Source organism: Alcanivorax sp. S6407 (assembly GCF_023016115.1).
Classification (GTDB): Bacteria; Pseudomonadota; Gammaproteobacteria; order Pseudomonadales; family Alcanivoracaceae; genus Alcanivorax.
Genome location: NZ_JALKBH010000007.1, coordinates 171961 through 229631, shown reverse-complemented (window position 1 = coordinate 229631; position 57671 = coordinate 171961). Strand labels below are relative to the sequence as shown.

Genomic DNA, 57671 nt, shown 5'->3' with positions numbered 1-57671 from the left:
TGACCCGATCACCCACCTTCACATTGATGGCAGTGACCTTTCCCGCTTTCGGGGCCGGCACTTCCACCGTGGCCTTGTCGGATTCCAGTACCACAATGGTATCTTCTGCAGCGATGGTATCGCCGACTTTTACGCTGATCTCGATGACGTCAACAGGATCACTGCTGCCCACATCGGGAACCTGAATCATGCTTTTAGCCATATCACGAACCCTTACTGGTTATATCTCCACGCTCGCATGCGCCAGTGGAGTCAGAGGAGACTGTCGGCAGCGCCTGAATTGCCTGCCTGACCGCCTCCAGTACCGACTGGGTCTCAGTCAGCACCTGATGATTCCAGAAACGTACAACCTCATATCCCTGGGATCTTAGCCATGCATCCCTGTTGCGGTCGTACTCCTGCTGCTCCGCATGCTGACCACCATCAATTTCGATAATCAAGCCGTGCGAAGATGACACGAAATCCACGATGTAATTGCCTATGGGTTTTTGTCTCTTGAACTTCACGCCCATGAAGCGACCAGCCCTCAGGTAATACCAGAGCGTTTGCTCTGCCTCTGTTTGCCGACCTCGCAGATCCCGTGCACGCTCTGTCATATGTCGGGGAATCCTGTATCTCCCCATGCGCTTTCCCGCCATCATCCCTGATCAATGAAAAGCCCCCTCTCCCCCAGCCCCTCTCCCGCAAGCGGGAGAGGGGAGTTGATCGGCCCGGCGGCAAGCCTCTTCCATGAAGCGTTGCCACAAGCGCTTTTCCCGAAACGGGGAAAGAGCTCATCCTCAGCCTTGCCGGCCCACCACCTTTATGGAAGCAAGCCATTGCCCGCTGAAAGGTCCCCTCTCCCGCTTGCGGGAGAGGGACAGGGAGAGGGCTGTTTTTAATGCATCACCGGATAGGGTTTATCCGTATTGATGCCGTATTTTTCGATGGCCTGCTTCACGGTCGCCGCATCCACCTTGCCTTCCTTGCGCAGCGCATTGAGCGCCGCCAGCACCACGAAGTGACGATCTACTTCGAAGAATTGGCGCAACTTCTGGCGGGAATCACTGCGACCGAAACCATCCGTCCCCAGAACTGAATAGGAGGACTTGATCCACGGGCGGATCTGGTCGGCAAAGCTGCGCATGTAATCGGTGGACGCGATCACCGGCCCTTCGCGACCATCCAGGCATTTCTCGACCCAGTTCTGCTCGCGCTCGCTGTCCGGGTGGAGCAGCTCGTCACGGTCTTTCTGGATACCCTCACGGCGCAATTCATTGAAGCTGGTGACGCTCCAGATGTCCGCAGCAATACCGAAGTCATCGCGCAGCAACTCAGCCGCTGCCTCGACTTCACGCAGGATGGTACCGCTACCCAGCAGCTGCACCCGTGGCGACTTTTTGGTCTTGCCCTTGCCTTCGCGCAGCAGATACATGCCGCGACGGATACCTTCTTCCGCCCCTTCCGGCATGGCGCCATGCACGTAGTTCTCGTTCATCAGCGTCAGGTAGTAGAAGACTTTCTCGTTGTCTTCGTACATGCGCTTGAGGCCATCGTGCAGAATCACCGCCAGCTCATAGCTGTAGGTGGGGTCATAGCTGACACAGTTGGGAATGGTGCCCGCCAGGATATGGCTGTGGCCGTCCTGGTGCTGCAGGCCCTCGCCGTTGAGCGTGGTACGCCCGGCGGTAGCGCCCAGCAGGAAACCCCGTGCCTGGCTGTCACCCGCTGCCCAGGCCAGATCACCAATACGCTGGAACCCGAACATGGAGTAGTAGATGTAGAACGGGATCAGGGCGAAGTTGTGCACGCTGTAGCTGGTGGCCGCGGCCAGCCAGCCGGACATGGCGCCCGCTTCGTTGATGCCCTCTTCCAGGATGCGACCTTTCTTGTCTTCCCGGTAGTACATCACCTGACCGGCATCTTCCGGCTCGTACTTCTGGCCACCAGAGGAATAGATCCCCAGCTGACGGAACAGGCCTTCCATACCAAAGGTACGGGCCTCATCCGGCACGATGGGCACCACGCGCTCGCCGATTTGTTTGTCCTTGATCAAGGCACTCATCATGCGCACGAACGCCATGGTGGTGGAAATTTCCCTGTCACCACTGCCTTCCAGGAAGCTGGCAAACACATCCAGGCCGGGAATGGTCAGCGGCTGGCTGGCCTGCTGACGGCGCACCGGCATATAGCCGCCCAGCTTGTTGCGCTGTTCGTTCATGTAACGCAGTTCCGGGGAGTCGGTCTCTGGACGGTAGTAGGGCACGTCCTTGAGCTGCTCATCGGTGAACGGCATATCGAAGCGGTCGCGGAATTCCTTGAGGCTTTCCAGGTCCAGCTTCTTCATCTGGTGGGTCTTGTTCACCGCTTCACCGGCACCGGTGGCATAGCCTTTCACGGTCTTGGCGAGAATCACGGTGGGACGGCCTGTGTGCTTGGTGGCCTCATGGTAGGCCGCATACACCTTGAACGGATCATGCCCGCCACGGTTGAGGCGGTAGATGTCCTCGTCGGACATGTGCGCCACCAGTTCCTTCAGCTCAGGGTATTCGCCGAAGAAATGTTCGCGGGTATAGGCGCCGCCGTTCTTCTTGTAGGCCTGGTATTCACCATCCACACACTCTTCCATGCGGCGGCGCAGTAAACCCTGATTGTCCTTTTCCAGCAGCGGATCCCAGAGACGGCCCCAGACCACCTTGATCACATTCCAGCCGGCACCGCGGAACACCCCTTCCAGTTCCTGAATGATCTTGCCGTTGCCACGGACCGGGCCATCCAGACGCTGCAGGTTACAGTTGACCACGAATACCAGGTTATCCAGCTTTTCGCGGCCAGCCAGCGCCAGCGCGCCAAGGGATTCTGGCTCGTCCATCTCACCATCACCCATGAACGCCCAGACCTTGCGGTCGTCCTGCTGGATCAACTCACGGTTCTGCAGGTACTTCATGATGTGGGCCTGGTAGATGGCCTGAATCGGCCCCAGCCCCATGGACACCGTGGGGAACTGCCAGAAATCCGGCATCAGCCAGGGATGCGGGTAAGACGACAGGCCCTCGCCGTCTACTTCGCGACGGAAATTGTCCAGTTGCTCTTCACTGATACGGCCTTCCAGGTAGGCCCGCGCATAGACGCCCGGCGCCGAATGGCCCTGGAAGAACACGAGGTCCCCTTCATTTTCATCACTGGGGGCCCGGAAGAAATGGTTAAAGCCAACATCGTAAAGCGTTGCTGACGAGGCGAAGGAGGCGATGTGGCCACCGAGCTCGTCGTCATTGTTCATGTTCGCTCTCATCACCATGGCAAGGGCATTCCAGCGAACCAGGGAACGGATACGACGTTCCATGAACACATCACCGGGAATGGAAGCTTCATCTTGCGGGGAAATGGTGTTGAGGTAGGGGGTGTTGAGATGGGTACGATGAATGCCCTGTTCCTGGGCTTCGTTGGCGATGACGTCGAGGAGCCAGGCAGCCCGTTCCGGGCCTTCCCGCTCGACCACTGATTCCAGTGCATCGAGCCATTCCCGTGTTTCGGCGGGATCCATATCATCGAAGAAACTGCGTTTTTGCATGGGCGTGCGTCCTTTTTCGCGTAGCCGGGCGGCACGTCAGGATCACTGTCGCACCGCAAAGTTACCCGGGGGTGTCCGGGCGAGGCGAACCTCATTGCTCTCCGGCCTACAGCCGGATACCTGACCTAATACTATCGGTGATGACCGGCGGGTCAAATGACAAAAACCCTCAGAAACAATTATTTGGACACTTTTTCTTTACCAGTCGTTACCTGCTTGAAGACTGCCGGGCAAAAGAGCTGTAGGAGCTTGCCTGCAAGCGATCCGAGCAACAATCAGGGATGAGGTGCGAGTTGCGAAAGCCCCCACTAACCCCGTGCCTGGCAGCGGTTTAGGGTTTTCGAAACTTGCCTCTGGAATCCTTACCTCGCTTGGGCTCGGATCGCTTGCAGGCAGGTTATTCGCTTCGCTCTCCCCTTCGGGGCCGCAATCCGTGCGTTACTCCGCTGCGCTAGGCTCCTAAAGCCGCTTCGTAGCTCGTGCTTGTGGCTGTCAGCTGAACATCACCCAGACCGCGGCCAGGATCAGCCACACCGCCATGCAGCGCAGCAACAAGCCCTGCAAGGACTCAAGCGGCGCGATGATACGGTAGAACGGCGACCCCTCCTGCTGTTCCGGCACATCCATGGCGACCTGGGCAGCCATGGCCAGCTGCTTGTCCTCCCCCTGCAGGGTGAACCAGTGACCACGCATGCAATCCAGTACCGCAGCGAAATCGCCAACCACCGCCATGCTGAAAATCAGCAGGCGCTGAGCGGGCCAGTGCAGCCAGAGATTCAGGGTTGTGGCCCAGCGGGTATTGTCACGTTCGGCCCGCTGCGCCCAGGCACCATTGAGCACCACCAGCAGCGCAGCCGGCAGACCCAGCAGCACCAGCCAGAAGATGGCGACAAACAGCTGTTTTTCCCGGCCCAGCACTTCTTCGGCCAGCGCCTGCTGCACCACCGGATCTCGCGGGTCACCCTGAACACCGAATTCGTCTTCCGCCAGGGCGGCGAAGCCTTCCGGGTCACTCATGCGACCGCGCACCAACAATTCATCCACCTGGCGAAACTCGCTGTGCCCACCCAGCAGCCACAGCAGCACGGCACCGCCAAATATCAGCCACAACCACTGCCCCCAGAAGCCCTGCAGCCAGCATTCCAGGAATGTCAGCACCACGGCTGGCAGTAGCACGCCAATCCCCCACAGCATCAGACTGTTTCCGAACCGGTTTGCCAGCCGCTGCAACCAGGCCTGATGACGGTGGCTGTCTATCATCCAGTGCGGCCAGCCACTTTCCAGCCGGCGCAGGCCGAGAACCAGAATCAACATCAGAAAGGTCATGCCACGGTCTCCTTGAATGCCGCCAGACTCTGAAAATACTTCTCCCACTGGAACGCGGGACCCGGGTCAGTTTTGCGGCCCGGTGCAATATGCTCATGGCCGGTAATACGCTCATTGGTAATCGCCGGATAGTGCTTCTGCAGTAACGCCGTCAGGGCCACCAGCGTGCGGTACTGGGCACACTCATAGGGCAACTGATCCGTACCTTCCAGCTCGATACCGATGGCGAAGTCATTACAGTTTTCCCGCTCCTCAAAACGGGACACGCCGGCATGCCATGCCCGCTTGTCACAATCCACAAACTGCATCAGCTGCCCATCACGACGGATCAGAAAGTGCGAGGACACGGTGAGTTGGTGGATCTCCTGAAAATACGGATCACGCTCCGGATCGAGCCGATTACAAAACAGATCTTCGATATAGGGACCGCCAAACTGGCCTGGGGGCAGGCTGATGTTGTGAATCACCAGCAGGGAAATATCGTCAGGGTCGGGGCGTTCATTATAGTTGGGGGAAGGACACCATTGTGCCTGCTTCACCCGATGCTCTGAGAGGGTCAGCACCCGCGCACTCCTTGCAGAATCAGGGCAGTGACCGGGCTTTCAATCTCAGCCAGGCTTGGTCTGCATACGCCGCAGGTCACCGATCACAGCTTCCAGAGCCCGATCGAACAGGGCCCCTTCTTCAATGAGTTTAACAGTCCCCTGATGAAGGGCAACGGCGAGGCTGTAAGCGGAAAATTCCGCTACCTTGATGCCGCGGCGATTGGTGAACACCAGTTTGACACCACCGCGAATGTTGGCCGCCAGCTTGGCACGGCGAGGTTCGTCGCCATCCAGTAGCTCCACCCACTGGCCCGCAGAAAGTTGCGCCGTCTTGCGCACCAGAAAGTGGTCTTCGGGCAAATCCTGCTCGGCCGTTTCAGCATCGGCCGGCGCCAGCTCAGCCTGCACCGCCACCCTCTCAGTCTCCAGCCCCTTGAGCAACTGCTGGTGCACGTCACGGAGCGCCACCAGCCACTGCCGGGCTTCGCCTTCCTCATGATGGATCTGCTGAAGACCCTTTTGCAGGGACGTCAGCAACTTCGGACTCAGCGCCTTGAGCTTTTCCAGCGCTGCCTGATCACGGTGTGCCAGACCACTCCAGACTACGGCATCGACGATCTTCACCTGTTGTTGCCATGCCGGACTGTCCTCGCCGTCTTTGAGCCAGGTCAGGTACATCACCTGATGCCATCCCTCCCGCAACAGCCGGACCACCACATCCGGCAGGGTGCGCCCGGCAAGGCGCTTGTCGAGAATCGCTACCACCGCCTGCCGCGCCTGCTCGGCACGCACCATGCCTTCTTCCGCTTCCCGCACCCGCTGTTCGACACGATCGGACCGGGAAGTCTGGCTGGCAAAATACTGCTCGAACTCTTCCAGCAGGGTCGCAAACAGGCCGGCGTCCGCCTCGTAGTCATCGATGATGCGATGTACTGCCTGGTTGATACGCTGATAGAGCTCATCCTGGATACCCTGCTGGGGATCCCACTGACAACCAGCCCGGGCCAGCACGTTTAGCAACCGCCGGGCCTCATGATTATCATTGCTGAAAAAGGTCTTGTCGGTGATCGCCACCTTGAGCAGGGGGATCTGCAGTCGGCCAATCAGCGCCTTGATCTCGGATGGCAGCCCTTCGTCATCAAGAATGAAATCGAACAGCATGGAGACCAGATTGATGACATCGTCGTCGGTCTGGTCGAGGGCATGGATGGCTTGGCCGTGTTCGCTGTCCAGTAGTTCAGACAAATCCCCTTTCAGCGACGCCTTTTCGCCTTCCGCATCACTCAGACTGCGCTCCACCCGCTGCAGGCGATTGAGCATGCCGAGCAAATCGTCCGAACTGACCGGGCGCACCTCGGTCTGGTTTTCCACCGGAACGCCATTTATGTAAGGCACGCCATTGTGCATCACTGCCATGGGCGCCTCGCCCTGACCAGCCACCTGCGTAGCGCCACCAGTGTGCCCCTGGATACCACGCATGGTGATCAACAATTCCTGCAACAGACCGAACATCTGGTCATTGCCTTGCGCAGTACTGGCACCCGACGGTTCAGGAGGAGAGGAAGCTTGTGGCTGCAGGGTGCGGCTACCCGGCTTCCTCACTGGCGGAATCGGCGCGGTCTTCATGTCCGGCAGCACCCCGGCCTGAATCAGCACCGCGTTGGCTTCACTGACCAGAAAGCCGGTTTCCGCCATCACCTCCCGCTCGAACAGCTTGAGAATGATCAGCCTGGCCTTGATATCGAGAGATAGCTTGTCGAGCCCTTCGCTAAAAGCAGAAACCAGCTGCCTCGGTTCAAGGGGATTACGGCTTTCTCCCAGCTCCACCTTGCCTTCCAGCAAATACTCCATGCGGTGATTCAGCGCCCGCAGCTGCTCGTCACAGCCGTTGCGGGCGCGGCGCGCCATATTGTCCAGCGCCACCGACGCTTCCAGCTCATCTTCATTGACCAGACTCAGAGAATCCAGATCCACCGGGGTGTGGGCCTGATCCGACGCCTTGCCGTCACTGCCTAGAGAGCGAAACAAATTCCCCAGTGACTGCTGGAACCCGGTCAGCAAACCGGCCCGCTGCACCCGCAATTCACGCATAGCCTCGAAGTAACGGTCGCGGTCTTCATCTGTGGCCTTTTCCACCAGGGCATAGAGGGCGTCATCAGCGCCATCCAGCATGCCACCAAGATAATCGGCACACAGTGCCACATGCCGCTCACGGACCTTTTCCAGTGGGCGCGGCAGCGTGAGGGGCTTTTTATGATTCGGTACAGAGTGCAATTGGGTGACCTTGGACATGACGACACCTGCTGCGTGGTCCACTTCCGGCTCCGGAAGCGGCACAGTCTTCTAATGAAAAAGACTGTAACATGTAAACACTTGTACGATTTTTGACTCAGTTGGCAGTTATACCAAAGAGTGAATCCGTTTCAGTCGGCAACACGGCCTTTTCCTGAAAGGGCATTTCGCCTAGCCTAAGTCTTTTCGGGGTGTTGGACGATGGATATGGAAGCTGCAGTTACGATTCTCAAACAAATCAGCGGGTTTCTGTGGGGCTGGCCGGCATTGATCCTGATCGCCGGTACTGGCATCTACCTGACCCTGGTGCTGCGCTTCCTGCCACTGCGGCAACTGGGTTTCGGCTTCAAGCAGATGTTTGGCCCGCAGACGGGGGTCGGCACCATCGGCGCCGGCGCCGCCCTCGCCACCTCCCTCTCCGCCACCATCGGCACCGGTAACATCGTCGGTGTGGCCACCGCCATTCACTCCGGTGGCCCTGGCGCGCTGGTGTGGATGTGGTTGATCGCACTGGTGGGCATGGCCACCAAGTACGCAGAGGCAGTACTGGCCGTGCATTACCGGGAGAAAGATCACCGCGGCCAGTATGTGGGCGGCCCCATGTACTACATTCGCAATGGCCTGGGTAAAAACTGGGGCTGGATGGCGGTTCTGTTTGCCTTTTTCGGCATGTTTGCCGGCTTCGGCATCGGCAACACCGTGCAAGCCAACTCCGTGGCCCACGGCCTGAATGACAGCTTTGGCCTGCCCACCTGGGTCACCGGCGTCACATTGGCCGTGCTGGTGGGGCTGGTGGTGCTGGGCGGCATGAAGCGCATCGCCCACGTGGCCACCGTCGTCGTTCCCTTTATGGCCCTGGCCTACCTGCTGGCCGGCCTGGTGGTACTGGTCGATCACGCCAGCGCCATCCCCGGCGCCCTGGCTCTGTGTTTCGAAAGCGCCTTTACCGGCACCGCCGCCGCCGGCGGTTTTGCCGGTGCCCTGGTCAAGGAAGCCATTCGCTTCGGGGTGGCCCGCGGCATCTTCTCCAACGAAGCCGGCCTGGGCAGCGCGCCCATTGCCCACGCCTCGGCCAACACTGATCACCCGGCCCGGCAGGGCTCCATCGCCATGCTCGGCACCTTCATCGACACCATCATCGTCTGCTCCATCACCGGTCTGGCCATTGTCTCAACCGGCGTGTGGACCAGCGGTGCGGAGGGCGCCCCGCTGTCCTCCATGGCCTTCTCCGCCACTTTCGGCGACTTTGGTGACATCATCGTGGTGTGCGGCCTGGCTATCTTTGCCTTCACCACCCTGCTCGGCTGGAGCCTGTACAGCGAACGCTGCACCCAGTTCCTGTTCGGCGAAAAAGCGGTGATCCCGTTCCGTATCGTCTGGGTGGTCGCCATTCCCGTTGGGGCCTATGTGAGCCTGGACTTTGTCTGGGCACTGGCCGATATCATGAACATTCTCATGGCGATCCCCAACCTGATCGCCCTGCTACTGCTGTCCCCCATCGTGATCATGCTCAGCCGGGAGTTCTTTGCGAAGAAATGATGTGAGGCGGGCCTGACGTCTGTGGTCGGACGTCTGACGCTAAAACTAGATGCCTGACGCCTGACGATAAAATCACAGCACCAGGTGACATCCAAGCGCCAGCGCTTCCTCTGCCCCCTCTTTCGGAGCGCGTTGATTTGCTTGTCGACGGAGGCGCTCAGGCGCGCCCCGTGGGAGTGGTCGTTCGACCACGATGCGCGATAGCGCCATGGCGCTCTTCGCGGTCGAACCACCGCTCCTACAAAGGAGCCACACTCTGGCGGACAAAGCGGATTAACACCCGGCCCTGCCGCTGGTATCCTCACGGCCCGCCCTTATCTATGGTAAAGGCGGGCCGTTTTGATATTACCGTCGCGAAATCAGAGAGATAAACCCATGAGCCAGCCCCTGCCCGACTACATCCGTGACGACATTGCCCGGAACGTGGCCTTTGCGCTGGAAGAGGATATCCGCGACGGCGACATCACCGCCCAACTGATTGATGCGGACAGCAACAGCACCGCCACCATCATCACCCGCGAAGACGCGGTGATGTGCGGCAGCGCCTGGGCTGACGAGGTCTTCCGCCAGCTGGGCGACGTCAAACTGGAATGGCACGTGGCCGATGGTGATCGCCTCACCCCGGATACCAAACTCTGCACCCTCAGCGGCAACACCCGCCAGATCCTCACCGGCGAGCGCACCGCCCTGAACTTCCTGCAAACGCTCATGGGCACGGCCACCACCGCCCGCCGCTACGCGGACGCCGTGGCCGGCAGCCGCGTCACTATCCTCGACACCCGCAAGACCCTACCCGGCCTGCGTGCAGGACAGAAATACGCGGTGCTTTGCGGCGGCTGCCAGAACCACCGCATCGGTCTCTACGATGCGTTCCTGATCAAGGAAAACCACGTGGCCGCCTGCGGCGGGATCACAGCAGCGATTGAGCGGGCACGGGCCCTGGCACCCGAGAAGAAAATCATCGTTGAAGTGGAAAACCTGGAAGAGCTGCAAGAGGCAGCTGCGCTCAAGCCAGATCAAATCATGCTGGATAATTTCGGTGTGGAGATGCTGAATGCGGCAGCGGAGATGGATGTAGCATCAGCACTGGAGGTATCTGGTAACCTGACAGTGGATAATGCCGGCAGCCTGCCAGGGACCCGAGAGTGGTTTTTGTCGTCCGGAGCGCTGACAAAGCATATTCAGGCTACGGACCTTTCCCTTCGCCTAATGTTTTGAGTAGAGACTGAACGTTAACTTTAATTGAGGCTCACAGGGGCAATTCGTCACTATAAATACCATTATAAGGCTCTCTCTCCCGCTCTATCAGCAATAGTGAACCGCTCGTGAAGCCCGATGTATCTCTGCTTCGGCAGAAAATGTATGCTGGCTCGCAAGCGCATATTAAATAACAAAATTCTCTCTCAATATCGCAATAATTCTTCAGGCAGCCCCTGCTTAAAAATGAGAAAAAGAACGCCAATCCCCAATGCGCCACCCCACTTTCGAACAGACATCGAGGGTTTACGCGCCATTGCGGTCTTGCTTGTCATCGGCGCTCACTACTCCATACCTGGGTTAAGTGCAGGATTTATCGGAGTTGACCTTTTTTTTGTTATATCGGGTTATCTGATTACCGGGCTGTTGGTCAGGGAGCTTCAGAAATCGGACCACATATCGCTTTCTCGATTTTACGCGAACCGGTTTCGTAGATTATTCCCGGCTCTTGCAACAATGCTGGTCGCAAGCAGCATTGCTGCAAATGCTTTTTTACCGGAGCTGCAAAATCTATATCAAAGCAAAGCAGCCTCGATGGCTGCAAGCTGGATTAGCAATATTCATTTTGCCTTTTCTGACGCTGACTACTTTCAGGCAGAGACAACAACTAACGCGTTTCTTCACACCTGGTCCCTTGGTGTAGAAGAGCAGTTTTATCTAATTTGGCCTTTATTGATACTTCTTGCGGCTGGAACCTTTCCGGCTAGAACCGTACATGCCCGACTTTGGCTGCTTTTCATCACTATTTCAGCGCTTTCACTTTGCGCCTGCATCTTTATGGCCAAACAAAACCCTGTTATGGCCTTTTATCTTATGCCCACCCGAGCATGGCAATTCGCAGCAGGAGCAATTACCTGGCTTCTTGTCCAGAAACATCCTCCAGGGCTTGCAGGCTCACTGGCCGGCAGCATCGGCCTTGGCCTGCTATTGCTAGGCCTAACCCTTATTGGCCATGAGACCGTGTACCCTGGTGCGATGGCGTTAATTCCAACCCTGGCGGCCTGCGCATGGCTTTGGGCTGGCAGCGATAAAAAATCGATACTTCATACCGGGCTATCTTTACCTGCACTCCAGTGGCTAGGGAAAATCTCCTATTCCCTATATCTTTGGCATTGGCCTGTATTGATTCTGACTGACCATCTGTTCTCCGTGCATGGAGACATTTCGAACACGCTGTTGGCTATAAGCATCTCAGTTCTACTTGCTGTATTTACATACCACGTTATCGAAACACCACTTCGCTATGGCAAGTGCAAAGAACTTAAAGCCTCATACCAGCTGACGATCACTCTGGCAGCCATGGCCATTCTGACCACGCAACTTCTTCGCTGGAACGCTTTTACAATGGATAGCCTGGACAGAGAAAGCAGATACATCGCAGCGGCCTCAGATGCGCCTCCAATATACCCGGACGGATGTGATGACTGGTATCGGAGCGACAACGTCAACCCCTGCATTTATGGAAACCCAGACGCCCAAAGAACGGTAGCGCTTCTTGGTGACAGTATCGGAGCACAATGGTTTTCAACCCTGGAGAAGATGCATGATCTCAGCGATTGGAGGCTCGTTGTTCTCACCAAATCATCATGCCCCATGATTGATGAGCCATTCTTCTATAAGCGTATCGGCCGTGAATATATCGAATGTGAAACCTGGAGAAACAAAGCCATTGAGTGGCTGAAGGGGGAGACTCCAGAACGTGTCTTCGTGGGCAGCTCTGCTTCCGTTCCCTTTACGGATCAACAAATTATTAATGGAACCCGGCGCCTCTTGGACAAGCTTTCAACAGCAACAATGAATATCTATTTAATTGAGCCCAACCCCGTGCTGCAGAAAAGCGGCCCCTCTTGCCTCATGGAAAACGGCTCCGAAAGCGTCTCATTATGCTCGGGCAACACAAAGAAAAACACCCGTTACAAGCATACCGCCGACCTCCTTGAATCTGTCGCAACCGCATATGACAATACATATTGGATCGAGACAGCTTCCTATGTCTGCCCGGGAGGGATGTGCTCTGCAGAGCGGGACGGGAGCGTTATTTTCAGAGATGAGCAGCACCTTACTGCAACCTTCGCAGCCTCAGCCTCACAGCATTTCCTGAATCAAATACAGCAACCTCTCCAGGGAAAAGCGACAAGCAGGTCACCAGAGTAAACACATGAAGACGCGCATTCTGCTCATCACCCGAAATATGCCCCCCCTTGTAGGAGGGATGGAAAGATTAAACTGGCACCTTGCTGATGAATTAGCCAAAACCGCAGACATCCAAATAATCGCTCCAAAAGGGGCTGCCTCAATCAGGCCTTCTGGAACATCACTGCTTGAAGTTCCACTCAAACCATTACCCCTTTTTATTGTAATAGCCTTTATTAAGGCGCTATGGATCACATTGCGCTGGAAACCAGACATTATTCTGGCAGGTAGCGGTTTAACCGCCCCAATAAGCTGGTTAACAAGCAAACTGGGGAAAAGCCAATCAGCCGCCTATCTTCATGGATTTGACATATCCGTTAATCACTGGCTGTACCGTATGCTGTGGCGCCCCTCCTTCAAAAAAATTGCCCACATCATTGTAAACAGCACCCCAACCAAAACGCTTGCGCTTGAGGCTGGCGTAGCTTCATCAAGAATTCATGTTGTGCATCCCGGTGTCATTCTCCCCTCCGCTCTCCAACCGGAAGAAAACATAATTGATTTCAAATCACGTCATGGATTAACCGGAAAGAAAATACTCCTCTCTGTGGGGAGATTGACCACGAGGAAGGGGCTACGACAGTTTGTAAGCTATTCCATGCCTTCGATTGTTAAAAGACACCCCAGTACCGTTCTGGTCATCATAGGGGAACCGCCAAAACATTCCCTGGGAGCAGACGTGCAAACCAAGGAAAGCATCCTTGCCGCTGCAGATCAGGAGGGTCTCTCAGATCACATCAGGTTCCTCGGCGTCATCACAAACAACGATTTGCTGGCCACCGCTTATGAGTCAGCCGATCTCCATGTGTTTCCAGTGCGCCAACTACCCGATGACCCAGAAGGTTTTGGCATGGTAGCCATTGAAGCAGCCGCCCATGGATTACCTACAGCGGCATTTGCTACGGGAGGCGTCATCGACGCTGTCAAACATGGAACTTCCGGTTCTCTTGTTACCCCGGGCGATTACTCTGAGTTAGCAAACCAGATTACCCATCTTCTTGATAGCCCCCTGCCTGAAACGCCGGTCAGGAGGTTCGCAGAACGTTTTTCCTGGCACCGCTTTGGACACGGCATACTTGATGCCTTTCGCCTCCCCCCACAGAAAACCAAAGGGTAAATATCATGGCTATGACGCCTGCGGTTTGGTTTCCTACCATAAGAACCAACACAGGAACGGACGTTTACACCTTACGATTGATCAAGGGTTTGAATGAGCGAGGCATCAAAGCTGAAGCAAGCTGGCTTCCTCTTCGAGCAGAATATGCCCCCTGGACGGCCCCCCTTCCAAGCCAGCCCAAGTGGGCTAATATCATTCACACCAACACTTGGTTCCACCATCGATTTATCCCAGCGCAACTCCCCTTGGTGGCAACGATGCATCACTCGGTTCATCACCCATCTGCCGCTCCCTATAAAGGAAAATTACGCACCCTTTACCACAATCACTGGATTGCGCCAATGGAGCGACAAGTACTGATCCGTGCAAAAAAAGTCATCGCAGTGAGTCAGTTTGTTGCCGACACCACCAGGCAAACTCTTGCCGACGTTCCAATAGAGGTTATCTACAACGGTGTTGATACCGAAATTTTTAAACCCTATCTGCAACAGAAAACCGAAACCCGACCATTCCGTCTGCTTTATGTGGGAAGCTGGATAAGCCGGAAGGGAGTCGATTTACTAGCACCGATCATGCGTGAATTAGGAGACAATTTTGAGCTGCTCTATACCGGAGGTCCGGCATCAGACAAGGACAAGCCATCAATGCCTGCCAACATGCATGACATTGGCAGGCTGGATGGAGATAGAGAGGTTGCAAGAGCCATGCAACAGGCCGACGCCCTTCTTTTCCCCTCCCGCAGCGAAGGATTCGGTCTCGTAGCAGCAGAGGCCATAGCCTGCCGACTACCTGTTATTGCAACCCGCGGCTCATCATTAATAGAGGTAGTAACTCACGGCACGACAGGCCTGCTGTGCCCCGCAGATAATGTATCGGCTTTTACACAAGCGGCTCGACAGCTTGCAAACACGCATATGGACAATGGCGCCATCGAGGATCATGTTAAGGAAAGGTTCTCAATTGAGCGCAGCATCGAAGCGACCATCAAGGTTTATTATCAAGTCCTGGAAGGTGAGCGATAATCTCCATGGTGCTCCCTGGAAACATTAGTCACAGACCTCTCAACGACGCTCTCTTCCCCCGCCAAATTTCAACCGCACGACCTCCAGCTTCCTGACCGTTAGCAGTAAAACGGCAACACCAAGCACCTTTAATCGCATGACAGAACCAAACTCGTCCCCGGACCATATGATCTTAAGCTTCTGTAGGGTGCTGCGCTCAGGCAATACACGTTTGACATTCAGGTTCTGACGCCGGTCAGCAGAGAGCAGGGTGTACCTGCCCCCCGCAATCCGCCGCGCTTGAATAATCGCACTCCTCAGTTTTCTTCTGGGAGGAGTACTAACAATAGCGCTTTTCTCAAATCCAACAGTGGCTCCTGCCCTTTCTGCTCGCCAGCACCATTCCCTGTCCCCGCCAGACAACAGGGCCTCATCAAAATCACCCACCCGCAAGAACAATTCGCGCCTGACAAACAAGTTCGCCGTGGCCGTAAACCCTCTTATGTTAATGTTCTTTTCCTGCCCAAAGCCCACGATACACTGATAGGCTTCTGTGGCGGTTGGGTCATTGGAAAGCATATATATCACCTCACCGCCAATCACCCAGTCTCCCTCTTCTGCCAAAACAGCCTGCAACCCATTGATCAACCAATCCTTCTCAGGAGTGCAATCAGCATCCAGAAACACCAGAACATCTGCCTCGGATTGAGCAGCTCCAGCATTCCTTGCAGCATAGGAGCCCGGCGTATCGCAATGAATCATGGTGACAGGAAACGCGTAACTCTTTTGAATTTTCACTGGAGGTGAAGAGCCGTTATCGACCACAATCACGCCCAGCTGACAGCCTCCCTTTGACTGGGTGTCCAGTGACGCCAGGCATCTGGAAATGCCCTCAGCATCATTAAAGACCGGTATAATGATGTCTACGCGTGTTTTATTCACCACTCTTCCTGCATGTCAGGTCGGCACGAATCTCATCGCCCTATCAAACAACAAGGTCATACCTTGTCTTTATACATCAATGCCGTGATCTGCTCCGACACCAGCCCCATCAAAAAAACAAGAATAGCCGTGGTGAACAGTAGCGCTCCCATATTGGTAAAACGCCCATCCGTAAAATAGGTATAGGTATAATACGCCACCCCTCCGCCGCCCAGTGCCAGGGATATCGGAAAAAAAAGCTTCAACGGCGAAAACAGAGTACCGATCTTGAAGATAATCAGAAGAAAGCGCAGTCCGTCCCTCCAGAGGTTGATATGACTTTTAGACCCTTCAGCTCGTTTTAGTACTGTAATTGACTGGTAAGCTACCGAATAACCCGCCCGAAAAAAACTCATCGTGATCGTGGTTGGATAGGAAAACTTGTTAGGCAACAGGCTAATAAATTCCAGAAAGAGTTCCCGTCTCACGGCGCGAAAGCCGGAGGTCAGATCTTCCACCCGGTGACCGACCATCCAGCTGGCAAAGCGGTTGTAAAAGCCATTAGCCAGAGACCGGTGCAGTCCTGCCTGGCCTTCATTATTCCGGGCTCCGACCACCATGTCATAGCCCTCTTCCAATTTATCAATCAGTAAAGAGATATCTTCAGGGCGGTGCTGCCCGTCTGCATCCATGCAGACAACCACATCATGGCGGGCCGCCCTCAATCCCGCCTTGATCGCCGCACCGTTTCCCTTGCTGTATGGCTGGTTCAAGACCTTTGCTCCAGCAGCATGCGCAACCGCTTCCGTTTCATCGGTTGAGCCATCATTGACTACGATTACCTCTGCCTCAGGAAAAAGCGACAAAACACCCCTGACAGTTTGCCCGACAGAAACGGATTCATTCTTGGCCGGCATAACTACGGAAAATATCTTCATCGGGAATGGACACCTTATTTTTCGTCGAGAATGATCTTAAGCTGCTCTGACCACTCAGGTCGATTTTCCACCTCAAGCTGCTCAAACAACCAAACCAGAGATGCATCATTACGGTGTGTCCGCTGCACAAAGCGTTTCAACCAAGGAAATGCCTTCTCTTTATCAACATAACGATAAACGAAAAGACCATATTCCAGCGCCTCCTTTCCTGACAAGGAAGCCCTTTGATCCAGAATTTCCATTGCTCGCAGTGTATTAATCTTGTCTACATCAAACTCTCGACGCACATTGTTCATCAGCACCTCTACCGACCTCTGGTTTTGCCAGTCTTTGGGAGCCTCTTTCAATGCCTCAAAATAACGCTCCCAGTCAGCAGAAGCGTCCTCTCCCAGCATTGCCTTATACGTAATCGCATTTGAGGCCAGAGTTGTAGAAGAAATATGCTGCAAAGCTTCCTCTGTTACCTCCAGAGCCATCACCAAATCGGCCTTGTTCTGGTTGTCGTTATAGCGAGAGGAGAAGACATTTCCATACTGGATCCAGGCCCTTGGTGATTCAGGCGACAATTCGACGAGCTTCTTGCCATGGCGAACAGGATCCCCCCACGTATTAGCATGCAAGGCCGTCATAGCTCCCACCCAAAGAATCAATATGGCAATCGTCCCCTGGAATATCCTCCAGGCCCCAGCTTGAGGTTTCCAGCGGCAAACCCCTATCAGGCTTAAATCCATCAGCGCCAACAGCACGCCTATCAACGGAAAGTGGTTACGATGCTCGAACACCAGCTCCAAGGCGATGACATTGCTGGTAATGAAATGCCCAGCAAAAAACAGCAGCACCCCACAAGCAAACACAGGCCGGCGATGTCGCCACATCCAACCCCACGCCAGCAGCGCAACCACCAGTAAAATCGAAGGCAGGGTTGTCCATGGACTCCAGATGCCCCTGGATGGCTGGAAAGCATCATAGATAAACGGCATGTTATCCGGCCAGGGAATCACAATCTGATACAGGTACATTACCAGCACTCGCCCCTGGGTCATCAATCGCTCGGGTGTGGTGAAGTCGCGACCCGGGCTCGCCTCCCAATACCAAAAGTGAGGCACCACAACAAACAAATACCCAAGCAAGCCGAATACGGTTAAAACCAAATAGCTCTGCTTCAAACCCCTCTGAACAGAAGGCTGCGCAGCACGAAACCTGAGGACTGTTAGTTCAAGGATGAGAGTATAGGCAAGTAGCAAGACTGCATCTTCCTTGCAAAGCAGTGCCAGCAACCCGAATATGACAACCTGCACTCCACACAGGCGCCCTCGCTGGCCAAGAATTTGCGACTGTCGCATCCCCAAATAGGCCCACAGCGCCAATATGATGAAAAGGGTCGCCATGGTTTGCATACGCTGAACGATATACAGCACCGATGACACCTGCAGGGGGTGGATACCCCACAAGAATGCCAACAGCAGCGCTATCCAGATGGAACGCTCATGGGACCAGCCGGCGACCTCCAGTAAGCGGCGGAGCATAAAGACAAGAAAAAAAACGGTTATGCCGTGAATCAGCAGATTGGTCATCTTGAAGGCGGAGGCATCCATCCCCCCGGAACGCCAGTAGTCCAGCGCAAAGCTCAACAATGGCAATGCACGAGAGCCATCCACCCCATGAAAACTGAATGCAGCGATAATGAAATCGTCAATGTTGAATACATCAACGTAAAGCAAGCGGTTTTGCAGGATGTTGTAGCCATCATCCAGCGTAAAACCACCACCCAAGCCCGGCAAATACAAGGCGATTGCCAGAACGGAAATTAACAACGCATACAACGTCAAATGAAGAAACGAGAGACGCAAGAGTGTGTATCCTTGGTTATTTTCAAAGACTGGTCAGCGGTTGCAGCGTTTTATATGCTGACCAACCACAACCAAAAGCCTTTCGGCTCAGAGGATAACAAAAGTTTGTCCGACCCGGAGAAGACATCCAGGATAACCCACCATGTAGCACTATGGCCGATCATTATCCGAAAACAAAAAAGGCCCCGCAAACGGGGCCTTTTTATACCAACTAATCTAGATGGGCATTAGCCCAATTGATTAGTTATTGGACGGGGAGGAGTAGTCACAATCACCACCGCTATCCAGATTACAAGTGATAGTGCCATCACCCGGAGCGTTGGCAGCAGCAGTAGCTGCGCCCAAAGTCGCCAGGGTGAAACCGGTGCCCGGATCGGTATTGTTACAAGCCTGGTTACGCGGAGCAGCAGGAGTACGGCTGTCGTTCAGGTCAGCCAGAACAGTGTTGTAGTAGGCTTTGGCTTCAGCCAGACAAGCACGGTTGGCGGACTTGATGGTGTAGTCCTGGTAGGCCGGCAGAGCGATAGCGGCCAGGATGCCGATGATGGCAACCACGATCATCAGTTCGATAAGGGTGAAACCCTGTTGCATTTGCTTCTTCATGTGTTCTCTCCAATCATTGGCAAATCTTGTTATGAGCTCACCCCCGGCGAGCGTCTGCAATAGGATAATGCAGATAGCGGGCCAACTTTTTTCGTAGAGGGTCAAAACCGCCCCTCCTCCCATATTCTGGCCGTATCCGAAGCGGAACCTCGCCCTGCCCCCGCCCGAAACGACCGGTCACACCGCAAAATGGTGACAATCATCGTCAGCCACACACAAAAAACGTCACCCCAGCCCTAAAATAGCGTCACAGCTCAACCATAAGTTGAAATAAATGAGGCAAGGTGCTGATTTTGAGGGATTCAGGCTTCACTGTACCCCTGCCAGCAGGTATGTTAAGAATAAATTATTGGGCACCCCCACAACTCTAAGCATAAACAAGCAGGTTGCCATGACGTCTCAGAACATTCCCTTTAGCGGGCTCCCTCTTCGTCTTATAAGGCAGGAGCTCCTGACACAGGAAGAAGCGCAAGCCGCTATACAACAGGCGCGGCAGGATCGTGTAAGCCTGATACAGCATCTTGTTGGCAGCGGGAAGGTGTCCTCTACCGCTATCGCCTGCATGGCAGCCGAGGAGTTCGGGGACCCGGTTCTGGATCTGTCTACCTTCTCGCGGGACAGCCTGATCAAGGATCTGGTGGATCCCAAGCTGATTACCAAACACCATGTGCTGCCGCTGTTCCGCCGCGGCAGCCGCCTGTTTGTGGCTGTCTCGGACCCCACCAACCTGCCAGCTCTTGAGGAAATTCGTTTCAACACCGGTCTCAACGTTGAAACCATTATTGTTGAAGAAGACAAGCTTTCTCACTGGATCGAGAATCTCGAATCCGAGGCGGAAGGGTCGGCGTTTGATGATCTTGATGAGGGGCTGGATGATCTGGATGTCAGCGCCCCGGAAGAGAAAAACGACGAAACAAAATCCGGCTCTGATGACGCCCCCATTGTTCGCTTTGTCAACAAACTGTTGCTGGACGCCATTAAAGGTGGCGCTTCTGACCTTCACTTTGAGCCCTATGAAAAGAGCTATCGGGTCCGATTCCGCCAGGACGGCATTCTCACTACCGTCTCCAAACCGCCCATCAATATTGCCAGCAAACTGTCTGCCCGCCTTAAGGTCATGTCCCGTCTGGATATTTCCGAGCGCAGGGTGCCTCAGGATGGCCGGATCAAGCTGAAGATCTCCAAGACACGAGCCATCGATTTTCGGGTCAACACCTGCCCAACCCTGTTCGGGGAAAAGATCGTGCTGCGGATCCTCGACCCTGAATCCGCCAAGATGGGTATTGATGCGCTCGGTTATGAGGATGAACAAAAGCAGCTGTATATGGATGCCCTGCACAAGCCCCAGGGCATGATTCTGGTGACAGGCCCCACCGGTTCAGGCAAGACCGTATCCCTGTATACCGGGGTCAATATCCTCAACACCCCGGAACGCAACATTTCCACCGCGGAAGATCCGGTAGAAATCAACCTGGACGGTATTAACCAGGTGAACGTGAATCCCAAGCAGGGCATGGACTTCTCTGCCGCCCTGCGCGCCTTCCTTCGTCAGGATCCGGATATCATCCTGGTGGGGGAAATCCGGGATCTGGAAACCGCTAGTATCGCTATCAAAGCGGCACAGACCGGTCACCTGGTGCTATCAACCCTTCACACCAACAGTGCCCCGGAAACCCTGACCCGTTTGCGGAACATGGGTGTACCCTCGTTCAATATTGCCACCTCGGTTATCCTTATTATTGCCCAGCGTCTGGCCCGCCGACTGTGTGAGCACTGCAAGACCTCCGTGGATGTCCCCGAGAAATCCCTGCTTGAGATGGGATTCACGGAGGAGGATATTAAATCCGGGTTTACTGTTTACGCCCCGCAAGGTTGCGAGAAGTGCAAAGGCGGCTACAAGGGGCGCGTGGGGATTTATGAAGTAGTGAAGATTACCGATGGCATCTCGCGGATTATCATGCAGGAAGGCAACTCCCTGGAAATTGGCGATCAGTGCCGCAAGGATGGTTTTAATGACCTGTACCGTTCAGGTCTGGTGAAAGTCATGCACGGCGTAACAAGCCTTGAAGAAGTCAGCCGTGTAACGAGTGGACATTAATTATGGCCAGCAAAACAGCACAACAAAACGTCACCTTTATTTATGAAGGGGTAGACCGTAAAGGCGCCAAGGTCAAAGGGGAAACCACCGGCAAGGCGCCCTCCACGGTTCGCGCAGAATTGCGTAAGCAGGGAATCAATGCAAAGAAGGTCGTCAAGAAGCGGGAACTCAACATTGGCGGCAAGAAAAAGATCAAGAGCGTTGATATCACCATCTTCACTCGCCAGATGGCGACCATGATGCGTGCTGGCGTGCCTCTGGTTCAGGCCTTTGAAATCGTGGCCGACGGCCTGGAAAACCCCTCCATGAAAGAAGTGGTTCTCAAACTTAAGGCAGATGTGGAGGCCGGCGGCAATTTCGCCAGCGCGCTAAAGAATCATCCGGACCAGTTTGATGACCTGTATTGCAGCCTGATTGATGCGGGTGAACAATCCGGTGCGCTGGAAACCATGCTGGATCGAGTCGCTATCTATAAGGAAAAGAGCGAGGCGCTCAAACAGAAGATCAAGAAAGCCATGAAGTACCCGGCTACCGTTATCGTGGCTGCCGTTATTGTGACCGCCATCCTTCTCATCAAGGTAGTTCCCGTTTTTGAAGGCCTTTTTGCCGGCTTTGGCGCCGAACTTCCTGCCTTTACTCAATTTGTGATTGGCTTGTCCAAGGGGCTGCAAAACAATTTCCTGCTCATTCTAGTAATTATCTTTCTCTCTGCCGTGGGCTTTACCCAGCTAAAGAAACGCTCCCAGGCGTTTTCGGACATGCTGGACAGGCTGATTCTTCGGCTGCCCATCGTCGGCGACCTGGCATTCAAATCCACTATCGCACGGTATGCCAGAACGCTTGCCACCACCTTCGCCGCGGGCGTACCACTGATTGAAGCCCTCGAAACCTGTGCCGGGGCTACAGGGAATGTGATATACCGCAATGCGGTTTATCAGGTGCGCGATGACGTTGCCACAGGGCAACAGCTCCAGTTTGCCATGCGCTCGACGGGTGTATTTCCTGCAATGGCTCTGCAAATGACCGCCATTGGTGAAGAGTCCGGCTCTCTTGATGCCATGCTTGAGAAAGTGGCCATCTACTACGAAGAGGAAGTGGATAACGCCGTGGACGGCCTGACCAGCATGATGGAACCCCTGATCATGTCGGTTCTGGGTGTGCTGATCGGCGGCCTGATTATCGCCATGTATCTGCCAATCTTCCAGCTGGGTAACGTTGTAGGCTAATTATCTTGACTGAATTGCTGAAGCTTCTTGAAGCAAGCCCAACCTTGCTGGTTGGGCTTTCTGTTGTTCTGGGGCTGCTGGTGGGCAGCTTTCTGAATGTGGTGATCTACCGTCTTCCGGAGATGATGCAGCGGGAATGGCGTGCCGAAGCACGGGAGATTCTTGAGCTACCGGAGGAACAGGATCAGCCGATCTTCAATCTGGTGACGCCCCGCTCACGCTGCCCCAAGTGCGGCCACGCCATTGCCTGGTACGAAAATGTGCCGGTGGTCAGCTGGCTGCTACTGGGCGGCAAGTGCAAGGACTGCAAGACCCCCATCAGCAAGCGCTACCCTCTGATCGAAATCACCAGCGGCGTGCTGGCCGGTTTCTGCGCCTGGCACTTTGGTTATGGCGGCTGGCTGGTGTTTACCCTTTTTGCCACCTGGCTACTGCTGGCTGCGGCCATGATCGACGCAGATACCACACTGCTGCCCGATTCCATGACGCTGCTGCTGCTTTGGGCCGGTATTCTGGCGGCCCTGCTGGGGGTGTCTCCGGTATCGCTTCAGGACGCGGTCATCGGCGCTATGGCGGGTTATCTGTCCCTGTGGAGTGTCTACTGGCTGTTCAAGCTGATGACCGGCAAGGAAGGCATGGGCTTTGGTGATTTCAAACTGCTGGCTGCGCTGGGTGCCTTTGTGGGCTGGCAGTACCTGCCACTGATCATCCTGCTATCCTCTGTGGTCGGCTTGGTGTTTGCGGTGGGCGGCATGCTGTTTGGCGGCGAGAGGCGCGCACAGATCCCGTTCGGCCCCTACCTGGCCACCGCCGGCTGGATTGCCCTGCTGTGGGGCGATACCATCGTCACTTCGTACCTGGCAATGTACAAGATCGGTTGACAGTTGATAGTTGATAGCTAAAACCACCCCCAATCCCGTTTTGAGGGTTTCGCTGTCAACTGTCCACTATCAACTGTCAACTCCACACCAAGGTACAGATCAGGCCTCATGCTTGATTTTGGCACTCACCCAACCTGGAGACTCCAGCCGTGTTTGTAATTGGTCTTACTGGCGGCATTGGTAGCGGCAAGACCGCGGCTACGGATTACCTGACAACGCTGGGCGTCACTATTGTGGATGCGGATCTGGCGTCCCGGGTGGTAGTGGAACCCGGCAAGCCGGCGCTGAAGGCAATCGCCGAGCGTTTTGGTGATCATGTGATTGCGGAAGACGGGGCACTGGACCGCCGGGCATTGCGTGAGATCGTGTTTGCGGATCCTGATGCTCTCAAGGCGCTGGAAGGCATTACCCACCCGGCCATTGGCCAGGAGCTCCGAAACCAGATTGCCGCCAGCAAATCCCCCTATACCGTGCTGGTCTCACCTCTGCTGTTCGAGACCAGCCAGAAAGATCTGGTGCATCGCACCCTGGTGATTGATGCCCCTGCCGAGCTGCAGGTGAAGCGCACCATGGCGCGAGATCATGTGCCCGAAGAGCAGGTCGCTGCCATCATGAAAGCCCAGCTGGAGCGCACCAAGCGACTGGATCAGGCAGATGACGTGGTCGAGAATCATGGCTCGCTGGAAAAGCTGCACGGCGAGCTGGATGTGTTGCACAAGCTCTATCTGGAACTGGCGAGTAATCATTCGTAGGGCGGAAATGCCTCAGAGCATCTCCGCCGCCACGCAACGGCGGAGATCGGCTCACGCCGATTTCCGCCCTACGATGCTGACGTCTGACGTCTGACGCTTAAAGCGTTAGAATCCTGCCTTTCGCTGTCAACTGACCACTATCAACTGTCAACTGATTCTTATGTCCGACAAGACCACCCAGACCTACCCCTGCCCTCAGTGCAAGAAACTCACCCGCTGGGACAACAACCCCTGGCGGCCGTTCTGCTGCGAACGCTGCAAACTGATCGATCTGGGAGACTGGGCGGCGGAACGCCACGCGATTCCGGGAGATCCGGAAATGCCGGGATCCGACTTCGATGAACAGTGAACAGTGAACAGTGAACAGTGAACAGTGAACAGTGAACAGTGAACAGTGAACAGTGAACAGTGAACAGTGAACAGTGAACAGTGAACAGTGAACAGTGAACAGTGAACAGTGAACAGTGAAGGCTGCCCGAACAGCATACTCTGTCAAGTATTTGTTTTGCTTTTCCTTATCTTTTAAACGCAAAAAGGCCGCGCCCATAACCCGGACGCGGCCTTTTTGCTGGAAGCACACACAACGCGCTATCGCGCCGCTGTTAACTGTTCACTGTTAACTGTTAACTGTTAACTCCAGAACGCGCGAATCCCGGCCACCCCCACCGCCCCATGCTCCCGTGCGCGACTGATGTCTTCCGGCCCAACGCCGCCCAGCATGTAACAGGCCAACGGCAGGCCCGTGGCCCATTGCCCTGCTTTCTCCCAGCCCAGTGCGGGCTGGTCAGGATGGGTGGCGGTCGGATTGACCGGGGATAACAGGACACTATCCAGGCCCAGCGATACCGCCTTGTCCAGCGCCTGTTGATCATGGCAGGCCGCGCTCACCACACCACCGAAATCAGGCCTGCTATCACAGTCCGCCAGGACCCTCCCGGGCAGATGCAATCCAAACACGCCTGCAGGGATTCCTCCCGCCAAGCCTTGCGGCGAGTCCGCCCGCAACCAGACTTTCAGGCCCCGGGCGGCACAAGCCTCAAGCACCATGTCTCTGGCCGGGTAATGGCTCCAGCTGCGCAGGTAGAGGCCCGTTCTGGACGGATCCAGCAGTGCGATGCCGTCCAGTAATTGCTCCAGCGAAAAGGCATCCGGTGCGATGGCCAGCAAGGGAGGCAAGGTAATGGCCGTGACCACCGGCTGGTTGGCCGCCGGAAAGGTCAGGCCGGGTAACTGCTCCAGGGTAAACCATTCCACCTGTTGCCCTTCTCGGCCCACAGGCGAGCCTTGCCACGCGGTAACGTCACGAAAGTGCAGCGTCACATGCAGGTCGGGATACTGATGGGCGATGGTTATGAACGGAGAAGACAGCGAATCCACCATCCCCAGCTCCTCGTGGAGCTCGCGGGCAAGGGCATCAGACAACTGCTCCCCCCCTTCCACCTTGCCACCGGGAAATTCCCAGCGCCCACCCTGATGCTTATTGTCAGGACGCTTGCTCAGGCAGATGCGACCGTCTTCACCACGGATGATGGCGGCAACGACAGTGATGGCGGGGGTAGGTTCGGTAGTCATGAGTGCCTTGTTCTTGTCTGATACCTGTGTAAAGGAGAGGCCGGAGGTATAAACCAGCCATAGTCACGAGGTACGAGTTTCGAGTTGCGAAAACCGGAAAAGCAAGCGAGGTTTTGCCTTTCGAAACTCGTTACTCTCAACTCGCCGAATCGCTTGCAGGCATACCCTGAAGGGCACAGAGAGCTCCCACAGCAGATTTTCCCTCCGCGTGTTGCGTGAAGCGTGATGCCTGTTGCGTCTAAGTTCTATATTCCGCGTTGATCTTCACGTAGTCGTAGCTGAAGTCGCAGGTCCAAACCGTACATTCTCCCTGCCCGGCTGCCAGGTCCGCGCGGATGACAATTTCCGGTTTGGCCATAACGGCAGCGCCGTCGGCCTCCTGGTAACTCTCAGCCACACCACCCTGCTCTACAAGCAGCACATCGCCCAACCAGACGTTGACCTTATCAACATCCAGTTCGGCAATGGGGGCACGCCCCATGGCACCGAGAATCCGGCCCCAGTTGGGGTCCGAGGCAAACAGGGCAGTTTTCACCAGCGGGGAATGGGCAATGGTTTCCGCAACAACACGGGCATCGCTATCAGAGGCCGCGCCAGTGATCGTAATTTCCACAAACTTGGTGGCGCCTTCACCGTCACGCACCAGTGCCTGGGCCAGTTCCACGAATACGGATTCCAGCGCATCGAACAACACCTGGCTGCGATCATCCAGCGCAGTGATCTCGTCCAGTTTGGCCTGGGCAGTGCTGATCAGCATGCAGGCATCATTGGTGGAGGTATCGCCGTCCACGGTCACCCGATTGAAGGACTTGTCGGCCAGCGCCTTTACCCACTGATCCAGCAGCGGCTTGGCAATGGGCGCATCAGTGGCGATATAGCCGAGCATGGTAGCCATGTTCGGCTTGATCATCCCGGAACCCTTGGACATGCCGGTGACCGTTACCGGCACCCCATCGATTTCCACCCGGCGACTGGCCACTTTCGGGTAGGTATCGGTGGTCATGATACCTTCCGATGCCCGCCCCCAGTGATGCTCGTCCAGTTCCGCCAGGGCGACAGGGATACCTTTGGCAAAGGCATCCAGCGGAAACTGCTCACCAATCACCCCGGTGGAATACGGCAGGATTTCCTCTTCCCGGCAACCGGTCGCCTCGGCCAGTAATTTGCAGCTGGCCAGGCAGTTTTCCATGCCCTTCTTGCCAGTACCGGCATTGGCATAGCCGGTGTTAATCATCAGGTATTTCGGCGTGGTTTTCGCCAGACGCGCCTTGGCCACCTGCACCGGCGCCGCGCAGAAACGGTTGAGCGTAAACACGCCACTGACACGGGCCTCATCCGCCAATCCAAGAATCACCAGATCCTTGCGATTGGCCTTTTTGATTCCGGCCTCCACCGCTGCAAGCCGAATCCCGGGGACGGGCAACCACTCTGTTTGTGTCATAACCATTTCCTTGAAAAATCAGCTACAAGCTTCAAGCCGCAAGCTACAAGCCCAAACAAAGAAAGCACCGGCTTTGCCGGTGCTCTGGTTTTCCTTGCAGCTTGAAGCTTGGAGCTTGAGGCTATTCCTATTCAATCTTACCGTGGCACTGCTTGTACTTCTTGCCAGAGCCGCAAGGGCAAGGCTCGTTGCGGCCGACCTTGCGGCCTTCGCGAACCACAGTACCTGCTTGCTGGGCACCGCCTTCTTCGCCTGCAGCAGACTCAGTGCCGGGTTCAGCCACCGCCTGCATTTTCATTTTCTCGGCCTGACGACGGGCTTCTTCCTGGCGCTGTTGCTCCATGCGCTCCAGCTCGTCGTCGCGACGGACCTGGAAGCTGTGCAGTACCCGGATCAGTTCATGCTGAATCTGGTTAAGCAGGTTCTGGAACAGCTCGAAGGCTTCCTTCTTGTACTCCTGCTTGGGGTTCTTCTGGGCGTAGCCACGCAGATGAATCCCCTGACGCAAGTGATCCATGCTGGCCAGATGCTCTTTCCAGTGACGGTCGAGGATCTGCAGCATCAGATGCTTCTCGATACGGCGCAGGTCTTCCTTGCCGATCTCGGCTTCCTTACGCTCGTATTCCTCTTCCATGTGCTCGACCAGTTTTTCGACAATGCCATCAATATGCAGCTGATTGTCTTCATTGAGCCACTGGCCCACTGGCGCCTTGCACTGAAACTCTGCATCCAGGGTTTTCTCCAGCCCCGGCACATCCCACTGGTCTTCCACGGAGCCCGGGGCCATGTAGCTGTGAACCACTTCCTGAATCACATCGAAACGGATGCCCTTCACGGAATTGGTCAGGTCTTCGGTTTCCAGAATCTGATCACGCTGACTGTAGATCACCTGGCGCTGATCGTTGGCCACGTCATCATACTCGAGCAGGTTTTTACGGATGTCGAAGTTACGACCTTCCACCTTGCGCTGGGCGTTTTCGATGGCGCGGGTAACCCAGCGGTGCTCGATGGCTTCACCGTTTTCCAGCCCCAGGGAGCGCATCATGCCGCGGATACGATCAGAGGCGAAGATGCGCATCAGGTCATCTTCCATGGACAGGAAGAAGCGGGTGTAACCCGGATCACCCTGACGGCCGGCACGACCTCGCAGCTGGTTATCGATACGACGGGATTCGTGACGCTCGGTACCGATAATGTGCAGACCGCCAGCTTCCATGACCTTGTCATGGTTCGCCTGCCACTCGGCACGAATTTTCGCAGCCTCGCTTTCAGACGGCTCATCCATGTGCTTGATCTGCTCTTCCGGGTTACCGCCGAGCATGATGTCAGTACCGCGACCCGCCATGTTGGTGGCGATGGTCACTGCGCCGGGACGGCCGGCCTGGGCAATGATCTGCGCTTCTCGCTGGTGGAACTTGGCATTCAGGACTTCGTGATGGATCTTGTCCTGCTTGAGGCGCTTGTGCAGATACTCGGACGCTTCAATGGTGGCAGTACCCACCAACACCGGCGCCCCCTTCTCCACTGCCGCCTTGATCTCTTCCACGATGGCGTCGAATTTTTCCTGCAGGCTCAGGTACACCAAGTCGTTGGCGTCTTCACGCACCATGGGACGGTTGGTGGGAATCACCACCACATCCATGCCATAGATCTGGCGGAATTCCACCGCCTCGGTGTCCGCAGTACCGGTCATGCCGGCCAGCTTGTTGTACAGACGGAAATAGTTCTGGAAAGTGGTGGACGCCAGGGTCTGGTTTTCCTGCTGGATATTGACCCCTTCCTTGGCTTCGATGGCCTGATGAATCCCCTCGGACCAGCGACGGCCAGGCATGGTACGGCCGGTGTGCTCATCCACGATGACGATCTGGCCACCCTGGACAATGTAGTCGCGATCCACATGAAACAGGGCATGGGCCTTGAGGGCTGCGTGCACATGATGCAGCAGGGTCAGATTATGGGCAGCGTACAGGCTTTCACCCTGTTCCAGAATGCCATTGCTGACCAGCAGACCTTCGATCTTCTGGTGACCGTCTTCGGTCAGTTCCACCTGGCGCTGCTTCTCGTCAACGAAGAAGTCACCGCTTTCGTCACCTTCCTCTTCCTGCTTTTTCAGGTTGGGCATCAGCTTGTTGATGGCCATGTACAGCTCGGAGGAATCTGCCGCCGGACCGGAAATGATCAGCGGCGTGCGCGCTTCATCGATGAGGATGGAATCCACCTCATCCACTACCGCATAGTTCAGCCCGCGCTGTACCCGGTCTTCCAGACGGAAAGCCATGTTGTCACGCAGGTAATCGAAGCCGTACTCGTTGTTTGTGCCGTAGGTAATGTCGGCAGCATAGGCCTCGCGCTTCTGCTCCGAAGGCTGCTGGGACAGGATGATGCCCACGCTCAGACCAAGGAATTCGTAAAGCGGGCGCATCCAGTTAGCGTCACGCTCGGCCAGATAATCGTTCACAGTGACGACATGCACGCCCTCTCCGGAGAGGGCATTGAGGTATACCGGCAAGGTTGCGGTCAGGGTTTTACCTTCACCGGTACGCATTTCGGAAATACGCCCTTCGTGAAGAGAGATGCCGCCCATCATCTGCACGTCAAAGTGGCGCATGCCCATTACCCGGGTAGACGCCTCCCGCACTACCGCAAAGGCCTCCGGCAGCAGCTCATCCAGCGTCTTTCCCTGCTGGTAGGCTTCACGGAATTCCCGGGTCTTGAACTGCAGATCCGCATCACTCAGTTGGGCCAGCGCTTCCCCGTATCCGTTGATCGCTTCCACCAGCTTGCCCATGCGCTTGAGCTCGCGATCATTCTTGGTGCCGATAATTTTTTTGACGATGGTACCGAGCATAAAACTTCCGCTTCTATTTAAGTTAGGCCGTCTGCTCGCGATGGCAGGACGGCATCAGGACAGAGCGCCGGCCATAAAGGCCAAAGGGCTAAGGCCCTGTCCATGTTCCTTGCAACCCGTGGGCCACCAGGAAGGGTTGAGACGCAAGTGACAAGCAAAGGTCTCAGGAAAGCCCGCAGGGTGCAGACAACGTCTGCCGGGCATCCCCCTGAAAGAGAGCCATTCTAAACACAATAGAGTGGAGAGATAAGGTGGTATTCACGGATATCAAGGGGCGATAACGAAAAACGGCCCCGGAAGGGCCGTTTTGGATGCCGCTTGCTGCCTCATCAAGCTTTACGCATCATGCAGCACGCAAACGGCAACGGTGCGGTTGCCATGACCAGCCTAGCGGCGAGCCCGATAGATATAGGGCTGTGGATTGACCTGGGCCCCGTTTTTCAGCACTTCGTAGTGCACATGGGGACCTGTGGATCGGCCAGAGTTACCCACTTTGGCGATCACATCACCGGTACGCACAATTTCACCAGCCTCAACCACCAGCTCCAGGGCATGGCCATAGCGGGTAGTAATGCCGTTACCGTGGTTCAGCTCGACCATCTTGCCGTAGCCGGATTTCACCCCAGAGAAGGTCACCACACCGGAACCGGTTGCCACGATCGGGGTTCCTTCCTTGCCGGCAAAATCCACCCCCTTGTGCCAGGCCACACGGCCGGTAAAGGGATCGGAGCGGCGACCGAAGCGGCTGGACATCCAGCCCTTGGTCAACGGACGACCGGACAGCCAGGTCTGATCTTCAATCTGCTTGTCAGCCAGCAGGTCTTCGAGGATGTCCAGCTGACGTTCACGGCGCTCAAGGGTGGCGGCCATTTGGTCCACGGCTTCCATGAAGGAAGGCAGCTCATAGCTGGCGCCCTCATCCGCGGATTCCGGACCACCCAGCCCCGGCACAGTGCTGAAGTCGAATTCGTCACTGCCCACGTCAGCCACTTCCACCAGACGCTCACCGAGGGCATCCAGACGCACCAGGCGCGCCTGGGCCTGGGCCAGTTTGAGGGTCAGGGCGCGGAACTGCTCCTGGCTGAGTTGATCCAGGTCGGCCAGGGCCTTTTCCTGCTCATTAAGCTGATCAGCGAAACGCGCCGTCATTAAAGGTGTATATTCAGGCTGATCGCCGACATGATAAACCAGTTGGTAAGCGCCCACTCCGATCAGTGCCGGCAACAGCACAAAAACCGCCGCCAGCAGCCAGGGCCAGTGCCTGGGTACCGGAAGAGTGCGGGAATGGCCGCGCTTGCTGTTAATGACTATGATGTTCATATCGTTGAGTAACGCACAAGTTAGTTAAAGCTAACGCCAAATTTTTCAGCAACTTACGCCAGCTTTTTAAAATAATTTTTCATAGCTGGCAGGCTAGTCTATGAAAAACCCATGAGCAAGACAACTTCGCCCAAAGCCTTCAAGGCCCTGCTGAGCGGTAATCGCATCCTTGCAGAACTGGCCAAACAGGCACGTAAATCGCCCTCCGCGGAGGAACAGGACCCCCGGGATTGCCTGCCGCCGGCCCTGCGCGAGCGGGTCACCCTGGTTCGCGACCAGCACCGCTGGCTGGCGCTGGTGGAGACCAGTGCCACCGCCCAACTACTGCGTTTTCATCTCCCCCGATTACAACAGGCCCTGCCTGGGGAACAGGTGAAGATTGTGGTGGGTGGCAAGCGCCAGCCACTGGCGAAATCAACCGGATCTCAGCCACCAGGCGAGCAAAGCAATTACCAGGCCAAAGGCCCCACGCTGAGCAAGGAAAGTGCCGGGTACATTCAGGCCCTGGCAGAGGATATGGACGACGACGCCCTCAAGGCATCGTTATTGCGACTGGCCAGCCGCTGGGAATCGGAATAACAGGTACAGACAGAAAAGACAGGCCCGAAGGGTGCCAGCCGGCGGTGGGAGAACCACCGGCTGGCAACAGGGCTTCGACGTGGCTGGCCTTATTCGGCGGCAGCCAGCACCGGGCGCATGTAAGACACCGGTGCGTCAGTGGCATCCTCGAAGGTCACCACTTCGTAGGAATCCTCCTGACGGAGAATTTCCCGCAGCAACGCATTATTGAGGGCATGGCCGGACTTGTGGCCAATGAACTCGCCAATCAGGCTGTGCCCGAGCAGATACAGGTCGCCGATGGCATCCAGCATCTTGTGTTTGACGAACTCATCCTCATAGCGCAAGCCGTCTTCATTGAGGATACGGTATTCATCCACCACGATGGCGTTATCCACGCTGCCGCCCAGAGCCAGGTTCTGGCTGCGCAGAAACTCGATGTCGCGCATGAAGCCGAACGTCCGCGCCCGTGCCACTTCCTTCACGAACGAAGTCGTGGAGAAGTCGATACTGGACACCTGGTTTCGGTCTTCAAACACCGGGTGATCGAACTCGATGGAGAACGTCACCTTGAAGCCATCGAAGGGCACGAAAGTTGCCGTCTTGTCGCCCTCTCGCACCGTCACTTCCTTCTTGATGCGAATGAACTTCTTGGCCGCTTCCTGCTCCTTGATACCGGCAGATTGCAACAGGAAGACGAACGGACCGGCACTGCCATCCATGATCGGCATTTCCGGGGCAGACAGTTCCACAAAGGCATTATCAATGCCCAGGCCCGCCATGGCGGACAGGAAATGCTCCACGGTACCGACTTTGACGCCATCCTGAACCAGCGTTGACGACAGCGTGGTTTCACCCACGGCATCTGCCGCCGCCTTGATCTCGACCACCGGGTCCAGGTCCACACGCCGGAACACGATACCGGTATCCACCGGTGCCGGGCGAACGGTCATATAGACCTTTTCGCCGGTGTGCAGGCCCACGCCGGTGGCGCGGATCACGTTTTTCAGAGTACGTTGTCTGATCATCAGTCTGTCACACAGCTGCGGGTATCCTGAGGGATACCGCTTTCCTCAACACAAAATTAGGGCCGGATTATACTCCAACTCCCTGATTTTGCACCAATGCGGAGCCACCGTTAGTCGGCCTGGCGACGCAGGAAGGTCGGAATATCGATGAAATCCAGATCTTCCGCAGTGTTCACCGCCTGCTGGCCACGACCGCTGGCTGCCTGCTGGGCGGCGCGCTTGCGCTCCACAGCCGGGCGATCCAGGTCGCTGTAATCCACACGACCATCGGCGGCGACAGGGGTCTGACGCCCACGCACCACTTTTAGTTCCTGAGCGGCGGCGCCCAGACCAGTGGCCACCACGGTAACGCTGATATTGTCGCCCATATCCGGGTCGATGGCGGTGCCGATGATCACATTGGCATCTTCGCCGGCCAGCTCGCTGACGATTTCACCCACTTCGGAGAACTCGTCCAGAGCGATGGATTCGTTGGCGGTGATGTTGACCAGGATGCCACGAGCGCCGCGCAGATCCACGTCTTCCAGCAGCGGGCTGGAGATAGCAGCACGGGCCGCTTCGGCAGCGCGCTCTTCACCGCTGGCAGTACCGGACCCCATCATGGCAGTGCCCAGCTCGCTCATTACGGTACGCACGTCTGCGAAATCCACGTTGATCATGCCAGGGCGAACGATCAGATCGGCAATCCCTTTCACTGCGCCTTGCAGCACGTCGTTGGCAGCCTTGAAGGCATCCAGCAGGCTGGTGGAACCACCCAGTACGGACTGCAGCTTCTCGTTGGGAATGGTGATCAGGGAGTGAACGTGTTCTTTCAGCTCCTCGATGCCTTCCTGGGCAGAACGCATACGCTTCTTGCCTTCGAACGGGAACGGCTTGGTCACTACCGCCACGGTCAGGATACCCAGTTCCTTGGCGATCTCGGCCACCACCGGTGCAGCACCGGTACCAGTACCACCGCCCATACCGGCAGTCACAAATACCATATCGGCACCGTCCAGCAGCTCGGCGATGCGGTCACGGTCTTCCAGGGCAGACTGACGACCGATTTCAGGGTTGGCACCGGCACCCAGACCCTTGGTGACCTGGCTACCCAGCTGAATCACGGTCTTGGCCTGGGCATTGCGCAGCGCCTGGGCGTCGGTGTTGGCGCAGATGAAATCCACCCCTTCTACACCGGAACGCACCATGTGATCGACGGCGTTACCGCCACCGCCGCCAACGCCAACTACCTTGATTACTGCGCCATGAGGCACGCTGTCTTCCAATTTGAATTGCATGGTTAATCTCCCGTTTTCATCCCTGTTTACTACTTGTTTCACGTCGAAGTGTCCCGGTGGTGTTGCGCGGCCCGGAACCGCCGCTTGCGCCTATTGAACGCTGGATGCCTGATGCTCGACGCCTGACGCTTTGGCGGCTTTGCCGCCGGGTTTTAGCATCCGGCTTCGGGCGTCTGGCATCCGGCGCCCCTTAAAAATTACCCTTGAACCAACTTTTGAAACGCTCCAGCCAGTCCACCTGACCGCCACCGGCTTGGGCGCGGGGGCTGCCACCTTCCTTTTCCATGCGCTGGCCGTACAACAGCAGGCCTACGGCGGTGGAATAGATCGGGTTCTTGACCACATCGGTAAGCCCGGAAATCCCCTGCGGGGACCCCAGCCGCACAGGCATGTGGAAAATTTCTTCGGCCAAATCCACCGCCCCTTCGATCTTGGAGGACCCCCCGGTGAGCACGATGCCCCCGGGAATCAGGTCCTCATAACCGGAGCGACGAATCTCTGCCTGCACCAGGGTGAACAGCTCGTCGTAACGCGGCTCCACCACTTCCGCCAGATTCTGGCGGCTGAGGGTACGCGGCGGACGATCGCCCACGCTGGGCACCTTGATGGTTTCGTCTGCGCCCGCCAGCTGGGTCAGGGCGCAGGCATACTTGATCTTGATCTCGTCGGCATGCTGCTTGGGGGTGCGCAGGGCCATGGCGATATCGTTGGTCACCTGATCACCGGCAATCGGAATATTGGCGGTATGACGAATCGCCCCTTCGGTGAAGATGGCGATGTCCGTGGTGCCGCCACCGATATCCACGATGCATACCCCCAGCTCGCGCTCGTCTTCGGTGAGCACCGCATGGGCACTGGCCAGCTGCTCGAGGATGATGTCGTCCACTTCCAGGTTGCAGCGGCGCACACACTTCTCGATGTTCTGCGCAGCATTCACCGCGCAGGTGACCAGATGTACCTTGGCTTCCAGGCGCACGCCGCTCATGCCGATGGGCTCGCGGACGCCTTCCTGGTTGTCCACCACGTATTCCTGGGGCAGAACGTGCAGGGTCTTCTGGTCTGCCGGGATGGCTACGGCCTGGGCCGCATCAATCACCCGGTCGATATCTGCCTGGGCCACTTCCCGGTCACGAATCGCCACGATGCCGTGGGAATTCAGGCTGCGTACGTGGGAACCGGCAATGCCCGCATAAACGGTATGGATGTGGCAGCCCGCCATCAGCTCGGCCTCTTCCACAGCACGCTGAATGGAACGCACAGTGGCTTCGATATCCACTACCACGCCCTTCTTCATGCCCCGCGAGGGCTGCGAACCGATCCCCACAATCTCCATGGTGCCATCGGCAGATGTCTGCCCGACGATGGCCACCACCTTGGAGGTGCCAATGTCGAGTCCGACAATCATGTTTTCTGTTGCTGTTGCCATGTCACCCTTTCTCCTGTTGCTCGCCCCAGGTCACTGCCATGCCATCTGCGTAACGCAGATCCACGCTGGTCACCTGGCGACTGTCCGTGCTCAGTACACCCCGATAAAGCCGCACGAAACGGCGAAGTTTGGTGGTGTAGTGCTCACGGTCGACCACCAGTTGCATGTCGTTATCCAGCGTCAGTCGCGCGGTCAGCCGTGCGTTGACGTCCATGCTGCGAATGCCCAGATCCACACCCGCCAGCATCTTGCCCATGCTGTGATAGAAGCCCATGACTTCCTCCAGCCGTTGCTGCGGGCCGTTCAAATGCGGCAGGCCCGTCAGGTCGTATTGCTTCAATGCCTTGAACGGTTCGCCGCTGTCGGAAATCAGCACCGTCTCGTTCCATACGGCTACCGGGCGCCGTTCACTGACGGTCAACACCACGGTGTCGGGCCACTGGCGACGTACCGAAACGCCCTCTACCCAGCTCAGCCCCTGTGCCTGCTGGTAAATCTCGGCCAGCGGCACGGAAAAATAGTTTTCATCGCGAACCAGCGCCGCCAGGGCGGTCTGGATCTGCTGCTGACGGCGTACATCGGTGACGCCATCCACGCCCACCTTGCGGATGGGGTAGCCATCCAGGGCGGCGGGAAGATAAATCACGCCGACCAGCAGTACCATGGCGACACTGCCCACCAGCATCCACGGCACGGCAGCCGCCAGGCGTTCGCGCAGTGGCACCCCGGTCTGCTTCACCGGCTTGCGGCGGGCGCCCCGGGGCGTGGCGGCAGCCTTAGCCACCGTTTTTCTCCCCTGCAGCCTGCTCCAGTGCCAGCAACAGAATCTCTCCCACCAGCACCTCGAAATCCCGGCCGGTGGCCTTGGCGGCCATGGGCACCAGGGAGTGATCAGTCATGCCTGGCACGGTATTGATTTCCAGCAGCTGCCAGCGACCTTGCTCATCGCGCATCACATCGACCCGGCCCCAGCCGCGGCAACCGGCCACCCGGAAAGCGGTCAGAGCCAGCTGGCGAATGGCAGCCTCGTCCTCGTCACTCAGTCCGGCCGGGCACAGGTATTCGGTGCTGTCGGACTGGTACTTGGCTTCAAAGTCATAAAACGCATGGGGCGTCTTCAGGCGAATGGACGGCAGCGCCTCATCACCGAGCACCGCCACGGTGTACTCCGGGCCATTCACCCAGGCTTCTACCAGCACATCGGAATCGAACTTGCCCGCTTCCAGCAATGCCTGTGCCAGCTGCTCGGCGTTATCCGCCTTGGCCATACCAATGGAGGAGCCTTCATGGGCGGGCTTGATCATCAACGGAAAGCCCAGGTCAGTATCATTGCGACCCGCCACATAGAACGCAGGAGTCGGCAGACCGGCACCCTTCCACAATTGTTTGGTGCGGACCTTGTCCATGCCGATACCGGAAGCCATCACTGCAGAGCCGGTATAGGGGATGCCCAGATGCTCCAGCACGCCCTGAATCACACCGTCCTCGCCGCCGCGACCATGCAGCGCAATAAAGGCGGCATCAAACCCTTTTAGCGCATCCACGCTGGTCTCGGACGGATCCACCAGTTCTGCTATCACGCCCAGGCTGCGCAGCGCCTGATGCACTGCCGCCCCACTCTTCAGGGACACCGGGCGCTCGGCGGATTTACCACCGGCCAGCACCGCTACCCGGCCCACACTGGCCAGCTTTTGCTTCAGCAGCACCTTATCCACGCTTGGCTCCTTGTTCGGCCAGTTCTTTGGCAATGGCGCCCACGTTGCCGGCACCCTGGGTGACCAGCAGATCGCCATCCTGCAACTGGGTGGCGAGAATCTCCGCCAACTTGGCCGGATCATCCACGAAGACCGGCTCGACCTTGCCGCGCTTGCGAATGCTGCGGCACAGGGCGCGGGCATCAGCGCCCGGGATCGGATCTTCGCCGGCACCGTACACTTCCAGCATCAGCAGCACATCTACCCCGGAGAGCACTTCCACGAAGTCCTCATAAAGATCCTGGGTACGGGTGTAACGGTGGGGCTGGAACAGCATGGCCAGGCGACGGCCCGGCCAGCCGGCACGAATGGCATCGATGGTTACTGCCACTTCGCTGGGGTGGTGACCATAGTCATCCACCAGCGTCGCGCTGCCAGCCTCGAAGTGGTACTCGCCCTGCACATCAAAGCGGCGCCCCACCCCGGTAAAGTTGTTCAGGCCGCGAATGATGGCCTCGTCATCCGCCCCTTCATCCGCAGACACGGCAATGGCAGCCAGCGCATTCAGCACATTGTGCTTGCCAGGCATGTTGAGACTGATTTTCAGCGGCTCGCCTTCCTTGCGAATCACCCGGAAGGTGGTGGTCATGCCCTGCTGCTGGACGTCTTCGGCACGCAGATCGGCATCTTCGCTGAAGCCATAACGAATCACCTGACGATTAACCCTCGGCAGCAGCTTGCGCACCACCGGATCGTCGACACACATCACTGCCACCCCGTAGAACGGAAGGTTGTGCAGGAATTCGATAAAGGTGTTTTCCAGCTGGGCAAAATCACCGCCATAGGTGTGCATGTGATCCGCTTCGATATTGGTCACGATGGCACTCATCGGCTGCAGGTGCAGGAAGCTGGCATCGGACTCGTCCGCTTCCGCCACCAGATAACGGCTCTGGCCGAGACGGGCATTGGTGCCGGCGCTGTTCAGGCGGCCGCCAATCACGAAAGTCGGATCCATGCCCGCCTCCGCCATGATGGCTGCGGTCATGGAGGTGGTGGTGGTCTTGCCATGGGTGCCGGCGACCGCGATACCGTGTCGGAAACGCATCAGCTCCGCCAGCATCTGGGCACGGGGCACCACCGGAATACGACGCTCGTGAGCTTCCGCCACTTCCACATTTTCGGTATTCACCGCGGTGGAGGTCACCACCACATCCGCGCCATCAATGTTCTCGGCACGGTGACCGATTTCCACCCGCACCCCCAAGCTGCGCAGGCGCGCCACCACGGCGGATTCCTTGATGTCACTGCCGCTGATGGCATAGCCCTGATTCGCCAGCACTTCAGCAATGCCACACATGCCAACACCACCGATACCCACAAAATGGATACCGCGGATACGGCGCATCTCTGGCACGGTATGGATGTAATCGTTATCGGCCATTGGCCACCTCCTGACACAGGGTCGCTGCGCGCTCGGCGCTGTCAGCCACTGCCTGCTCACGGGCCCGTTGCGCCATTTGCGCCAGGGCACCGCGTTGTGCAACGGGTTTCAAGATGGCAGCCAGACTGGCTGCGCTCAGTTCCCGCTGGGGCAACAACAGGGCCGCACCCTTGTCGGACAACCAGCGGGCATTCAATGTCTGGTGATCATCCACCGCGGTTGGCAGCGGAATGAACAGGGCTGCCACACCGGCCGCCGCCACTTCCGCCACGGTCAACGCCCCGGCCCGGCAGATCACCAGATCCGCCCAGCTGTAGGCTTCCGCCATGTCATCAATAAATTCACTGACCTGGGCATTCACGCCCAGCGCGTCATAAATCGGCGCAGCTTCGCCGGTACGCCCTGCACCACACTGGTGACGGACCTGAATGTCATTACCCAGTACCGCCAGCATCAGTTCCGGCAGATCCTGATTGAGCACTAGGGCACCCTGGCTACCGCCTACGACCAAAATGCGCAGCCCACCCTGATGACGGGCATAACGGCCAGCGGGTTCGTCAATGGCGGCGATCTCGGCACGCACAGGATTACCCACCCAGCAGGCATCACGCTGACCGAAGGCACCATCGAAGCCTTCCAGGGTCACCGTGGCCATCTTCGACAGCAGGCGGTTGGTCAGCCCCGGCACCGCATTCTGCTCGTGCACCACCACCGGCACCCCACACAACCGTGCCGCCAGGCCACCGGGACCGCTGGCGAAGCCGCCAAAACCGACGGCGAGCACCGGCTGGTGCTGCCGAATCAGCTGACGTGCCTGCAGCACCGCACGCAGCAGGTTGAACGGCGCGGTAAGCTTGCGCTTGAGGCCGCCACCACGCAGACGGGACACCGCCAGCTCGGCAATGTTGTAACCATGACGCCGCACCAGCTTGCCTTCCATGCCGTGCTCGGCACCCAGCCAGAGAATGTCAAATCCGCGATCACGCAATTGATCGGCCACTGCCAACGCCGGGAAAACATGCCCGCCGGTACCCCCGGCCATGATCAGGACAGTGCTCATCGTGCAGCCCTCCCCCTGGCCTTGAGTTGTTCGGCCTCGGCGCCGGCGCGCAGGATCATGCCCACCATGGCGGCGGAAATCAGCAGGGAAGAACCGCCATAGCTGATAAAGGGCAGAGTCAGCCCCTTGGTGGGCAGCATGCCCATGTTCACGCCCAGGTTGATAAACGCCTGGGAGCAGAACACGAAGGCGCAGCCATACACCAGATAGGCGTGGTAGAGGAATCCGCGTTCTTCCAGGGAATGCCCCAGACGGAACACCCGCCAGCCCAGCAGGATAAAGCCGCTGATCAGGGCCAGATTGCCGAGCAGACCCAGTTCTTCAGCCATCACTGCATAGACGAAATCGGTATGGGCTTCCGGCAGGTAGAACAGCTTCTGCACGCTGTTGCCCAGCCCGACCCCGGTGAGATGACCGCGGCCAAAGGCGATCAGACTCTGGGTAAGCTGGTAACCGGCGCCAAACTGGTCCGCCCAGGGATCGGTAAACGTCATCAGGCGCGCCACCCGGTAGGGCTCAGCCACCGCCACCAGGGCACCCAGTACCACCGCCGCCAAGCCAATAAGCAAGAACCGCAGGGTCGGCACCCCGGACAGGAACAGCATGCCCATGGCAGTAATACCCAGCACTACCACCGCACCGAAATCCGGCTCCAGCAGCAACAACACCATCAACACCCCCAGCAACCCCAAAGGCAGCAGGAAGGCTTTCCACTCATTTTCCAGTGCCGCCTTGCGCTCGGCCACATAGCCGGCCAGGTAGAGCACAAAGCACAGCTTGACGATTTCCGACGCCTGAATGGTCAGGCCCGGCAACGCGATCCAGCGGGTAGAGCCATTCACACTGCGGCCCAGACCCGGAACAAACACCAGCACCAGCACCACCAGCGCGATGGGGAGCATGAAAAAGCGCAGCCGCTCCAGCAGCGCCAGCGGCACGGCGTAGTAAACGAAAGCCCCCACCCCCAGACCCAGCGCCAGGTAGATGCCATGACGCAGGGCGTAGTAGAAGGGGTCTCCGAGACGGGTTTCGGCAATCTGCAGACTGGCAGACGACACCATCACCAGCCCGGCCAGCGCCAGCCCGATGGCGGTCCACAGCAACGGCTTGTCGATACCCTTGCTATCCAGTTTCAGGATCATGCGCTCAGTCATGGCACACCTCCCGAACCTTCTGCATGAAGTCATCCCCGCGCTGGCCAAAGCCCTTGTACATATCGAAGGAGGCACAGGCCGGCGACAGCAGTACTGCATCACCTGGTTGCGCCAGCGCGAAGGCACGCTCTACCGCGGCCTGCATATCCGCCACCAGTTCACAGGGAGCGGCAGACATGCCCTGGGCCAACTGGGCGCGATCTTCCCCCATCAGCAGCCCGGCGCGCAGGTACTGCCGTGCCGGCTCTGCCAGCGGTGAGAAATCCTGGCCCTTGCCTTGCCCACCGGCAATCAGAATCACCTTGCCTTCGATGCTTTCACCGATACCGGTGAGCGCGGCCAGAGTGGCCCCCACATTGGTGGCCTTGGAATCGTTGAACCAGCGCACACCACCCTTGTCAGCCACCAGCTGACAACGATGTTCGAGACCGGTGAACGCCTTCACGGTGGCAAGCGCCTTGTCGCGATTGAGTGACAGGGCATCACTGATGGCCAGCACGGCGAGGATGTTCAGCGCATTGTGGTGACCAGTCAGCGCCAGTTCGTCCAGCGCCAACAGGCGCTCGCCACGACACAGAAGCACGCCGTTGTCGCTGTCCAGCCGGTAGTCCGCTTCCGGGTGTGCGCCGAAAGTGACCTGACGGGGAACGGATTCCGGCGGTCGGGTCGCCAGGTCGTCGCGGTTCCATACCGCCACCTGACAACCGTCATAAATGCGCTGTTTGGCCGCCAGGTAATCGGCAAAGCTGGCGTAACGGTCCAGATGATCCTGTGACACGTTGAGAATGGTCGCTACGTCCGCACTCAGGCTGTAGGTGGTTTCCAGCTGGAAGCTGGACAGCTCGAGTACATAAACACGGGCATCGTCATTGAGCAGATCCAGTGCCGGCACACCCAGATTGCCGCCAATACCCGGATTCATCCCGCAGGCATCAGCCACCTGGCCCAGCAAGGTGGTCACGGTACTCTTGGCATTGGAGCCGGTAATCCCCACCACCGGCTCGCTGGCAGCGCGGGCGAACAGCTCCACATCACCAATCACTTCCTTGCCTTCCACGATCTGTTCGGCAATGGCGGGGGTGGCCACGGCTACGCCGGGGCTGACGATCAGACGGCTGGCTTTTTTCATCCAGCCAGGCTTGAAGCTGCCGGTATGAATCTTCACTCCGGGGAACTCGGCCTGCAGGGCCTCAAGGCCAGCCGGCTCGGCACGGGTATCCAGCGCACGCACAGGCATCCCCTGATCCGTCAGGTAACGGATCACGGAACGCCCGGTGACACCCAGGCCAATAACCAGATCAAAGCCGTCTTTCGCCATGCTCGAGTCAGTTCCTTATCGAATCTTCAGGGTCGCCAGACCCACCAGTACAAGAATCACGGTAATGATCCAGAACCGAACGATGATTTTCGGTTCCGGCCAACCTTTCAGTTCAAAGTGGTGATGAATCGGGGCCATGCGGAAAATCCGCCGACCGGTGAGCTTGAACGAGCCCACCTGCAGCATCACCGACACGGTTTCCATCACGAACACGCCGCCCATGATGAACAGCACGATTTCCTGACGGACAATCACCGCCATCACGCCCAGTACCGCACCCAGCGCCAGCGCGCCCACATCGCCCATGAATACCTGGGCGGGATAGGCGTTGAACCACAGAAAACCAAGCCCCGCACCACACAGGGCCGCGGAGATAATCACCAGCTCGCCCGCGCCCGCCACATAGGGAATCTGCAGATAGGTGGCAAACTCGGTGTGGCCGCCGGCGTAGGCAAAAATGCCCAGTGCGCCGCCTACCAGCACCGTGGGCATGATGGCCAGACCATCCAGGCCATCCGTCAGGTTCACTGCATTACTGGTGCCGTTGATCACAAAGTAGGTCAGGATGATGTAGAACCAGCCCATGTTGATCGCCACGTTCTTGAAGAACGGCACGATCAGCTGGGTTTCAGCCGGGCTTTGCGCCGTCAGGTACAGCGCGAACGCCGCACCAAAGGAACCAACAGACAGCCACAGGTATTTCCACTTCGCCGGAAGGCCGCGAGGATTCTTTTCTACCACCTTGCGCCAGTCATCCACCCAGCCCACGGCGCCAAAGATGAACAGCACGCCCAGGGTGATCCACACAAAGCGGTTACTCAGGTCGGCCCACAGCAGAGTGGAAATCACGATGGCCACCAGAATCAGTGCGCCCCCCATGGTCGGGGTGCCCGCCTTGCTCAAGTGACTCTTGGGGCCGTCATCACGAATGGCCTGCCCCACCTGTTTCTCCTGCAGCATGCGGATCATGATCGGGCCCACCCAGAAGGCGATGAACAGCGCGGTCAGTACGCTGAGAATGCCGCGCAGGGTGATGTACTGGAATACCAGAAAACCGCTGTAGTATTGGGCCAGATATTCGGCCAGCCAGAGCAGCATTAGTGAGCCCCCTCATTCTGTGTCTGCGGGCTTTCGCCCTGTGTCAGTCGCTTCACTACCGCTTCCATACCGGCCGTGCGCGAACCTTTCACCAACACGGTGCCACCTGCTTGCAGCACCGGGGCACTCCAGTCCACCGCCTGTTGATGCTCATCGGCGATATTTGCGTCATCGCCAAAGCCGCTGGCCGCCGTTTGCGCACCGCGCATGGCCACCAGCCGATCCAAACCTTTCTCGCGGGCATACACACCCAGCGCTTCCACCAGCGATTCTGCCTGCGGCCCCAGCTCGCCCATGGCACCCAGCACCAGCATGCGCGGTGCCGGCTGGGCGGCCAGCCAGTCAATGGCGGCGCGTACCGATCCGGGGTTTGCGTTATAGGTGTCATCTACCAGCAGGCCTTTGCCCACGTGATGCAGATTCATGCGCCCGGGCACCGGCTTGAGGCTGGCCAGTCGTGGCAGCGCCTCATCCAGGGACAGACCCAGCGCCTGCACCGCAGCAATGGCCATTAGCGCATTGTTGACCTGATGGGCGCCGGCCAGCGGCACAGTGACAGTGTGGCCGGATGGCTGCAGAACAAAGCGGGCGTAGTCTTGCCCCAGCACAATCTGCTCCGCATACAGGTCCGCCGCTTCGCGGGTGCTGATCCGAATTACCTTGAGCCCCGCTTTTTCGGCTTCACCAGCAAAAAAACCGGCAAAGCTGTCATCCGCGTTGATGATCGCCTGACCACCTGTCTCGCAACCGCCGAAGATTTCTGCCTTGGCGTTGGCAATGCCCTGCATGGAGCCGAAGCCTTCCAAGTGCGCCCCGGTCACATTGGTGACCAGCACTACGCGAGGCTTGGTCAATGCGCTGGTCCATGCAATTTCACCGGGGGCATTGGCACCCAGCTCAATCACCGCATAGCGATGTTCGGCACGCAGCCGCAACAGCGTCAGCGGCACACCAATGTCGTTGTTGAAGTTGCCCGCGGTGGCCAGTGTGTCGGCGCCCAGCATGGCCGCGGCCATTTCCTTCACCGTGGTCTTGCCGGCATTGCCAGTGACCGCCATGCGCTCAGCGGTGAACTGATCCGCATAGCCGCTGGCCAGCTTGCCCAGCCCATGACGGGTATCGGCAACCTTTACCGCATTGCCAAAATCCGTCTGGTCACGATCCACCAGAGCAGCCACCGCCCCTTCCGCCGCAGCCTGCGCCAGAAAATCATGGGCATCAAAGCGTTCGCCCTTGAGCGCCACAAACAGACAGCCCGGGGTCATGGCACGGGTATCGGTGACCACAGCGTTGATTTCCACGTCCTCACCCACCAGCTCTCCGCCGGTCCACTGAGCGATCTGGGACAGCCTCATCATTGGCCACCTCCCAATGCGGTCAGCGCGTTACGGGCCAGTTCACGGTCGTCGCTGGGATAGCGAACGCCGTTGATCTCCTGGTAATCCTCATGGCCCTTGCCAGCCAGCAGGATCACGTCACCGGCAGCAGCACGACGCACGGTATCGGCTACCGCTTGTGCTCGCTCAACGACGGACACGACATTATCTGGCTGCGTCAGGCCCGCCTGCATCTGTTCAATAATGGTTTGCGGGTTTTCACTGCGCGGGTTATCGCTGGTCAATACCACCACGTCCGCCAGTTGTTCAGCGATTTGCGCCATCAACGGGCGCTTGCCGGCATCCCGGTCGCCGCCGCAGCCAACGATGCAATAGAGCTTGCTTTCAAAGTGGGCACGGCAGGCCTGCAGGGCCTTCTCAAGGCCGTCCGGGGTATGCGCGTAATCCACGATCACAGTGGGACCCTGTTCGGCGCGAACGGGTTCCATTCTGCCCGGCACCGGCGTCACCGCCGCCAGCGCCTTGCCCAGTACAGCAGTGTCCACACCCTGGCCATGCAGAATGGCTGCCACGGCCATCACGTTGCTGAGATTGAAAGGCCCGAACAATGGCAGAGCCACCGTCACGGCATCACCTGCCACATTCAGGGTGGCATGCATGCCATAGGCATCGTATACCGCGCTTTCGCAGCGTACCGTGGCACCCTCCTGACCGCCGAAGGTGACACAACGAACGTTGTCTGACAGACAGCTCAGCAAGGAACTGGAAGCATGGTCATCACAGTTGATTACCGCCAGACGCACACCCGGGCGGGAAAACAGCACCGACTTGGCCGACAGATAGGACTCCATGTCACCGTGGTAATCCAGATGATCACGGCTCAGGTTACTGAATACGGCTGTGGTCACCGGGGTGCTGCCCAGCCGCTTCTGGTCCAGCGCATGGGAGGACACTTCCATGGCCACACAATCGGCGCCGGCATCACGGGCTTCCGCCAGGGAGGCCTGCAGGGTGATCGGATCCGGCGTGGTGTGACCGGTATGCTTTTCCTCTCCCTTGAGACCCACACCCAGGGTACCCACCAACGCGCAACGGTGACCAAGCGCGTTGAGCGCATCGCGCAGGAACCAGGTAATGCTGGTCTTGCCGTTGGTGCCGGTAACGCCAGTGAGCGCCATGCGCGCGGCCGGCTGATTAAACCAGCGCGCCGCCACATCACCCACCTGCCCGGCCAGTTCCGGCACATGCACGCAAGGCACCTGCTGCTCGTAGCTGATGGTGAACGGCCCGTGTTCGGCATCGGACAGCACTGCCGCCGCACCGGCAGCCACAGCCTGTGCCACAAAGCGACGACCATCGCTGGCCACCCCGGGCACGGCCACAAACGCCTGCCCGGACTGCACCTGACGGCTGTCCAGCTGCAGGCCAGAAACGACGATACCTGCCACGTTGGCAGGCAGGTTCAGATCGGGGAGCAATTGCTGGAGGCTCATCATGAACGATCCTCCGCGTCCGGAGCGCCGGCCAGCAATCCCTCTGGCCGATCCGGCGGTACGTGCAAGGTACGCAGCACCCCACTCATGATGTTGGAAAATGCCGGCGCGGCCACCAGCCCACCGTAATAAGCCTCGCCTCGGGGGTCATCGATAACCACCACGGTAACAATGCGCGGATCCGTTGCCGGCGCCAGACCCGCAAACAATCCGATGTAGTTATCATCCGCATAGCCGCCAGCCACCACCTTGTGTACGGTGCCGGTCTTGCCTGCCACCTGATACCCCGGCACCTGGGCCCGGCTGGCGGTACCTTCGCGGCTGACCACGGTCTCCAGCATCTGCACCAGCTGTCGGGACACAGCCTGCCCAACCACCTGCTCGCCGCGGGGAATGCCTTCCACCTTGCGCAGGGTCAACGGCACCTTCATGCCATCATTGGCAATCACCGCATAGGCCTGGGCCAGCTGCACCGCAGACACACTCAGGCCATAGCCGTAGGAAAGCGCCGCACGCTCCACGTCACGCCACTTGCTGCGCAGCGGCAACAGGCCATCGCTTTCCCCCGGGAAAGCAATACCGGTAGCCTGGCCAAACCCAAAACGCTCCAGATAATCCGGCAGCGCCTGCTGATCCATGGCCAGGGCCAGCTTGCTGGTGCCCACATTGGAGCTCTTGGTCAGCACGGTAGTAATGTCGATGATGCCGTAGTCGCGGTGATCGCGGATGGTCTTGGTACCTACCCGCAACGTGCCCGGATGCGTATTGATGGTGGTGGACGGGGTCACCATTCCCATTTCCAGGGCCGCCGCCACGGTGAACGGCTTCATGGTGGAACCCGGCTCGAAAAGATCGGTAACCGCGCGATTGCGCAGTGACGCCGTATCCATGTTGCCACGGTTGTTGGGGTTGTAGGCCGGCTGGTTGACCATGGCCAGCACTTCGCCGGTGCGCACATCCACGACGACCGCACTACCGCCCTTGGCCTTGTGCTGCTGCACTGCCGCCAGCAATTCACGGTAAGCCAGATATTGCAGTCGCAGGTCGATACTCAGGGTCACATCTTCACCCGGCTCGGCGGGCTTGAGCACTTCGATATCCTGAATCACCCGACCCAGCAGGTCGCGAACCACCTTCTTGCGGCCACTGTGACCTTCCAGCTGGGTATCCATGGCCAGCTCGGTGCCTTCCTGGCCCTGGTCATCAATATTGGTAAAGCCCACCACATGGCTGGACACCTCACCGGCCGGATAGTAACGACGGTATTCGGTGAGCGAATGGATGCCAGGCACATTCAGGTCCAGTACTTTCTTTGCCGCTTCCGGTGCCAGACCGCGCTCCAGATAGACGAACTCGCGGCTTTCGTGACGACGAACCTTGCTGGCAAATTCCTTGCGGCTAATCACGCCATTGTTGCCCAGCCGCTCCCAGGCATCCTGATGCGCGAGGGCTTCACGAGGGTTGGCCCACAGGGTAACCACCGGGGTACTGACGGCCAGCGGGCGACCGGCACGATCACGAATCACGCCACGGTGGGCGGCCAGGGGCTCCACGCGCAGATTACGGATATCACCCTGATGGGCGAGAAAATCGTGCTGCAGCACTTGCAGATCCACCGCCCGGGCCACCAGCAGACAGGCACACACCGCCCAGAACCCCAGCACAAAGCGCCAGCGTGTCCGGAGGTTAGGTTGCCGTGTCTTGCGGACCCGGTTCTTCATGGTCGAATCAGCACTCTCTCATCGGTTTTCGGTAACTTCATACCCAGCTTTTCCCTTGCCAGGCGCTCCACCCGGGCATAGCTGCCCCAGGTACTGTGTTCCAGCAGCAACTGGCTCCACTGGCTTTCCAGCCGGGTCTGTTGCTGCTGCAACTTCTGACTTTCATCAGTGAGACGACGCGCCTCATGAACGCTGTAACTCACGCCCAGAGCCGACACCGCAATCAATATCACCAGTGCACGAATGGCCCAGGGCGCTGTCACGCCACCTTCTCCGCCACCCGCAATACCGCACTGCGCGAGCGCACATTCACTTTCAGCTCGGCCTTGCCGGCACGAATGGCCTTGCCAACCGGCTCCAGCCGTTGCGGCAACTCATCGCCCAACGGCAAACCACCGCGCCCTTTCGGAGCCCGGCCGGAATGATCACGGATAAACAGCTTCACAATCCGGTCTTCCAGGGAATGGAAGCTGATAATGGCGAGACGCCCGCCAATGGCGAGCGTCTCCAGGGACTGTTCCAGCACTTCGTTCAGCGCATCCAGCTCCCCGTTTATATGTATTCTCAGCGCCTGAAAGCTACGCGTGGCCGGGTGCTTGCCCGGCTCCCCCCGGCCCAGCACTGATTCGATCAGATCCGCCAGTTGCAGGGTGCGGGTAATCGGCTGTTCCTTGCGGGTCTCGCAGATGCGCTTGGCGATCCAGCGGGACTTGCGCTCTTCGCCGTAGCGATACAGCACATCCGCGATTTCCTTTTCTTCTGCCCGGGCCAGCCAGTCAGCAACGCTCTCCCCGCTAGTCGGATCCATGCGCATGTCCAGCGGGCCGTCGCGCAGAAAACTGAAGCCGCGAGCAGCATCATCCAGCTGCGGCGAAGACACTCCCAGATCCAGCAGCAATCCATCAATGGGACGCCCCTGCTCTGCCACTACCTCAGGCAGACAATCAAACCTGCTGGCCTTGATCTGGAAACGGCTATCCTCACCGGCCAGCTTCTCGCCTTCGGCAATTGCCAGGGGATCCCGGTCAATGCCTGTGAGCCGACCGTCGGCATCCAGCTTCGCCAGCAGCGCACGACTGTGACCACCACGCCCGAAGGTGCCATCCACATAAAAACCATCGCCACGGCTGAACCACATTTCCAGCACCTCCTCCAGTAACACTGGCAGGTGTTCGAACTGCTTCCCTGTGTCGCTCATCAGAACGCGAGCTCCTGCACACTGTCCGGCAAGGCTTCCGGATCCAGGGTGCTGTCTTCCTCTGACCAGCTCTCTGCTGTCCAGATTTCAAAGCGATGCATCTGGCCAATCAACATGGCCTGCTTTTCCAGGCCAATGGCAGCGCGCAATTCTGGCGGCACCAACAGACGGCCATTGCTGTCCATTTCGATCTCTACCGCCTGACCAAGGAAACGGCGCTTGAGCTGACGCACATGGGGATTGGAATCCCGCTGGGCGGACAGCTTGTTGGCGGTTTCAGTGAATTCGTGGCGCGGATAAAGCGCGAGACATTCATCAAAGGGGTGACGGGTGAGCACAAGCTGGCCGCCGCAGGCTTCGATCAACGAAGCGCGGTACCGGGTCGGCATGGTGAGCCGCCCCTTGGCATCCAGATTGAGTGATGTGCTCCCAGTAAACACTGGCCGTCCTCTGTCTCTTTATTTAGCGGTTCCTTCCGGGTGCTCCATGGAGCCCCACTTTGCGACACCTGCCGCCTCAGAAATCCCACTTTTTCCCACTTTTCACCACATTGAGACACTCTAGGGCCACAGCAAAGCCCAAGTCAAGCAAACCACGCACAGCAAACGTAAAAGAATCCCCATAGAAATCAGTCAATTAGCGCGCACAGCGGCACCCAAACCTGAAATCGGGAGGCGACCAACGGAGGGAGTTTCGAGACGAATCAGAGCGCTGGGACGCGCTGGTGAGAAAGCACTTTAAGTGTTAGACAAATTAGTTATTACTAACTGTTATTTTTATTACATATAGATCATCAGGAGGCTGGAATCCGGAAATTCTCCTCCGTCATCAGGTCCACACCGCATTCCAGGCCGGCAAACCACTCCAGGAAGCGTGCCACCTGCTCCCCGCTGAAATAACCGCCATGTTGAGGCACGATCATGGCTGGGTTGAGCTTGCGAACCATGCCCGCCCATAGGCGGCAGGCCCGGTTACTGGCCATATAGCGACGGTGAAAGCCGGCCATGCTTTTGACATGCTCGGCGAAATCCGTCACCTCACCCTCTTCACCACCCAGGGAAGCTCCCACGTCGCCGGAAAACAGGATGCGGCTGACCGGATCGTAAAAGCTGAAGTTCCCCACCGAATGCAGAAAGTGGGCAGGCAGCACCCACAGGCTGTCACTACCAAAGGGGATCACCGCCCCCTGATCCCCCACCCCGTGAATCCGCTCCTGCAGTTGCTCCCCCATGCGACTGATCTCATAGCGGGAGGCCAGATGCGGCAGAAACCGGGACCATAACCGACTGACCACCACCTGACACGGGGTATGCATCAGCCAGCGTGGCAGAGAGGCAATGATGTCCGGGTCCTGATGGGAGGCGAGGATGTATTCCAGGTTTTCCAGCTTGATCAGCCGGCTGAGGGCAATATTGAGCGGAGTAAACGTCAGATCGCCACCGGGATCGATCAGCGCCGCACGCTCACCGTGGCGAATACAGAACTGATTGGCTTGCACTCCTTCCCCGGTGACCAGATCCGCAAAGCGCAGCACCTCATGATCATCACGGCTGTAAAGGATGTCGATCTGTGACATGAGAGCACTCTCCGCGCTTCAGGGTAAACCCGTCTTGGGGGAGTGCAGTCTAGTCATATTTTCTGATGGCATCTTGATTCGCATCAAGACGACCGCGAATAGGTGGACCGGTCGATAAGCCGGGTTCTGTCGTGGACAGTCATTCATCTGGGGCTGACGTCGCCATCAGCCTCTAGCAACCTACCCGGATCCAGCGCGGGCCACGCCATTGGATCCCTATTTGGTCTTGCTCCGGGTGGGGTTTACCCTGCCACCGCTGTTACCAGCGGCGCGGTGCGCTCTTACCGCACCTTTTCACCCTTACCTGAACCCTCCGAAGAAGGAACGGGCGGTATCTTCTCTGTGGCACTAGCCGTAGCCCCACCGTCACCAGTGAGCCCCCCAGGCGTTACCTGGCACCCTGCCCTGCGGAGCCCGGACTTTCCTCCAGCAACGCCCCTCAAAGAAAGGCACCGCCAGCGACTGTCTGACCGGTCCGGGGGCGAGTTTAATCAGTTAATAATTAATAGTGAATAATTAATAACTGCGCGATGCCGCTTTTCTGTCTCTGAAACGCAGGAGGCCGCGCCCAACCTCTGGGCGCGGCCTCATACGCCTGAAAATCAAACAGGCGGGTTCGCGAGCTATTAACTATTCATTATTAATTATTCATTGCCTCTAAAAGTGCATAAACCTCCTGCCGCTTCATCCCCGTATGCGCGGCCAGGATCTTGGCGGCGCGGGAGGCCGGGAGCTCCGCCAACAGCAGTTTGGCCAGCGACTGGTCTTTGTCGCTCCAGCCGGCGGCCTGCTCTGCGGGGGAAAGAATCAACACCAGTTCGCCGCGCTGCTGGTTGCTGTCCCCGGCCACCCAGTCGCACAGCTCGGCCACCGGGCCACGGCGGATGGTTTCGAATTGCTTGGTGAGTTCGCGACAAAGAGTGATTTCACGCTCCGGCGTCACCACATCGCGCAGCGCCTGCAGAAACGACAACACCCGGTGTGGTGCTTCGTAGATGATGCTGGTGATATCTGAGGCGGCGAGCCGCTCGATGGCTTGCTGGCGTGGCGCCCCTTTTGACGGAATAAATCCCTCGAACACAAAACGATCCGATGGCTGCCCCGCCGCTGCCAATGCTGCCAGCAAGGCTGACGCACCAGGCACCGGCACTACCTGAATGCCGGCATCCTGACAGGCGCGCACCAATCGATAACCCGGATCACTCACCAGGGGTGTTCCTGCATCGCTGATCAGCGCACCTTTTTCACCATTTTGCATTCGCTCAACCAGTTCTGCACTGCGTTGATTTTCATTGTGGTCGTGACAACTGATCATGCGCTTGCGCAAGCCCAACTGATCCAGCAAACGCTGGCTATGCCGCGTATCCTCTGCCGCCACCCAGTCCACCGCTTCCAGCACGGAAACAGCGCGACGGGAAATATCATCAAGATTCCCGATAGGCGTACTCACTACATACAAGACAGAGTTCATAATTGTCGAACTTCCTTATGGCTGGCCGCTGGAGACCCTACTACGAAGCGCCTACAATAGCCGCTCCATTCTGGTAATACGAACCTCACGCCATGGATTTCAAAAAGGCATACTGGATTGCACTGGCCGCCACCTTCACGCTGGCCAGTTGTACCACCACTCCGACACGCACGGGCCAGCCGGCCAGCCTCCCGGTAGAACAGGCCGCAGACATGGGCTCAGCCCCTGAATCATTGTCCGCCGCCCGTACCAAACTGGCGGCCCAGGCCACTCCCGCCCTGCGTATCGAAACCACCCTCGCCTGGGCAGCGGAGTATCTGCAGCAACAGCGCCCGGAAGACGCCGAGCAGTTACTTGCCGATATCAATCCGGATAGCCTGGACAGTGACACACGCTTTCAGTGGATCCTGCTCAGCGGCCGGGCAGCACTGGGCCAACAGACCGCAGCCCCGGCCGTGGAATTGCTGACCAATTACCAGGATGAAATCCTTCAGTACCCCGTGGAGCAACAAGCCCAGCTGGATCTGCTCCGTGCCGACGCACTGGCCATGGAAGGGCAATTGATCGACAGCCTGCAGCAGCGGGTGGCGGCCCATCCCCTGCTCAACGAACAGGACCAGCAGTATAACCATCAGATGACCTGGCAGTTGCTGATGCAATTGTCTCCCCAGGAACTGGCCGGCGCTATTGATAGCAGCAGCGGTGACCTGCGTGGCTGGCTGACTCTGGCCCAACTGTACCGGGATCCGGTGGCCGATCTGGATGCCCAGGTCTCCCGGCTGGATCAATGGAGTGCGCAGTGGCGGACTCACCCGGCCATTTCTGATGTGCCTGCCATGCTTGAAGCGCTAAAGGAAGCTGCCAGCCACCGCCCCAGCCAGGTGGCAATTCTAGTGCCCACCAGTGGCCCACTACAGAATGTCGGCAAGACCCTGCAGGAAGGGATCATGACTGCCCACTACCAGCAGAAACAGAACAGCCTGTCCCCCACCCTGCGTTTTTACGATTCCGGACCGGACAACATTCTTGCCGTCTACCAGCAAGCCGTTAACGACGGTGCCGATTTCATTCTCGGCCCACTCTCCAAGGACAAGGCCGCGGCAATTGCCGCACAAGGTACCCTGCCAGTCACGACCCTGGCCCTGAACTACATTGAAGGGGATCAGGTACCGGAAAACTTTTTCCAGTTCGGTCTGGCACCGGAAGACGAAGCCCGGCAGATTGCCCGCCAGGGCGCCCGCGAGGGCAGCACCCAGGCAGGCATTCTTTATCCTGAAGGTGACTGGGGCCAGCGCGTGGCCCAGGCCTTTGCCGACGAATGGCAAAACCTCCACGGCACGGTCACCGTAACCAGCACCTACCAGGAAGGCCCGGAAATTGGTGAGACCGTGGAAGACCTGTTGCTGGTCGCCCAGAGCGAAGCCCGCGGCAAGGAAATCAGCCGCTTCACCAATCTGGAAATGGATATCCAGCCCCGTCGCCGCCAGGACATGGACTTTCTGTTCCTGATCGCCAACCCCAATCAGGGTCGCCAGGTGAAACCAGCACTGAATTTCCACTTCGCCAAGGACCTGCCGGTATATTCCACTTCACTGATCTACAGCGGCATGGCCAACCCGCGCCGGGATCAGGATCTCAACGGCATCCGCTTTGTGGACATGCCCTGGATCATCGGTGACCAGAACAGCGATCTGCATCAAGTCGCCGCCGAGCAATGGCCCGATGGCCACGGCCGATTTGAACGTCTTTATGCCATGGGCATTGATGCCTACCGGCTACAAAGCCGCCTGTACCTGCTTAACACCCTGCCTTCCAGCGAGCTGCCCGGCGCCACCGGCCGCCTGCAGATGCGCAATCAACAGGTGGTCCGGAAACTGGACTGGGCGATTTTCATGCGCGGCGAAGCCAAAGCGCTGCCCCAGGTCAGCAATCCGGCCAACAGCCTGCCCGTTCGCAGCAATGCCGTTTCTTCCGCGCCGTAAGCAGGAGCTCGGCGCCCAGGCGGAAGCCGCTGCACAGCAGTGGCTGATACACCACGGCCTGAGCCTGGTCACCAGCAATTATCGCTGCCGCCAGGGGGAAATCGATCTGGTCATGCTGGACCAGGATTGCCTGGTGTTCACCGAGGTACGCTGGCGCAAATACGCCAGTCACGGCGGCGCGCTCGCCTCGGTGGATTACCACAAACAGCAGCGCCTGATTCAGGCCGCCAGACACTTTCTGGCCAAACACCCGACACATCAGCAACGCCCCTGCCGCTTTGATGTGATCGGCATGGAACCGGACAATAACGGTTCGGTCAGTTATCAATGGATACAAAATGCGTTCTACAGCGAATAAGCTGTAGCCACCGCATCAAAGACAAGACCAGTTGAGGTATTTATGAGCGTGGACCGTATCCGGCAACTGTTTGCCGAAAGCATAGAAACCAAGGCCAAGGCCGGCGAAGTGCTGCCCAGCGTCATCGAAGCCGCCGGCCAGGCTATGGTCGAGTGCCTGCTCAACGGCGGCAAGATCCTCACCTGCGGCAATGGCGGCTCCGCCGGTGATGCCCAGCACTTTTCCTCCGAGCTACTCAACCGCTTTGAAATGGAGCGCCCGGCCCTCCCGGCCATCGCGCTGACCACGGACTCGTCCACACTCACCTCCATTGCCAACGACTACAGCTACAACGAGATCTTTTCCAAACAGGTGCGTGCCCTGGGAGGCAGCGGCGACATCCTGCTGGCCATCTCCACCAGCGGTAACTCTGCCAATGTGATTCAGGCCATTCAGGCCGCCCATGACCGGGAAATGCGTGTGGTTGCCATGACCGGCAAGGAAGGCGGCGAGATGGTCAACCTGTACGGCCCGGATGACATCGAGATTCGCGTCCCGGCGACCTCTACCGCACGGATCCAGGAAGTCCACCTGCTGGTAATTCACGCCCTGTGCGACCATATCGATCAGCAACTGTTCGGAGGCCAGTAAGCCACCATGCGCACCCGTAGCTCCCTGCTGTACAGCCTTCTCGCCGCCTGCCTGACACTCTCCGGCTGCGTTTCCATTAGCAAGGGCATGTCTGACCAGCCCACCGACCAGGACCATGGCTCCCGGACATTTGGCGCCTTCTGGGAAGACGGCAGCATTGAGCGCAAAGTCGCCATCAATATTGCCCGCGCCAGCGAAGAGCTGGACCAGGCACGAATCGTGGTGGTCAGCTTCAATGGCAACGTGCTGCTGGCCGGCCAGGTAGCCAGCGACGATCTGAAAAGCCAGGCTGGAAACATTGCCTCACAGGTTCGTCATGTCCGCCACGTTCATAATGAACTTGAAGTCGCCGGTGGAAGCTCTTTCCTTGCCCGCACCAACGACACCTGGCTCACCAGCAAGGTTAAAAGCCGCCTGCTGGTCAACGGTGAAGCACAGGGCATGCGCACCAAGGTGGTCACGGAAAATGGCGTGGTGTATCTGATGGGCCTGCTCACCCGCGCCGAAGCCGAAGCCGCCGTGACCCAGGCCCAGAAAGTCTATGGCGTGCAGAAGATTGTGAAGATTATCGAGTATATTGATTAGGCGCTCCGCGCCTGCTGCACGCTTCACGCAACAAGCTTCACGCGAAAACAAAAAAGCCCGCTCATTGAGCGGGCTTTTGCGTGTTGCCTGTTGCGTGACGCGTGCTGCGTTACTTCACTACCTTCAGGTGACTGACCTTTCCCTTACCTTCGTCTTTCTTCTCCGGCTCGGGCGGGGTGGTAGGCGGCTCTGGCGGGTCGACGGGGTCGAATGCCATACCCTGCCCATTTTCACGGGCGAAAATCGCTACCACCGCATTGATGGGTACCCGGATGGACATGGGCACACCGCCAAAGCGGGCAGAAAAGGCAATTTCGTCATTCCCGGCCGCAAAGTGGGTGACCGCACGCGGAGCGATATTCAGGACAATCTGGCCGTCCTGCACAAAGTCCTGCGGCACTTCCACGCCCGGGTAGACTGCATTCACGGCCAGATGTGTCGTCAGGCCGTTATCACAGATCCACTCATGAATCGCCCGTATCAGATACGGGCGATTGGAGGTCATGGTGTCACTCATCAGAGCGGGTTGCGCAGTTCGCGTTCAGCGTCGGTGAGGCTGGCCTGGAAGGCATCACGGTCGAACAGACGCTCGGCGTAGTCCAGCAGCGGCTTGGCCTGCTTGGCGGGCAGTTCGATACCCATGGCCGGCAACCGCCACAGGATGGGGCCAACCACACAATCCACCAGAGTGAATTCTTCGCTCATGAAGAACGGCAGCTCGCTGAAGATCGGCGCACAGGCCAGAATCGCCTCACGCAGCTCCTTACGACGCTTGTTCAGGCTGGCTTCCTTCTCTTCACCTGCCAGAATGGCATCCACGTGGCCACACCAGTCACGCTCGATACGGTGAATCAGCAGACGGCTCTGGGCCCGAGCCACCGGGTAGACCGGCAGCAGCGGCGGATGCGGGAAACGCTCATCCAGGTACTCCATGATCACCGCAGACTGGTACAGGGTCAGCTCACGATCAACCAGAGTGGGCACTTCGTTGTAGGGATTCAGCGAAGCCAGATCTTCCGGCTTGTTGTTACTGTCCACATCAACAATGTCTACCGTGACCCCTTTCTCTGCCAGCACGATGCGGACACGGTGGCTGTAATGATCTTCCGGGGAAGAGAAAAAAGTCATTGAGGAACGCTTGGTCACCACACCCATTGTCGAGTCATCTCCACTTGTGATCTATAACAGAAACAGGGTAACCGCTTGCGCGGGTACCCTGTTCATCGCTGGAAAGGGACGTTACTGACGGATCAGTGTACGTCTTTCCAGTATTCCTTCTTGAGCAGATAGGCCGGGATCAGCAGGATACCCAGGAATACCAGCACATAGACGCCCAGACGCTCACGCTCGGGGCGCACCGGCTCGGCGGTGTAAGTCAGGAAGTTGGTGATGTCACCCATGGCTTCCTTGAATTCACCTTCGCCAAGCTCCGCTTCCATGCCCGCCATCACGTGGGGCATGCCTACATTCGGGAACACGTGGTTGTTGTAACCGAACGGACGGCTTTCGTCTTCGTAGAAGTTGATCAGGTAAGAATATACCCAGTCAGAGTCACGCAGACGGGTCACCATGGTCAGGTCCGGCGGAGCCGTACCGAACCACTTCTTGGCTGCCGCTTCCGGCATAGCATTCTTCATCTGGTCACCGAACTTCTCGGAGGCAAAGTTCAGGTTTGCCATTACCAGCTCTTCGGAAATGCCCAGATCTTCAGCCATACGGCTGTAGCGCATGTACTGCAGGCTGTGACAGCCCATGCAGTAGTTGACGAACAGCTTGGCACCATTCTGCAGACTAACCTTGTCCTGCAGATTGACCGGCGCTTTTACCACGTATTCATTGTTGCCACCGCCAGCCGCAAACGCGACCAGAGGCAGACAGCTGAAAAGAATAACCGCTAGTTTCTTCATCAGTGACCCCCTGTTACCCGTTCCGGAACCGGCTTGGATTTCTCGAACTTGTGCACGAACGGCATGATCAGCAGGAAGTAGCCGAAGTA

50 protein-coding genes, 1 other RNA gene and 1 pseudogene (2 of these 52 only partly in view) are annotated in these 57671 nt (G+C 57.9%); 15 read left to right on the top strand and 37 right to left on the bottom strand.

Features of this window, described 5'->3' with window-relative positions; translation table 11 throughout:
* The 6 genes from aceF to MWU49_RS15190 form a co-directional block, all read right to left on the bottom strand.
* On the bottom strand, positions 1–202 hold the 5' portion of the coding sequence (aceF, locus tag MWU49_RS15215) for a dihydrolipoyllysine-residue acetyltransferase (protein ID WP_246973940.1). 1421 nt of this gene lie to the left of the window's left edge; the window shows 202 of its 1623 coding nt (coding positions 1–202); its start codon is at positions 200–202; its stop codon lies beyond the left edge, outside the window.
* A gap of 1 nt (position 203) precedes the next feature.
* Positions 204–596: an endonuclease domain-containing protein gene (locus MWU49_RS15210; protein WP_246973937.1), complete on the bottom strand. Its 393-nt coding sequence runs from the start codon at positions 594–596 to the stop codon at positions 204–206.
* A 281-nt stretch (positions 597–877) separates the two neighbouring features.
* Positions 878–3550, bottom strand: a complete 2673-nt coding sequence (gene aceE, locus MWU49_RS15205) for a pyruvate dehydrogenase (acetyl-transferring), homodimeric type (RefSeq protein WP_246973936.1) — start codon at positions 3548–3550, stop codon at positions 878–880.
* A 492-nt stretch (positions 3551–4042) separates the two neighbouring features.
* Positions 4043–4876, bottom strand: coding sequence for a hypothetical protein (locus tag MWU49_RS15200; RefSeq protein WP_246973934.1), 834 nt, complete (start codon positions 4874–4876; stop codon positions 4043–4045).
* On the bottom strand, positions 4873–5439 hold the full coding sequence (ampD, locus tag MWU49_RS15195) for a 1,6-anhydro-N-acetylmuramyl-L-alanine amidase AmpD (RefSeq protein WP_246973932.1): 567 nt from the start codon (positions 5437–5439) through the stop codon (positions 4873–4875). The genes MWU49_RS15200 and ampD overlap by 4 nt, the downstream gene beginning before the upstream one ends.
* A 45-nt stretch (positions 5440–5484) precedes the next feature.
* Positions 5485–7713, bottom strand: coding sequence for a DUF1631 domain-containing protein (locus MWU49_RS15190; protein ID WP_246973931.1), 2229 nt, complete (start codon positions 7711–7713; stop codon positions 5485–5487).
* A gap of 207 nt (positions 7714–7920) precedes the next feature.
* Between MWU49_RS15190 and MWU49_RS15185 the strand changes: the two genes are divergently transcribed.
* From MWU49_RS15185 to MWU49_RS15165, 5 genes are all read left to right on the top strand, one after another.
* Positions 7921–9252, top strand: coding sequence for a sodium:alanine symporter family protein (locus MWU49_RS15185; protein WP_246973930.1), 1332 nt, complete (start codon positions 7921–7923; stop codon positions 9250–9252).
* A 375-nt stretch (positions 9253–9627) separates the two neighbouring features.
* A complete protein-coding gene (nadC, locus tag MWU49_RS15180; RefSeq protein WP_246973929.1) occupies positions 9628–10470 on the top strand; it encodes a carboxylating nicotinate-nucleotide diphosphorylase in 843 nt (280 codons plus the stop codon).
* A gap of 144 nt (positions 10471–10614) precedes the next feature.
* The gene (locus MWU49_RS15175) at positions 10615–12663 is read left to right on the top strand and encodes an acyltransferase family protein (RefSeq protein ID WP_246973927.1); all 2049 of its coding nucleotides are present in this window, start codon (positions 10615–10617) and stop codon (positions 12661–12663) included.
* A 4-nt stretch (positions 12664–12667) separates the two neighbouring features.
* Positions 12668–13819, top strand: coding sequence for a glycosyltransferase family 4 protein (locus MWU49_RS15170; protein ID WP_246973926.1), 1152 nt, complete (start codon positions 12668–12670; stop codon positions 13817–13819).
* A 5-nt stretch (positions 13820–13824) separates the two neighbouring features.
* On the top strand, positions 13825–14841 hold the full coding sequence (locus MWU49_RS15165; protein WP_246973925.1) for a glycosyltransferase family 4 protein: 1017 nt from the start codon (positions 13825–13827) through the stop codon (positions 14839–14841).
* Between the two features lie 39 nt (positions 14842–14880).
* On the opposite strand, the gene MWU49_RS15160 is transcribed toward MWU49_RS15165, so the two are convergent.
* From MWU49_RS15160 to MWU49_RS15145, 4 genes and pseudogenes are all read right to left on the bottom strand, one after another.
* Positions 14881–15762 carry a glycosyltransferase gene (locus tag MWU49_RS15160; RefSeq protein WP_246973923.1) on the bottom strand — a complete coding sequence of 294 codons (882 nt, stop codon included), beginning with the start codon at positions 15760–15762 and terminating at the stop codon, positions 14881–14883.
* A 56-nt stretch (positions 15763–15818) separates the two neighbouring features.
* Positions 15819–16679, bottom strand: a complete 861-nt coding sequence (locus MWU49_RS15155; RefSeq protein WP_246973921.1) for a glycosyltransferase family 2 protein — start codon at positions 16677–16679, stop codon at positions 15819–15821.
* A 14-nt stretch (positions 16680–16693) separates the two neighbouring features.
* Complete coding sequence (locus MWU49_RS15150; RefSeq protein WP_246973919.1) at positions 16694–18529, bottom strand: hypothetical protein; 1836 nt, start codon at positions 18527–18529, stop codon at positions 16694–16696.
* A gap of 486 nt (positions 18530–19015) precedes the next feature.
* A pseudogene (locus MWU49_RS15145) lies at positions 19016–19132 on the bottom strand (prepilin-type N-terminal cleavage/methylation domain-containing protein); the annotation flags it as partial.
* A 391-nt stretch (positions 19133–19523) separates the two neighbouring features.
* Here MWU49_RS15145 and pilB point away from each other — a divergent pair.
* The 5 genes from pilB to yacG all read left to right on the top strand — a co-directional run bounded on the left by pilB (position 19524) and on the right by yacG (position 24438).
* On the top strand, positions 19524–21230 hold the full coding sequence (gene pilB / locus MWU49_RS15140; protein WP_246973917.1) for a type IV-A pilus assembly ATPase PilB: 1707 nt from the start codon (positions 19524–19526) through the stop codon (positions 21228–21230).
* Between the two features lie 2 nt (positions 21231–21232).
* The gene (locus tag MWU49_RS15135) at positions 21233–22456 is read left to right on the top strand and encodes a type II secretion system F family protein (protein ID WP_246973913.1); all 1224 of its coding nucleotides are present in this window, start codon (positions 21233–21235) and stop codon (positions 22454–22456) included.
* Between the two features lie 5 nt (positions 22457–22461).
* On the top strand, positions 22462–23337 hold the full coding sequence (locus MWU49_RS15130) for an A24 family peptidase (protein ID WP_281502339.1): 876 nt from the start codon (positions 22462–22464) through the stop codon (positions 23335–23337).
* Between the two features lie 149 nt (positions 23338–23486).
* A complete protein-coding gene (gene coaE / locus MWU49_RS15125; protein ID WP_246973912.1) occupies positions 23487–24089 on the top strand; it encodes a dephospho-CoA kinase in 603 nt (200 codons plus the stop codon).
* Positions 24090–24249: 160 nt separating this feature from the next.
* A complete protein-coding gene (gene yacG / locus MWU49_RS15120) occupies positions 24250–24438 on the top strand; it encodes a DNA gyrase inhibitor YacG (RefSeq protein WP_246973911.1) in 189 nt (62 codons plus the stop codon).
* A 281-nt stretch (positions 24439–24719) separates the two neighbouring features.
* Here the strand turns inward: yacG and MWU49_RS15115 are convergent, their stop codons facing one another.
* From MWU49_RS15115 to MWU49_RS15100, 4 genes are all read right to left on the bottom strand, one after another.
* Positions 24720–25661: a Nudix family hydrolase gene (locus MWU49_RS15115; protein WP_246973909.1), complete on the bottom strand. Its 942-nt coding sequence runs from the start codon at positions 25659–25661 to the stop codon at positions 24720–24722.
* A 238-nt stretch (positions 25662–25899) separates the two neighbouring features.
* On the bottom strand, positions 25900–27102 hold the full coding sequence (gene argJ / locus MWU49_RS15110; RefSeq protein WP_246973907.1) for a bifunctional glutamate N-acetyltransferase/amino-acid acetyltransferase ArgJ: 1203 nt from the start codon (positions 27100–27102) through the stop codon (positions 25900–25902).
* 127 nt (positions 27103–27229) lie between these two features.
* Positions 27230–29950 carry a preprotein translocase subunit SecA gene (gene secA / locus MWU49_RS15105; RefSeq protein ID WP_246973905.1) on the bottom strand — a complete coding sequence of 907 codons (2721 nt, stop codon included), beginning with the start codon at positions 29948–29950 and terminating at the stop codon, positions 27230–27232.
* A 387-nt stretch (positions 29951–30337) separates the two neighbouring features.
* Positions 30338–31270, bottom strand: a complete 933-nt coding sequence (locus tag MWU49_RS15100; protein ID WP_246973903.1) for a M23 family metallopeptidase — start codon at positions 31268–31270, stop codon at positions 30338–30340.
* A gap of 111 nt (positions 31271–31381) precedes the next feature.
* Here MWU49_RS15100 and MWU49_RS15095 point away from each other — a divergent pair, with 111 nt between their 5' ends.
* Positions 31382–31849: a hypothetical protein gene (locus MWU49_RS15095; RefSeq protein ID WP_246973901.1), complete on the top strand. Its 468-nt coding sequence runs from the start codon at positions 31382–31384 to the stop codon at positions 31847–31849.
* 89 nt (positions 31850–31938) lie between these two features.
* Here MWU49_RS15095 and lpxC read toward each other — a convergent pair whose 3' ends face one another.
* The 19 genes from lpxC to rsmI all read right to left on the bottom strand — a co-directional run bounded on the left by lpxC (position 31939) and on the right by rsmI (position 52120).
* Positions 31939–32856, bottom strand: a complete 918-nt coding sequence (lpxC, locus tag MWU49_RS15090; RefSeq protein ID WP_035231559.1) for a UDP-3-O-acyl-N-acetylglucosamine deacetylase — start codon at positions 32854–32856, stop codon at positions 31939–31941.
* A 110-nt stretch (positions 32857–32966) separates the two neighbouring features.
* Positions 32967–34133 carry a cell division protein FtsZ gene (gene ftsZ, locus MWU49_RS15085; RefSeq protein ID WP_246973899.1) on the bottom strand — a complete coding sequence of 389 codons (1167 nt, stop codon included), beginning with the start codon at positions 34131–34133 and terminating at the stop codon, positions 32967–32969.
* A gap of 190 nt (positions 34134–34323) precedes the next feature.
* On the bottom strand, positions 34324–35559 hold the full coding sequence (gene ftsA / locus MWU49_RS15080; protein WP_246973897.1) for a cell division protein FtsA: 1236 nt from the start codon (positions 35557–35559) through the stop codon (positions 34324–34326).
* Between the two features lies 1 nt (position 35560).
* Positions 35561–36343: a cell division protein FtsQ/DivIB gene (locus MWU49_RS15075; RefSeq protein WP_246973894.1), complete on the bottom strand. Its 783-nt coding sequence runs from the start codon at positions 36341–36343 to the stop codon at positions 35561–35563.
* Positions 36336–37274, bottom strand: coding sequence for a D-alanine--D-alanine ligase (locus MWU49_RS15070; protein WP_246973892.1), 939 nt, complete (start codon positions 37272–37274; stop codon positions 36336–36338). Before MWU49_RS15070 ends, MWU49_RS15075 begins: the two co-directional genes overlap by 8 nt.
* On the bottom strand, positions 37267–38694 hold the full coding sequence (murC, locus tag MWU49_RS15065; RefSeq protein ID WP_246973890.1) for a UDP-N-acetylmuramate--L-alanine ligase: 1428 nt from the start codon (positions 38692–38694) through the stop codon (positions 37267–37269). The genes MWU49_RS15070 and murC overlap by 8 nt, the downstream gene beginning before the upstream one ends.
* Positions 38684–39754 (bottom strand): undecaprenyldiphospho-muramoylpentapeptide beta-N-acetylglucosaminyltransferase, encoded by a 1071-nt coding sequence (gene murG, locus MWU49_RS15060; protein WP_246973887.1) that lies wholly within the window; start codon positions 39752–39754, stop codon positions 38684–38686. Before murG ends, murC begins: the two co-directional genes overlap by 11 nt.
* A complete protein-coding gene (gene ftsW / locus MWU49_RS15055; RefSeq protein ID WP_246973883.1) occupies positions 39751–40908 on the bottom strand; it encodes a putative lipid II flippase FtsW in 1158 nt (385 codons plus the stop codon). Before ftsW ends, murG begins: the two co-directional genes overlap by 4 nt.
* A complete protein-coding gene (gene murD / locus MWU49_RS15050) occupies positions 40901–42226 on the bottom strand; it encodes a UDP-N-acetylmuramoyl-L-alanine--D-glutamate ligase (RefSeq protein WP_246973882.1) in 1326 nt (441 codons plus the stop codon). Before murD ends, ftsW begins: the two co-directional genes overlap by 8 nt.
* A 15-nt stretch (positions 42227–42241) precedes the next feature.
* Positions 42242–43324, bottom strand: coding sequence for a phospho-N-acetylmuramoyl-pentapeptide-transferase (gene mraY, locus MWU49_RS15045; RefSeq protein ID WP_246973881.1), 1083 nt, complete (start codon positions 43322–43324; stop codon positions 42242–42244).
* Complete coding sequence (gene murF / locus MWU49_RS15040; RefSeq protein ID WP_246973879.1) at positions 43324–44682, bottom strand: UDP-N-acetylmuramoyl-tripeptide--D-alanyl-D-alanine ligase; 1359 nt, start codon at positions 44680–44682, stop codon at positions 43324–43326. Before murF ends, mraY begins: the two co-directional genes overlap by 1 nt.
* Positions 44679–46157 (bottom strand): UDP-N-acetylmuramoyl-L-alanyl-D-glutamate--2,6-diaminopimelate ligase, encoded by a 1479-nt coding sequence (locus MWU49_RS15035; protein ID WP_246973878.1) that lies wholly within the window; start codon positions 46155–46157, stop codon positions 44679–44681. The genes murF and MWU49_RS15035 overlap by 4 nt, the downstream gene beginning before the upstream one ends.
* Entirely contained in the window at positions 46154–47875 is a 1722-nt protein-coding gene (locus MWU49_RS15030; RefSeq protein ID WP_246973876.1) for a penicillin-binding transpeptidase domain-containing protein, read from the bottom strand. Before MWU49_RS15030 ends, MWU49_RS15035 begins: the two co-directional genes overlap by 4 nt.
* Positions 47872–48138 carry a cell division protein FtsL gene (gene ftsL / locus MWU49_RS15025; protein WP_246973873.1) on the bottom strand — a complete coding sequence of 89 codons (267 nt, stop codon included), beginning with the start codon at positions 48136–48138 and terminating at the stop codon, positions 47872–47874. The genes MWU49_RS15030 and ftsL overlap by 4 nt, the downstream gene beginning before the upstream one ends.
* Positions 48135–49073: a 16S rRNA (cytosine(1402)-N(4))-methyltransferase RsmH gene (rsmH, locus tag MWU49_RS15020; RefSeq protein ID WP_246973871.1), complete on the bottom strand. Its 939-nt coding sequence runs from the start codon at positions 49071–49073 to the stop codon at positions 48135–48137. Before rsmH ends, ftsL begins: the two co-directional genes overlap by 4 nt.
* Positions 49073–49513, bottom strand: a complete 441-nt coding sequence (gene mraZ, locus MWU49_RS15015) for a division/cell wall cluster transcriptional repressor MraZ (RefSeq protein ID WP_246973868.1) — start codon at positions 49511–49513, stop codon at positions 49073–49075. The genes rsmH and mraZ overlap by 1 nt, the downstream gene beginning before the upstream one ends.
* Before the next feature lie 353 nt (positions 49514–49866).
* On the bottom strand, positions 49867–50649 hold the full coding sequence (locus tag MWU49_RS15010; RefSeq protein WP_246973865.1) for an MBL fold metallo-hydrolase: 783 nt from the start codon (positions 50647–50649) through the stop codon (positions 49867–49869).
* Between the two features lie 99 nt (positions 50650–50748).
* Positions 50749–51127: RNase P RNA component class A (gene rnpB, locus MWU49_RS15005), an RNA gene on the bottom strand.
* Between the two features lie 162 nt (positions 51128–51289).
* Positions 51290–52120 carry a 16S rRNA (cytidine(1402)-2'-O)-methyltransferase gene (gene rsmI / locus MWU49_RS15000; RefSeq protein WP_246973862.1) on the bottom strand — a complete coding sequence of 277 codons (831 nt, stop codon included), beginning with the start codon at positions 52118–52120 and terminating at the stop codon, positions 51290–51292.
* A gap of 92 nt (positions 52121–52212) precedes the next feature.
* Here rsmI and MWU49_RS14995 point away from each other — a divergent pair, with 92 nt between their 5' ends.
* From MWU49_RS14995 to MWU49_RS14980, 4 genes are read left to right on the top strand one after another with little or no spacing between them, the layout of a single operon-like run.
* A complete protein-coding gene (locus MWU49_RS14995) occupies positions 52213–54102 on the top strand; it encodes a penicillin-binding protein activator (RefSeq protein WP_246973859.1) in 1890 nt (629 codons plus the stop codon).
* The gene (locus tag MWU49_RS14990; protein WP_246973858.1) at positions 54080–54460 is read left to right on the top strand and encodes a YraN family protein; all 381 of its coding nucleotides are present in this window, start codon (positions 54080–54082) and stop codon (positions 54458–54460) included. The genes MWU49_RS14995 and MWU49_RS14990 overlap by 23 nt, the downstream gene beginning before the upstream one ends.
* A gap of 42 nt (positions 54461–54502) precedes the next feature.
* Positions 54503–55090, top strand: coding sequence for a phosphoheptose isomerase (locus MWU49_RS14985; RefSeq protein ID WP_246973857.1), 588 nt, complete (start codon positions 54503–54505; stop codon positions 55088–55090).
* Positions 55091–55096: 6 nt separating this feature from the next.
* Entirely contained in the window at positions 55097–55675 is a 579-nt protein-coding gene (locus tag MWU49_RS14980; protein ID WP_246973856.1) for a BON domain-containing protein, read from the top strand.
* Between the two features lie 109 nt (positions 55676–55784).
* Here the strand turns inward: MWU49_RS14980 and MWU49_RS14975 are convergent, their stop codons facing one another.
* The 4 genes from MWU49_RS14975 to MWU49_RS14960 form a co-directional block, all read right to left on the bottom strand.
* Positions 55785–56180 (bottom strand): ClpXP protease specificity-enhancing factor, encoded by a 396-nt coding sequence (locus MWU49_RS14975; RefSeq protein WP_246973855.1) that lies wholly within the window; start codon positions 56178–56180, stop codon positions 55785–55787.
* A gap of 11 nt (positions 56181–56191) precedes the next feature.
* Positions 56192–56830 carry a stringent starvation protein SspA gene (sspA, locus tag MWU49_RS14970; RefSeq protein WP_246973854.1) on the bottom strand — a complete coding sequence of 213 codons (639 nt, stop codon included), beginning with the start codon at positions 56828–56830 and terminating at the stop codon, positions 56192–56194.
* A 95-nt stretch (positions 56831–56925) separates the two neighbouring features.
* Complete coding sequence (locus MWU49_RS14965; protein WP_246973853.1) at positions 56926–57582, bottom strand: cytochrome c1; 657 nt, start codon at positions 57580–57582, stop codon at positions 56926–56928.
* Positions 57582–57671, bottom strand: the 3' end of a protein-coding gene (locus tag MWU49_RS14960) for a cytochrome bc complex cytochrome b subunit (protein ID WP_246973971.1). It continues 1185 nt past the right edge of the window; 90 of the gene's 1275 nt are visible here — the last part of the coding sequence; the start codon falls outside the window, past its right edge; its stop codon occupies positions 57582–57584. Before MWU49_RS14960 ends, MWU49_RS14965 begins: the two co-directional genes overlap by 1 nt.

Bases quoted from the DNA above. Each gene is read 5' to 3' on its own strand.
- MWU49_RS15210 (WP_246973937.1), bottom strand. From the start codon at position 596: ATGACAGAGCGTGCACGGGATCTGCGAGGTCGGCAAACAGAGGCAGAG.
- aceE (WP_246973936.1), bottom strand. From the start codon at position 3,550: ATGCAAAAACGCAGTTTCTTCGATGATATGGATCCCGCCGAAACACGG.
- MWU49_RS15200 (WP_246973934.1), bottom strand. From the start codon at position 4,876: ATGACCTTTCTGATGTTGATTCTGGTTCTCGGCCTGCGCCGGCTGGAA.
- MWU49_RS15190 (WP_246973931.1), bottom strand. From the start codon at position 7,713: ATGTCCAAGGTCACCCAATTGCACTCTGTACCGAATCATAAAAAGCCC.
- MWU49_RS15185 (WP_246973930.1), top strand. From the start codon at position 7,921: ATGGAAGCTGCAGTTACGATTCTCAAACAAATCAGCGGGTTTCTGTGG.
- nadC (WP_246973929.1), top strand. From the start codon at position 9,628: ATGAGCCAGCCCCTGCCCGACTACATCCGTGACGACATTGCCCGGAAC.
- MWU49_RS15175 (WP_246973927.1), top strand. From the start codon at position 10,615: ATGCTGGCTCGCAAGCGCATATTAAATAACAAAATTCTCTCTCAATAT.
- MWU49_RS15170 (WP_246973926.1), top strand. From the start codon at position 12,668: ATGAAGACGCGCATTCTGCTCATCACCCGAAATATGCCCCCCCTTGTA.
- MWU49_RS15165 (WP_246973925.1), top strand. From the start codon at position 13,825: ATGGCTATGACGCCTGCGGTTTGGTTTCCTACCATAAGAACCAACACA.
- MWU49_RS15155 (WP_246973921.1), bottom strand. From the start codon at position 16,679: ATGAAGATATTTTCCGTAGTTATGCCGGCCAAGAATGAATCCGTTTCT.
- pilB (WP_246973917.1), top strand. From the start codon at position 19,524: ATGACGTCTCAGAACATTCCCTTTAGCGGGCTCCCTCTTCGTCTTATA.
- MWU49_RS15135 (WP_246973913.1), top strand. From the start codon at position 21,233: ATGGCCAGCAAAACAGCACAACAAAACGTCACCTTTATTTATGAAGGG.
- yacG (WP_246973911.1), top strand. From the start codon at position 24,250: ATGTCCGACAAGACCACCCAGACCTACCCCTGCCCTCAGTGCAAGAAA.
- MWU49_RS15115 (WP_246973909.1), bottom strand. From the start codon at position 25,661: ATGACTACCGAACCTACCCCCGCCATCACTGTCGTTGCCGCCATCATC.
- argJ (WP_246973907.1), bottom strand. From the start codon at position 27,102: ATGACACAAACAGAGTGGTTGCCCGTCCCCGGGATTCGGCTTGCAGCG.
- secA (WP_246973905.1), bottom strand. From the start codon at position 29,950: ATGCTCGGTACCATCGTCAAAAAAATTATCGGCACCAAGAATGATCGC.
- MWU49_RS15100 (WP_246973903.1), bottom strand. From the start codon at position 31,270: ATGAACATCATAGTCATTAACAGCAAGCGCGGCCATTCCCGCACTCTT.
- MWU49_RS15095 (WP_246973901.1), top strand. From the start codon at position 31,382: ATGAGCAAGACAACTTCGCCCAAAGCCTTCAAGGCCCTGCTGAGCGGT.
- lpxC (WP_035231559.1), bottom strand. From the start codon at position 32,856: ATGATCAGACAACGTACTCTGAAAAACGTGATCCGCGCCACCGGCGTG.
- ftsZ (WP_246973899.1), bottom strand. From the start codon at position 34,133: ATGCAATTCAAATTGGAAGACAGCGTGCCTCATGGCGCAGTAATCAAG.
- ftsA (WP_246973897.1), bottom strand. From the start codon at position 35,559: ATGGCAACAGCAACAGAAAACATGATTGTCGGACTCGACATTGGCACC.
- murC (WP_246973890.1), bottom strand. From the start codon at position 38,694: ATGGCCGATAACGATTACATCCATACCGTGCCAGAGATGCGCCGTATC.
- murG (WP_246973887.1), bottom strand. From the start codon at position 39,754: ATGAGCACTGTCCTGATCATGGCCGGGGGTACCGGCGGGCATGTTTTC.
- ftsW (WP_246973883.1), bottom strand. From the start codon at position 40,908: ATGACTGAGCGCATGATCCTGAAACTGGATAGCAAGGGTATCGACAAG.
- murD (WP_246973882.1), bottom strand. From the start codon at position 42,226: ATGGCGAAAGACGGCTTTGATCTGGTTATTGGCCTGGGTGTCACCGGG.
- mraY (WP_246973881.1), bottom strand. From the start codon at position 43,324: ATGCTGCTCTGGCTGGCCGAATATCTGGCCCAATACTACAGCGGTTTT.
- murF (WP_246973879.1), bottom strand. From the start codon at position 44,682: ATGATGAGGCTGTCCCAGATCGCTCAGTGGACCGGCGGAGAGCTGGTG.
- MWU49_RS15035 (WP_246973878.1), bottom strand. From the start codon at position 46,157: ATGATGAGCCTCCAGCAATTGCTCCCCGATCTGAACCTGCCTGCCAAC.
- MWU49_RS15030 (WP_246973876.1), bottom strand. From the start codon at position 47,875: ATGAAGAACCGGGTCCGCAAGACACGGCAACCTAACCTCCGGACACGC.
- rsmH (WP_246973871.1), bottom strand. From the start codon at position 49,073: ATGAGCGACACAGGGAAGCAGTTCGAACACCTGCCAGTGTTACTGGAG.
- MWU49_RS15010 (WP_246973865.1), bottom strand. From the start codon at position 50,649: ATGTCACAGATCGACATCCTTTACAGCCGTGATGATCATGAGGTGCTG.
- rsmI (WP_246973862.1), bottom strand. From the start codon at position 52,120: ATGAACTCTGTCTTGTATGTAGTGAGTACGCCTATCGGGAATCTTGAT.
- MWU49_RS14995 (WP_246973859.1), top strand. From the start codon at position 52,213: ATGGATTTCAAAAAGGCATACTGGATTGCACTGGCCGCCACCTTCACG.
- MWU49_RS14990 (WP_246973858.1), top strand. From the start codon at position 54,080: ATGCCGTTTCTTCCGCGCCGTAAGCAGGAGCTCGGCGCCCAGGCGGAA.
- MWU49_RS14985 (WP_246973857.1), top strand. From the start codon at position 54,503: ATGAGCGTGGACCGTATCCGGCAACTGTTTGCCGAAAGCATAGAAACC.
- MWU49_RS14980 (WP_246973856.1), top strand. From the start codon at position 55,097: ATGCGCACCCGTAGCTCCCTGCTGTACAGCCTTCTCGCCGCCTGCCTG.
- MWU49_RS14975 (WP_246973855.1), bottom strand. From the start codon at position 56,180: ATGACCTCCAATCGCCCGTATCTGATACGGGCGATTCATGAGTGGATC.
- sspA (WP_246973854.1), bottom strand. From the start codon at position 56,830: ATGGGTGTGGTGACCAAGCGTTCCTCAATGACTTTTTTCTCTTCCCCG.
- MWU49_RS14965 (WP_246973853.1), bottom strand. From the start codon at position 57,582: ATGAAGAAACTAGCGGTTATTCTTTTCAGCTGTCTGCCTCTGGTCGCG.